The organism is Streptomyces chlorus (assembly GCF_042655885.1).
Lineage (GTDB): Bacteria > Actinomycetota > Actinomycetes > Streptomycetales > Streptomycetaceae > Streptomyces > Streptomyces chlorus.
Window position 1 is genome coordinate 188,454 of sequence record NZ_JBHSOA010000051.1, and the last position, 43,928, is coordinate 232,381.

The following is a 43,928-nucleotide window of genomic DNA, read 5'->3' on the forward strand; positions in this document are numbered from 1 at the left end:
GGGGCGGCCGCCTCTGCTTCTGCTTCCGTCTCGGGCGTCAGCAGCTCTTCTTCGCGGTGGGTTCGGGCTTGGGGTCGTTCAGCGCGGCCAGGGCCCGGTCGGCGTCCGCCTTGGCCGTCAGCCGGGTGAAGGCGTCGCCGATGATCAGGTCGATCTCGCCGCCCTTGCGGGAGGCCTCGGTGCGGCGTTCGGCGTCGGCGAGCTGGGTGCCGAGCACCGGCAGCGAGGTCTTGAGAGCGGACGCGGGGCCGAGGAGCACACCGGTGCCCTTGACCTTCTTGTCGTACTCCTTGGCCGCGTTGCCGACGTCGCCGATCTTGAAACCGCGCTTCCTCAGCTCGTCGGCGGTCTTCTTGGCCAGGCCGGACTTGGTCGTGGCATTGAGGACGTTGACCGTGATCCGGTCGGGTCCGGGGAGCGCGGCACTGGGGCTCGGGCTGGGCGAGGGGCTCGCCTTGGTGGCACAGCCCGCCTTGACGCCGACCGCGGAGGCGGGGTTGCCGCCACCGGTGAAGACGTCGAAGAGCTGCAGTGTGCCCCAGCCGGCCACGCCGAGCGCCGCGACGGAGGTGATGGCCAGGACGACGAGCCTGCCGCGGCGTCGGGGTCGGCGCATCCGCGGGTACTTGTCACCCCGGATCTGGTACTGGCCGCCCATGCCGGGAGGAGTCAGCATGCTCATGGGCGCAGCGTAATGCGCTCTGGCAGCTATGCCTACCAGATGATCATTCGATAGCACGCAGTCCAACCCGAAAGGGTCAAACCCAGTGCCGACAGGGGTGCATCCGGCGGACACGAGGGGCCTCGATGGCGCAGCGGTGCCCTCTGTGTACCGACTGACGCCACCACGGACCGACGACTGGCGTCACTCGCGCACCGGCCGGTGGGGCACCGGTCGGCGGACGGGGAGTGTCAGCCCAGTTCGAGGACGCGGGCGTGCAGCACCTGGCGCTGCTGGAGCGCCGCCCGTACCGCGCGGTGCAGGCCGTCCTCCAGATACAGATCGCCCTGCCACTTCACGACATGCGCGAAGAGGTCGCCGTAGAAGGTCGAGTCCTCGGCAAGGAGGGTCTCGAGGTCGAGCTGCTGCTTCGTCGTGACGAGCTGATCGAGGCGGACCGGGCGCGGCGCGACATCCGCCCACGACCGGGTGCTTTCCCGGCCGTGGTCGGGGTACGGCCGGCCGTTTCCGATGCGCTTGAAGATCACACGGAAAGCCTACCGGCCCAGACGTTCCGGGCGCAGCCATGGCGGAGGAGTGTGGCGCTGGAAAAACATCCCAGAACGGCATGAAACGGAAGCGGGCGAGGAAGATCCGTGCCTTCTGCTTGCCGGAACCGGGCAGGTCCTCAGCCGCTTCAGCAGCTCCTTGCCGGTGTGCCCGGACTTCGCCGCCCGCGCCCAGTCGCCGGCGCACCCCTCGTGCAGGGCGAACTCCAGGCCGAAGGCGTCGGCCGCCGGCCGGGGTCGACGAGGGTGTACGCCCGCTGGTGCGGCTTGTCCGCGCCGGCGGACCACAGCCGCACCCGGATCGTCGGGTGGACGCCGGTCGCGGCGAGCATGCCGCCGTCGGTGAAGCGCAGCCGCCGGTAGGCGGGGGTGGCGTCCTCGGCGCGCGTCACCGCGCACTCGAAGCCCTTGGCGCGCATCAGCTTGAGGACCGCGCCCTCCCAGCCCCGCCCCTGCCCCTCGCTCGTCCGCCTTTCGCGTACGATTCCGCCACGGCTTACTTAGGGGAGCCTAACCTGAAGTGAATGGGGGCACAGTGACCGGCGAGATCTTCCGGGACGCCTGGGGCATTCCGCATCTGCGCGCGGGTGACGCCGTCGAACTCGCCCGTGTCCAGGGCCGGGTCACCGCCCTCGACCGGGCCTGGCAGCTGGAGACCGAACGGCACAGGGCGCAGGGCACCTCGGCGTCCTTCCTCGGCCCCGAGGCCCTCCCCTGGGACCGCTTCGCCCGTCGTGTCCGCCTGGCCGACACGGCCCGCCGCTGCCTCGCCGAACTGGACCGGCGGGACCCGGAGACGGCCCGGTGGCTCCGGGCGTACGTGGAGGGGGTCAACGAAGGGTTGGCGGCCCCGGATACTTCCCACTCCCCGGCCCCCGGGTCCGCCGCAGCCGCCGAGCCTGCCGCAGCTCCTGAACCCACCGCAGCCCTCGAGCCCACCGCAGCCGCCGAGCCCGCCGCAGCTCCTGAACCCACCGCAGCCCTCGAGCCCACCGCAGCCCCCGAATTCACCCGTGCCGCCCTTGCGCCCGGCCGGTGGGAGCCCTGGACGCCGCTCGCGGTGTGGCTCTCCACGCACATCCTGTTCGCCGGGTTCCCCGCGAAGCTCTGGCGCGAGCAGGTCGTCGAGCGTCTCGGGCGGGACGCCGTGGGACTGTTCGCCGCCGACGGTCCCGGCACCTCCGGAAGCAACGGCTGGCTGGTCGCCGGGGAGCGGACGGTGACCGGGCAGGCGGTGATCGCGGGGGACCCGCACCGCTTCATCGAGGACCCCGGCGTCTACCAGCAGATCCGCCTGTCCTGCCCGGAGTTCGACGTCGTCGGTATCGCCGTGCCCGGCGTTCCGGGCATCGCCCACTTCGGCCACACCGGCTCGGTCGCCTGGGCGATCACCAACGCCATGGCCGACTACCAGGACCTGTACCGGGAGCAGTTGCGCCGCACGGGCATCGGTGTGGAGGCGCTCGGCCCGGACGGCGTCTGGCACCGGGCCGCCCGGCACACCGAGACCATCGAGGTCGCCGGCGAGGACCCGGTCGAGGTCGAGGTGATCGAGACCGACCGGGGGCCGGTGATCATCGGCGGCCCCGAGGGCCTCGAGGACGGTGTGTCCGAGCCCGGCGCTCCCCCGGTCGCCGTCGCCCTGCGCTACCCGCCCCGCGTCACCGGCGACCTGGGCTTCGGCGCCCTGCTGCCGCTGCTGCGGGCCCGCCGGGTCGCCGACGTGGACCGGGCCGTCGGCCTGTGGGCCGAGCCGGTCAACGTGGTCCAGGCCGCCGACACCGAGGGAGGCACGCTGCACCGGGTGGCCGGCCGGGTGCCGGTACGGGCCGAGGCCAACCGGATCCGTCCGGTGCCCGCGTGGGAGCCCGGCCACGACTGGCAGGGGTGGCACGAGTCGCCGCGCGCCGGTCTGACCGACGGCGTCGCCGTGATGGCGAACCAGCGCGGCCCGGCGGCCCCCCTCGGCGTCGAGTTCGCCGCGCCGCACCGCGCCGACCGTATCGCCGCGCTGCTCGCACGGCGGGAACGCTGGTCGGCTGCCGAGATGTCCGCCCTCCACACGGACACCCACCTCGCCTCCGCCGCCGCCCTGCTGGACCATGTCGCCGTCCTCGACGATCTGACCGGTCCGGCGGCCGGCCTGCGCGACCGACTGCTGGACTGGGACCGGCACATGGACGCGGACAGCACCGGCGCGGCGCTCCACGCGGCGGTGCGCGGCGCGCTCGTACGGCAGCTCGCGCGGCACCCCGCGTTCGCCGGGCTGACCACGCCCCCGGCCTACCCGGAGGTGTTCCAGCCCTGGCTCGCGCTGGTCCCGCGGATCGGCTATGCGCTCGAACACCTCCTGACCGCTAAGGAGTTGTACGGCATCGACCGTCCGGCGGCGGTGCGTGCGGCGCTGGAGGAGGTGGCCGCCCGGCCACCGTCCGGCACCTGGGGCGACACCCACCGGCTGGCACCCTGGCGGGCCCTGCCGCCCACGACGCCGTACGACGAACCCGCTCTCTCCGGCGACCACGACTGCGTGCTGTGCACCTCCTCCGTGCCCGGTCTCACCGACCTCGCGGCGCGCGGTCCGGCCGCCCGCTACGTCTGGGACCTGGCCCGACGCGAGGACAGCCGCTGGGTGGTGCCGCTCGGCGCCTCGGGCGTCCCGGACTCACCCCACCACCGCGACCAGGTGCCGCTGTGGCTCGCGGGGGACCTGGCCCCGGTCGTCACCGACTGGGACAGGCTCCGCAGGGAGGACGTGGTCCGGGGCCGGGGCACTCATGAGGAGACCGATGAGCTTCAGGAGGAGACCGATGTCTGACTCGTACGCGTCCCGCACGGCCGTTCATGAGCACGTGGCCGACGGCTTCGGGTCCGTACGCGTGCTGCCGCTCGACCCGTCGGCGGACGCGGCCGTCCTGCATCGCTGGGTGAGCGGCGAACGCGCCGTCTTCTGGGGCATGAACGGCCTCACCGAGCGGCAAGTGGCCGAGATCTACGCCCATATGGACACGCTCGACACCCACCACGCGTACCTCGTCGTCAAGGACGGCGAGCCGGCCGCGCTGCTCCAGACGTACGAGCCGGAGGCCGACCGGGTCGGCGACTGCTATCCCGTCGAGCCCGGCGACATCGGCATCCACCTGCTGCTCGCTCCGGCCGGCCCCAAGGGGACGTGTTCCGGGTGGACCGCCGTGCTGCTGACCATCATGATCAGGTTCGTCCTGCTGGGCCTGGACCGCGGGCGCGTGGTGGTCGACCCCGACGTGGCCAACGAGAAGGCGGTCGCCCGCTTCCTGCGGCAGGGTTTCACGGCGGGCCCCGAGGTCGTCCTGCCCGAGATCGATCTGCCGGACGTGTACCTGCCGGAGAAGAAGGCCCAACTCGCGTTCCTCACGCGGGAGGCGGCCTTCGGAGACAGGTGATGCGGACCGGCCGGCGGATCGTCGTCCCGCCGGTGCGGTGAGCATTCCGGGCCCCCCGTCCGTACCCAACCTGAAGCCGGATAGCCGGATGGCCGGAGGTGGGAACGACGTGCAGCGACGGCTCAGCGGGGCGGCGGGTGACGGTGGCGGACGAGATGCGGGCGGACGAGATGCGGGCGGACGGGGCGACGGAACGGGCCGCGGAACAACGGATCGTGGAACGCCCGGCCGCGGAACCCGGCGGCTTCAAGGGCTGGTGCTGCTGGGCACCGTGCTGGTCCTGCTCCTCCTCGGCAGCGCCGGGCCGGCGAGCGCCCACGCGGCGCTCCGCGGAGCCGACCCCGAGGACGGAAGCGTCGTCAAGTCCGCCCCCCGGCACGTCACCCTGACCTTCACGGAGTCCGTCGCCCTGCTCGACGACTCGTTCCGGATCTACAGTCCCGACAACCACCGGGTGCCGCTGGGCGAGCCGGAGCACGCCGACGGCAGGTCCGACACCGCGCGCGTCGGCCTGCCCGGCGGGCTCGACGACGGCACCTACACGGTCGCCTGGCGGGTGGTCTCCGCGGACAGTCACCCCGTCTCCGGCGCCTTCACCTTCTCCATCGGCACGCCCTCGCCCACCGCACCGGCGGCGCCCGTGGTCCCGGCGGAGCACCCGATCACCGCGAGCCTCTACGACACCGGCCGCTATCTCGCGTACATCGCCGCCGCGCTGCTCATCGGCACGGTGGCGTTCGCGGCCCTGTGCCGGCCGCCGGACACCGCCCCGCTGCGGATGCCGCTGGTCACGGGCTGGTGGACGCTGCTGACGTCCACCGTGGTCCTCCTCGTGCTGCGGGCTCCGTACGAGAACGGAACGTCCCCGGCGACCGCGTTCGACCTCTCGGCCTTCACCGGCGTCCTCACCGAGCGGCCGGGCATCGCGCTGCTGGCCCGGGTCGCCCTGCTGGTACTGACGGCGGCGGCCCTCCTGCGCCTGCCCCGTCTGCCCCGAGGCCACGGTGAGCCGGCCGACCGGACACCGCCCGCCCGGCTCGCCGTGGGCACCGTCCTGGCCGTCGCCCTCGCGTTGACGTGGGCGTCGGCCGAGCATGCCTCGGCCGGTATCCAGGTCCCGCTGGCGATGACGTCGTCCGTACTGCACCTGCTGGCGATGGCCTGCTGGCTCGGCGGGCTCACGGCCCTGCTCATCATCCTGTTCCGCGCCGACACCCCGCCGCCCGTCGCCACGGTCACCCGCTTCTCCCGCCTCGCCTTCCTCTCGGTGACGGTCCTCGTCGTCACCGGTGTCTACCAGTCCTGGCGGGGCCTCGGCTCCTGGTCGGCACTCGCGGACTCGTCGTACGGGAGGACCCTGACCGTCAAGCTCGTGGTGACGGCCGCACTGCTGCTGGCGGCGGGCCTGTCCCGCCGCTTGACGCTCGGCCTGGTGACGGCAGCCTCGGCGGCCTCAGCCGCGAAGACGGAGAAAGATGAGGAAAGGGCTATGGCGGCCGTGCAGGAACGGATCCCGGAACTGGTGGCCTCCGCCACTCCGCACAAGGCGCCGCCCACCGCCCCCGAGCTGCCCGCCTCCGACGACGGCGCCACGGACTTCCCGGTATCCGTCCCGGTACCCGTCCCGGACCCGTCCGTCCCGGTACCCGTCCCGGACCCGTCCGACCCGAACGAACCGTCCCTCGACCGCTTTCGCCGCGCCCTGCGCGTCTCCGTTCTGATGGAAGCGGTGGTGGCGGTCGTGGTGCTGCTGGTCACGACGGTGCTGACCAGCACCCTCCCGGCCCGAGCGGAGGCGGAGGCCGCGGCGACCGGGACAGCTCCGGTCGCCGGACTGCCCGCGGCGACGGTGATCACGATCCCGTACGCCCTCGACGTCCCCGGCGGGAAGGGCAGCGTACAGATCACTCTGGATCCCGGCCGGGTGGGTGAGAACGGCGTCCAGGCGGTGGCCTTCGACCCCGCCGGCGCCCTGGACTCGATCCCGGAGCTCCGTCTCTCCTTCACCCTCGCCGAGAAGGACATCGGCCCCATCGACGCCGGACTGACCGACCGCGGCGGCTACTGGGCCACCAGCGACCTCAACCTCCCCCTGCCGGGCGCCTGGACGATGAAGGCGACGATCAGGGTCTCGGAGGTGGACCAGGTGACCGAGTCCCGACCCCTGCGCATCGAACCCTGAGCCGCCGGGCCCCGCGAGGTCGTCGCGGGGGCCGGCGGCTCAGGGCCTGGAAGATCGGACGTCCCTCGATTCCGAACGAGAGGTCCTAGCGGGCGTTGCGCCAGGTCGTACCAGTGTCCAGGTCGGGGAGGGACGCTTGCTCGTCCTCGAACAGGAAGGTCTCGTCCTCCCCGAAGTCCGGGGCCTGGAAGGGGTCCGCCGCTGGAGGTGGCGATGCCGCGGTGGTCCGGCGCGGTGCCCCTTCCGGGGCGGAGAACAGCGAGGTCAGGTCGATGAGAGGTCTCCGATTCGGTGCGGGGCCATGAAAGGGTCTGGCATGTACATGTTGTGACCGGGCCCGGCGGTCCTGGAGCCGCTGCTCCGGCTGCGACGTAGGCCCCAGCGGCAACTTCGGCTCCAGCTGCAACTACAGCTTGCTCATCTTGGCGTACGGGCTCAGGATCCGTTCCTGCGCCGAACCGAAATCCACGAGTGCCGCGATTCCGTCCTCGATGCCGATTACCCGGCCGAGACCGTACATGTCATGCGTGACCTGGTCGCCCACCGCGAAGTGCTTGGGCGGCGGTGCGACCGGGGCTTTGAAGGGGCTGGTGGGCAGAATGCGCTTCGGTGCAACTGGCTTTGTCATTGTCACCAGTATGGGCCTGCGGGCACCGCTTGCCACAGCCGTCCACGGTTCACTACTCCCGGCTCCATGGGAAACTCGGGGTGTGATAATCGAACATGCGTACGTATTCGGTGTCTAGCCCGACGGGGACGGGGGGGAATGGCCGTGGTCCGTGCCCTGCGTGCGGGGGCTCGTGGCGGAGGGTCTGCACCTCACCGCGCCGGTGACCTGTCCGGTCGGTGAGAACGGCTCGGGCAAGTCGACCCTGGTCGAGGCTCTCGCCGAAGGCTTCGGGCTGGACTCCTGGGGCGGCTCGCACGACGGGCGCTGTGCCAGTCACCGCCGGGCTGGAGACCACCGTGCCGGCGCGCACCGCCGACATGGTCGCGGAGGCGGAGGCGGGCCGGCTCGACGGGACCGCGGAACGCGCCCGAGAGGCCCTGGCCGCGATGCGCGCCCTCCTCGACACGGTCCGGGAGGGTGAGGCGGAGGTCGCGCGGCGGCCGCAGCCCACTCTCCAGGCCCTCGACCTGCTCGCCCACCAGTGCCGGGCCACCGGCCGTGACGTGGAGATACGGCTGACCGACCGGGTGCCCGAACGGCTGCCCACCGCCGTTGACCTGACCGCTTACCGTGCGGCGGAGACCGTGCTCGCGGCGAGCGGTGAGGGACCGGCGGTCCTGGGATTCGACGCGCTGCGCGCCGGCGCCTCCGGTTCCCCAGCCCTTTGAGGAGTGCGATCTGCCAGGTCGGCGACCACTCTCCTCCAGCTCCTGAGTAACCACAAGAGAGCACGGGAGCCCCGCTCCGGCCCGGGGAACAGGGCTCAGCGGGCGGCGGTGGGCGGTACGAACTCGGGCTGGTCGAGCAGGCGTAGCCAGCTTCCGTCGGGCTGGCGCCGGACGACCTGCGCGCGGGCGCCCGCCCCGTCCCCCGGCGGCGTCGAGGTGAGGGCGATGTCGCCGCTGACCAGGGTCGGAAGCGGCTGCTCCGGCTCGAAGCGGGGACGGTTGGCCAGCACCTTCTCCCACAGTGCGCGGATCGCCTCCCGGCCCACGGTCCGGTCGCCGGGCGGGTACGCCATCACCGCGTCCTCCTCGTAGAGCGCGGCGACTCCGGCCGCGTCACCGGCGTTGGACCGTTCGACGAACAGGCGCGTGATGTCCTCGGGCCGCATGGCCTTCTCGTACGCGGACTCGCCCTCGTGCTGGTGCTCCGGTGTTTCCGTCATGAGTGCCTCCTGGCCTCGCTCAAGCTTCGGTGCCTCCAGCGTGGCCGCCCACCGAGCAGAAGTCCAACAGATGGATCTAATGGAAGCTAGAATCCGCAGTTATGGAACTGAGGCAGCTGGAGTACTTCGTCGCGGTCGCCGAGGAGCGGAACTTCACGCGGGCGGCCGAGCGGGTCCGCATCAGCCAGTCCGGAGTCAGCGCCCAGATCCGCCGGCTGGAACGGGAACTCGGCGCCGAACTGTTCGACCGGTCGTCGCGTGCCGTCACCCTCACCGTCGCGGGAAAGGCCGCGCTCGGACCCGCCCGCGCCGCGCTTGCCGCGGCCGGGGCGGTGGGCCAGGCGGTGGGCGAGGTCACCGGCCTGATCCGGGGCCGGCTCACGGTCGGGATGGTCATGGGCTGCACGGTCACGCCGCTGTTCGACGCCCTCGCCGCCTTCCACCGGGCGCATCCCGGTGTGGAGATCGCTCTGCTGGAGGACAACTCCGACCGGCTCGTCGAGGGTGTACGCGCGGGCACCGTCGACCTGGCCCTCGTCGGAACCGCGACTGCCGCCCCGGACGGGCTGGAGGCGCTGACGCTCCTCAGTGAGCGGCTCGTGGCAGCGGTTCCGGCCGGGCACCCCTTGGCGCACCAGCGGCGGGTCACGCTGCGCGACCTGGTCGCCCATCCGATCGTCTGCATGCCCTCCGGTACGGGGCTGCGCACGGCGTTCGACCTGGCCTGTGCCGCACGGGACCTCCGGCCCGCGATCGCGCTGCAGGCCGGCGCGGCGGACGCCATCGCGGACCTCGCCGCCCGCGGGCTCGGTGTCGCCGTCCTCAGCGAGTCGATGGCCGCGGGCCACGGCGACCGGCTCACCGCCCGCCTCATCGACGACGTCGACACACCGGCGATGCTCACCCTGGTCTGGAAGAGCGGCCAAAGTGCTGCTGCGGTAAGGGAGTTGTTGCACCACAGTCGACGGGCGTTCGCCGAGCCCGCCCCGGCGTGACCGTGCGGGCGGCCGGTCCCGCAGGTCTCCTCCGTAGGCCTGGACCCATGGCGCCCCGTCCGTCATGATGTCGTCGCCATGACAACTTAGTCCTCGGGACGGTGACCGTGCGCGGATCCTTCGTCAGGGCGACTCTGGCCGCCGTACTCCTGCTGGCGCCCGTGACGCCCGCTGCCGCCGCCACCGCGACGACACAGGAGTCCGCAGACGGACTCCCCTCCGTCTCCGACCCCGCGACGACGGCCGGCACGAGCGCTGTGTCCGCCACAGCCGGCGCGTCCGCCGCCTCCGTCCCCGACTGGTCCGCGCCGCTCAGCACGCGTGGCCGCTGGATCGTCGACGCGGACGGTGACCGCTTCAAGCTGCGCTCCGGCAACTGGCATGGCGCCAGCGGCACATGGAACGGTTCGGGCAGCGCGGACGACGACGCCAACCACCACGCGGGCGAGAACGCCGGCCGGGTCCCCCTCGGCCTGGACCGCGCCCCCATGGCCGAGATCATCTCCGGCTTCCACGAGATCGGGATCAACAGCATCCGGCTGCCTTTCTCCAACGAGATGATCCACGACACCCGCCCCGTGACGGACGGCGCCGTCGCCGCCAACCCCACCCTGCGGGGGAGGACCCCGCTCGAGGTCTACGACGTCGTGGTCCGCGAACTCACCGCCTCCAAAATCGCGGTGATCCTCAACAACCACACCAACACCACCCGTTGGTGCTGCGGTGTCGACGGCAACGAGCGCTGGAACGCGAGCCGGTCCACCGGAGCCTGGGAGAGCGACTGGCTGTTCATGGCCCGCCGCTACCAGGGCAACCAGCGCGTCGTGGGCGCCGACCTCTACAACGAGGTACGCCGGACCGTCTGGGACGACCCCAACTGGGGCCTGGGAGACAACCACGACTGGTTCACCGCGTCCCAGCGCGTGGGCGACCGCATCCTGACGGAAGCCAACCCCGACCTTCTCATCATCGTCGAGGGCATCAACTGGACCGGCATCCCCGTCGACGGGTTCGCGCACGGGCGCCCCACCCTGGAGCCCGTACGCCATCTCTCGCACACGCTCGTCGACTCCGGCAAACTCGTGTACTCCGCCCACTTCTACGGCTACACCGGCCCGAACCACAGCGGCGCCACCGGAATCGGCGAGACCACCGACCCCCGCTACCAGGACCTGAGCCCCACCGAGCTGACCGACGTCCTGAACCGGCAGGCCCTCTACGTCACCGCCGAGGGGGAGCGGCACTTCACCGCCCCCGTCTGGATCAGCGAGTTCGGCGTCGGCGGCCGCGAGGAGACGGGCGCGAAGCAGCGCGCCTGGTTCGAGAACTTCGTCGACCACCTGATCCGCACCGACGCCGACTTCGCGTACTGGCCGCTCGTCGGCTGGCACGACAACCGCAGGGGCAACGGCTGGGCGCTGCTGCACTGGGACGCCGCGGGCCACCGCATGGGCCTGTACGACGGCGACGACTGGCGGGCCGCCGCCTGGACCCGGCTCGTCGGGGCCCCGGGCCGCACCGGACACATCGCCCCGGTGGCCGACTGGTCGATGCTCAGCCCCGACCACGCCGACTTCATCGCCTCGCGGCGCATGCGCGCGCTCCCCGACTGGAACTCCGGTGCCCGTAAGGCCGTCTGCCCCGACGGACAGCGCCTCCTGGGCCTGAGCCACACCGGCAACCGCGGTCTGTGCTCCGACGCGACCGCCGGGCCCCTGGGGGACCCGGCCGGCGGGCACGAGGTGGTCGTCGACGAACGGCACGTCGGGTCCAGCGGCGACTGGGCCTCCGGATACACCAAACTCCAGTGCGCCGACGGCCACTTCCTCACCGGCTACAGCGTCCGCGGCGCCGCCGTCTCCGCCGCCCTGTGCGCGGTCGCCCGGCCCGGCGCGATCACCGGCACGAGCGGCCGTACGGTCTGGTTCGACCGCGGTGACAACAGGGGCCCGTCCCCCAAGGGCGGCGACTTCGCCCACGGTCACTACAAGGGCCAGTGCGCCGCCGACGAGTACGCGGCCGGCATCGCCTACACCGGCCGCCTCGGCTCCTCCCGTACCCCGGACGCGCTGCACTGCCGCAAGCTGACCTGACCCGCGCCGGTCGCTCGATTCCGCGGGGTCGGCCACGCGGTTGCGTCCGTACACGCCATGGCGGTATGCGCGAACACGGCCAGATGATCCGAAGCGTGGCGCAACGGCGTCGGACGGCGGTCGTGTGACGAGAGCGCGTTCCGCACCGCCGGGCACATCAGGGCCGTTGGTCCCTCTGCCCGGCGGACAGTGGGGACTGTTCGGCCCTGTCCGACCCCCCTACCCCGGCGGCGATCATGTGGCAGCGGCCGGGAAGCGTCGCGTCCACTCCCGTCCACTCGGCATCTCCCGGCTCGTCGAGGCCTGTCCGCACCCATACGGACAGGAGTGGAGCGTGAGCAGAAGGAGAGGGCACCGGTGGTGGCCGAGGGGCAGATACAAGAGGTGGGGACCGCGGGGGCGCACGCTGTGGCCCCCGGCGCGGGCGAGGCGCTCGAGCGCCCCGGGAACACCGCGCCGGAGACAGTGCGCGCGTCGTGGGTGGACTGGCTGACGACCACCGACCACAAGCGGATCGGGACGCTCTACCTGGTCTCCGCGTTCGTGTTCTTCGCCGTCGGCGGTGTGCTGGCGTTGTTGATGCGCGCGGAGCTGGCCCGGCCCGGTCTGCAGGTCATGTCGAACGAGCAGTTCAACCAGGCGTTCACGATGCACGGTTCGATCATGCTGCTGTTGTTCGCGATGCCGCTGTTCACCGGGTTCGCGAACTGGATCATGCCGCTCCAGATCGGCGCACCGGACGTGGCGTTCCCGCGGCTGAACATGCTGGCCTTCTGGCTGTTCCTGCTCGGCTCGCTGATCGCGGCCAGCGGCTTCCTCACTCCGGACGGAGCCGCCAGCTTCGGCTGGTTCCTGTACGCCCCGCTGTCCAGTGAGCTCTACTCACCGGGTATCGGCTCCGATCTGTGGATCATGGGCGTGGCCCTGTCCGGCTTCGGCTCGATCCTGGGCGCGGTCAACTTCATCACCACCATCGTCTGCATGCGCGCTCCCGGCATGACGATGTTCCGCATGCCGATCTTCACCTGGAACGTGCTGCTGACCGCTCTGCTGGTCCTGATGGTGTTCCCGGTCCTGGCAGCGGCACTGTTCGCCCTGGAGATGGACCGCAAGTTCGGCAGCCACATCTTCGACGCGGCGAACGGCGGCGCACTGCTGTGGCAGCACCTGTTCTGGTTCTTCGGGCATCCAGAGGTCTACGTCCTGGCCCTGCCGTTCTTCGGCATCGTCTCCGAGGTGCTCCCGGTCTTCTCCCGGAAGCCGATGTTCGGCTACATGGGCCTGATCGGTGCGACGATCGCGATCGCGGGCCTGTCGGTGACGGTGTGGGCGCACCACATGTACGTCACGGGCGGTGTGCTGTTGCCGTTCTTCTCGTTCATGACCTTCCTGATCGCGATCCCGACCGGGGTGAAGTTCTTCAACTGGATCGGCACGATGTGGAAGGGCAGTCTGTCCTTCGAGGCGCCCATGCTCTGGGCCACGGGCTTCCTCGTCACGTTCCTCTTCGGCGGTCTGACCGGCGTCATCCTGGCCTCGCCGCCCCTCGACTTCCACCTCTCCGACTCGTACTTCGTCGTCGCTCACTTCCACTACACGCTCTTCGGTACGGTCGTGTACGCGATGTTCGCCGGATTCCACTTCTGGTGGCCGAAGTTCACCGGCAAGATGCTGGACGAGCGCCTCGGGAAGATCACCTTCTGGACGCTCACGGTGGGTTTCCACCTCACCTTCCTGGTCCAGCACTGGGTGGGCGTCGAGGGCATGCCCCGCCGCTACGCCGACTACCTGGCCGCCGACGGCTTCACCGCCCTCAACACCCTGTCGTCCATCGGGTCGTTCCTGCTGGGCATATCGATCCTGCCGTTCCTCTACAACATCTGGAAGACGGCCAAGTACGGCAGAAAGGTCGAGGTCGACGACCCCTGGGGCTACGGCCGTTCGCTCGAGTGGGCCACGTCCTGCCCGCCCCCGCGCCACAACTTCACCTCCCTGCCCCGCATCCGGTCCGAATCCCCCGCCTTCGACGTCCACCACCCGGAGATCGCCGCCCTCGAGGCGGTGAACTGAACCGTGTCCCATCCCGTCCTGGCCCTCGGTGCGGCGGCGGTGACCGCGGCCGGCTCCGTCTGGTACCTGCCGGCCCTCGCCGATCTGAGGGCCGGGGCCGACCGGCCCGCTTCCCGCCGCACCGGGGCAGTGGCCTGCCTCAGCGGTTGGACCACGGCCGCCGCCGTCGCCGTACTCCTCCTCCTGACCGACAGCTGGTGGCCGCCCTGCGCGGCGGCCCTGGCGGGCGCGACCGCCACGACCGGTCTGTGGACCCGCGCGGCGATCCACCGCCGGCGCGGCGCACGCGAAGCGGCCCGCCTCTGGGCGCAACTGGGGTGGTTCGGTCCCCCCGACCGTTCCCGCACCGCCTTCGTCGCCGTCGTCCTGACCGGCGGCCTGGTCGCGGCCACGACCACCACCGCCGTCCTCTGGGCCCACGGCCAGGACACGGTCCCGCTCTGGCTGACCACCGCCCCGCCCCTCACCCTTGTCGCCCTGTCCCTCGCCCTCGCCCTCACGGCCACCCGCAGAACCCGCCACCGCGAGCACGGCGCTCCGGTCCGGCCCGCACGGCAGGGGAGCGAACGACACGACGTTCCGGGGTGATGACCTGTCTCCGGAGGAGGGGTGACCTCACCCGCATGCCCAGCGGAGAGCTGTGCGGGATACGGCTTCATGACTCCGTACGGACGGGACGGCATTGCGCGCGCGATCAGCCGTGCGATGCACGGCACCGGACCCCGCTCCCTGATCCGGCCTGATCCGGCCTGATCCAGACGGAAGGCCCTAGCCGTAGACCACCGACCACGGGCGCGGGGAATCGTCCGGTGGGCGAGGAACGCCGTCGCGCCACGGGGTCGCGGTGTGGTCGCGGGCCAGGACGTCGGCCGCGAGGTCCGCGAAGCGGCGGGCGGCCGGGTGAGCGCCGCGGCCGGAGGGCCAGGCGCCGCTGATGTGCAGGGTGAGGGGCCGGCCGGCCAGGGGCCGCCAGGCGACGCGGGGCTCTTTGCGGGCCACCGGCCCCTGGTCGAAGGCGACGCCGTGCCCCGCCGTCACCAGCGCGAGCAGGAACTCGGGGTTGGACGCGTGCCGTACCCGGCCGGGTACGAAGCCCTCCGCGCGGCACACGTCGAGGATCCGGTCGTACCAGCCGGGCGCGTGTGCCCGCGGGAAGAGCACCAGGTCGTGGCCGGAGAGCTCGCCGAGCGCCACTTCCGGCAGCCGGGCCAGCGGAGACGTACGCGGCAGGACGACACCCAGATCGAGCGAGATCTCGGGGCCGAGCCGCAGGTCGGTGGCGTCGACGGGATGGTGCACGAGTCCGACGTCCAGCCCGCCGGAGGAGAGCAGTCGTATCTGTTCCTCGGTGGTGACCTCCTGCAGGTCCACGGACAGTCCCGGAGCGTGCGCCGCGCAGACGGAGAGCAGGGCGGACAGCACGGCGGTCGTGGTGTCGGGCGGTACGCCCGCGCGAAGCGTGCCGAGGCCACCGTCGGCGGCGCGGCGGGCCAGCGTGCGCAACCTCTCCTCCCCGGCGAGGAGTTCGTGGGCCTCCTCCAGCAGCACCGCCCCGGCGGCGCTCAAGCGGACGCCGCGCTGTGAGCGGTCGAACAGCTCCGCACCGAGTTCCTTCTCCAGCCTGCGGATCGCCTGGCTGAGCGGTGGCTGTGCCATGCCCAGCCGCTCGGCGGCCCGACTGAAGTGCAGCTCGTCGGCTACGGTGACGAAAAGGCGCAGGTGGCGCAAGAGATCCACGGTCAATGACCTTACGTGAAGGCCGCGGTGAGGAGGACGCATCCGGTGGCCGGGTCCGACGGACCGGTGGCCGGGCCCGACGGACCGTCGGCCGCGACGCATCGATGGCCGGACGGAATCACGGACCGGGACGGAATCACCGACCGGGACGGGCCGGCGGCCGAGGAGAAACAGTGATCGAGGAGCGGATCCGACAGGTCTTCGCCGAGGCGGGGGCCGAAGGCCGGCTGCACGCGATCCCGGTCCACGAGCCTGCGAGGGCCGTCGAGGGGACGGGCGCCGAGACGGGCGCCGAGACGGGTGTGAAGTCCGGTGCAGGGGCCTGTGCAGGGGTCGGTGTGGAGCCGGGTGGGCGTGAGGTCGGCATCGGCGCCGACGACCCTGTCGTGATCGCCTCGATCTTCAAGGTGCTGCTGGTCCTGGAGTTCGCCCGGCAGGTCGCCGCCGGCCAGCTGGACCCGCGGGAGCGGGTGCGGGTGACCGCGGCCGACCGGCTCGGCGGCTGGGGGACCGCCGGCTGTCTGGACGACGTCGAGCTGTCGCTGCGCGACCTGGCCCACTTCGCGATGTCGGTCAGCGACAACGCGGCAGCCGACCTGTTGCTGGCCCGCGTCGGCCTGGACACCGTACGGCTGCTCGCGCAGGAACTCGGACTGGACCGGACCCGGATCGTGGGCGGACCGCGAGACCTGCTGGAGTCGATGCTCGCGGAGGTCGGGGCACGCGACGAGCGGGACTTCGCCGTCCGCTACCCCGCCCTGCCGGACGACCGCAAGAGACGGCTGGCCGTGCTGGATCCCCGCCGCACCACGGCGAGCACACCCCGCGAGATCACCCGGCTGCTCCGGCTCATCTGGACCGACGCTGCCGGCCCGCCCGAAGTCTGCTCATTCGTACGGAACTTGATGGCTCGTCAAGTCTTCCGGCACCGGCTGGTGTCGGGCTTCCCGGACGACGTCACGGTCGCGGCCAAGACCGGAACCCTGCCGGGACTGCACATGGAGGCGGGTGTCGCCCGCTACCCCGACGGCGAGTGCTACGCGATCGCCGTCTTCGCCCGCACGCATGACCTGGCTGCTTCCCGTCCCACGGTGGACGCCGCGACCGGCAGGGCCGCCGGACTCGCGGTCGGCTTCCTCCGCGGCGACGGCCGGTGACCGGTTCACATATGCGTTCGCATATGGTCAGGTCCGAATTCCGGTCTTGGACAAGGGAGTTGACGCCCTGATCTTCTGACGCCATGACCCACCAGGACACACGCGCCACAGACCGACCGGACGCGCCTTTCCGTCGCGGCCTCGACCGTCGTACGGTGCTGCGCGGCGCCGCGCTCGGCGCGGCCTCCCCGCTGATCCCGGCTACGACCGCCACTGCCACGGCCGCCACCGCCACGGCCGCCACCGCCACGGCCGCCACCACCGCCGCCCGTGGCAGTGGCCGAGCCTCCGGTTCGGCATCATGGCGCTGGCTCGGCACCGCCGGCTGGCGCATCGACGTCGGCGACCGGACCGTACTCTTCGATCCGTATCTCACCCGCTTCCCCACGGGCCTCTTCGACGGCGCCTTCGACCCGGGGACCCGCCTGCGAACCCGGCCGGAGGTCGTGGACGCGCACATCGGCCGCCCCGAACTCGTCCTGGTCAGCCACTCCCACTGGGACCACCTCGGCGACGTGCCGCACATCGCCAGGACCACCGGCGCCCACGTCGTCGGCACCGAGACCACGTACCACCTACTGGTCGCCCTGGGGGTCGACGCGGGCCAGATCTCCGTGGTGAAGGGCGGCGAGGTGCTGGACTTCGGCGGGATCACCGTGGAGGTCGTGCCGAGCCTGCACAGCCGCAACAAGAAGTGCGCCTACTTCGCCCCGGGCACGCTGAACGCCCCGCCCGCGACGGCCCCGAGCAGCATCTCGGACCTGCCGGAGGGCGACACCCTCGCCTTCCAGGTGACGGCCGGCGACAGCGGCCCGTCGGCGTTCCTCATGGGCGCCAGCGACTTCTCCGAACGGGCGGTGAGGGGCCTGCGCCCCGACCTCGCGATGATCGCCGTACCCGCGGGCACCGCCACCCACCAGTACGTACCCCGGCTGCTGCGCGCGCTGGACAGCCCTGGCGTCGTCGTCCCCGTCCACTGGGACAACTTCGAAGTGCCACTGAGCGGTTCCCCCGTACGAGACCCGTCGATGGACCTGGAAGCGTTCCTCACCCAGGTCGAGAAGGCGTCCCCGGCAACACGGACCGTCGTCCCGGACTACCGCACCGTGTACGACGGCGACATGCGCCCCGGAAACGACTAGCGAGACAGGGACCCGGGGGCCTGGGGGCCGGAGACCGGTACAGCCGTCGGGAGCCGTGCGGTCGTGATCGACGGCGCTGCTTGAGGAGTTTCGCTCCCGGCCCCCTCCCCGGGGCTCGGCCGAACGGGGAACGGCGCCGGATCGAGGGCCTTGGAGGCCTTCTGATGCCCGCTGTCCGTCGACGTCGATGTCAGTCGCGCATGCCAGGAGGCGCGGGCTTACGGCTCCTGCGCTGTCCGATCAAACGGCGCAGCAAGAGGGCGGAAAGGGCGCCACAGAGCACCAGCGATCCGAGGCGACTCCACCACGGGCTGGAGGAGCCGGCGGCATTCCACGCGCATACGACGAGCCAGAAGACCCACCAGCCGGAGCTGTCGAAGAAGGATCGCTCCCGGTCCTGCGGCATGCGCTGCCCCCTTTTCCCGGTCAGCGTGATCTTTCCACAGGGTGCGGTGTCCCGGCATGGGCGGAGCAGCAGTCGAGTCGTTCCCGGCGGAGCTTCTCACCGCGGGCGTACCGATGGCTCCCGTCGGCGGCGAGACCAGGCAACGGGGATCGGTCCGGTTCGAGCGGCTGGACGACACCCACACCCGGGTGGAGCTCACGATGGACGTCGAACCCTCCGGCGTGGCCGAGAAGAGCGCGGACAGGCTTGCGCCGAGACCGACCGCCCCAGCTACGGCGCACCTCTTCCCCGCCGGGGCGAGGCGCAGCCCTGTCCGCCACCCGCATCGAGTCGTGGAATTCCAGTCCTCAATTGTCACTGGCATGCCATACGCTGCGTCTTCGGCAGCGTCCATGCACCGTCATCGGTGTGAGGGGGGACGCGCGGCCCGTTCATTTCGCTTCCGCCCGGTGGACACCGGGCTTCTTGTGTGGGGGTGCACATCACTGTGCGCAGGCGCAGCATGTCGATCGCGACGGCACTCGCGGTCATCCTCAGTTCCGCGGCCCTGGCCGCGGGAGCGGCAAGCCCGGCGGCGGCCGACTCCGCGAAAGTCCTTCCGGTGAAGTCGGTCGGCGACATCGTCGTGGACGGCACCCACCAGCGGGTCTACGTCTCCGATCCGACCGGCGGCAAGATCGTCGTCGCCGACTACTCGGGCACCGTGAAGGCGACCCTGACCGGGCTCTCCGGCGTGAGTGGTCTCGCGCTGTCCGCCGACTCCGGACAGGTGTACGCGGCCGTGAAGAACGGCAACCGGATCGTCTCGGTGGAGACGAGGACGTACACCCAGACCGCGAGTTACCCGGTGGGCACGGCCCCCGGCGACCTGGAGGTGGTGGACGGCCGGATCTGGTTCGCCCACGGCACCGACTTCGGTTCGCTCGACGTCTCCGGCGCCGAACCCGTCGTCCGGCTCGCCCAGCGGGGCGACGTCGACTTCTACGGCGCCTTCGGGATGTTCCTGGCCGCCGATCCGGCCGTCCCGGGCGTCCTGGTGGCGGGCAACGGCGGTGATCTCGCCGTGTACGACGTCTCGGCCGACGGGGCCGCGCTGCGGGTCAAGGGCGACATGGACACCGCCGTGAGGCAGCTGGACCTGACGCCCGACGGCGGCCAGGTCCTCACCTCGTGGGCCGGCCCGGGCTACGGCTACGGCCTCGGCGCCTACTCGGCCACCGACCTCACCGAGCAGGCGGGTTACCCCACAGACGCCTACCCGAACGCCGTGCGGGTCGCGCCCGACGGCAGCGTCGCGGGCGGCAGTGACTCCTGGTACGACCCCGACGTCCACATCCACCGGCCCGGTGACCCGGTGCCGGTGCGTGAGTACGACTTCCCCAACACCGGCAACAGCAGCGGCGCCGACACCCTCGTGGACGGGGCGCTCGCCTGGGCACCGGACGCGAGCCGGGTCTTCGCCGTCTCCGTGAACACCTACGGCACGTACACCCTCCGCGCCCTGACCGACCCCACCAAGGAACTGCCCACCCTCAAGGTGTCGGCCCCCACCAAGTCGGAACGGGCCAAGAAGCTCACCGTCACCGGCAAGCTGACCTCGAAGAAGACCCCCGCGGCGGGCACCAGCCTGAAGGTGACCCGCACGGACCTCGAGACGCCGGGCGGCAAGGCACTGGCCGCGGTCAAGACGAAGGCGGACGGCAGCTTCTCCTTCACGGACACCCCGACCGTCGGCGGCAAGGTCACCTACAAGGTCTCCTACGCGGGCGACGCCACCCACGCATCCGCCTCCGGCTCCGACGCGGTGGAGGTCTCGCGCAAGGCGACCGCGCTGAGCCTGAACAACAACGGCAAGCTGTACGCGTACGGCAAGGACGTCACCTTCACCGCGCACCTCGGGACGACGTACAAGAACCGCACCGTCGCGATCTACACGGACCCCTTCGGCTCCGACAAGCCGAAGAAGCTGCTGAAGAAGGCCAAGGTCAACTCCAAGGGCAACCTGTCGGCGACCGTCGACATGACCCGCGACACCACCGTCACCGCGGTCTTCGCCGGCGACGCCCGCTACGCCTCCAAGACCGTCAAGTCCACGGCGTACGCCAAGGCGAAGGTCTCCACCACCGTCTCCAAGCACTACAAGACGGGCAAGATCGGCTCCACGACGTACTACTACTTCCGCAAGAAGACCGACCCGGTGTTCACCACCACGATGAACTACTACACCGGCCGCAAGCAGCGCTTCCAGCTCCAGGTGTACTACCAGGGCTCCTGGTACGACTCGGGCTCCGAGTACTTCGCCCTGGGCACCAACGGCAAGTCGGCCGTGAAACTGGGGGCACCGGGCGAGTCCGGCATCCGCGCCCGCATGCGCTCGTCGTACATCAACGGCTCCTCCGGAGACACCGTCAACTCCACGACGCACGGCGCCTGGAAGTACTTCACCTTCACCAACTGACCTCCTCCGCGGAAGTCACCGCCGGTACGGCCCCCCACTCGACCGGGCCGTACCGGCGGCGTCCTGCCCCACAAGCGAGATCCGGATCCTCCTCGCTTTCGATCCGGTGCGCCGGGCAGTGCTGCTGGTGGCCGGCGACAGGCGCCGCGGCCGCCGCGTTCGGTGCGTACGCCCGTGAACTCGCCCTGGTCCCCGAGGACGCCGTCCTCACCTTGCACCAGGGCGAGGACCTGGGCCGTCCCGGCGAGCTCACGGTGACGCTGCACGCGGGTGACCCGCGTGTCCGCGTCAGCGGCGCAGGAGCCCGCATCGGCCGAAGTGCCGCCCCGGCCGGCTACGCCGTTGTCTTGCTGCACGCCTACAGGGAGCACGACCCCGGTGGCCCGAACGGGGCGAGCTGTCCGGGCAGCCGGCCGAGCGTGGCGATTGTGCCAGCGCGTTGGCGGGGTGCTGCCACCCGTCCGGCCCTCTCACACCTGGCACCGTGAAGCCTGGATGATCAATGGGGTCACACCACCACCGTTGTCATGGGGCGGTGGACGATGGATGAGCCGTGCCCGTATCTGTTCGGTCACGGTAGGGGGCCGGGTTCTCCGCCAGGGCCTGTTCGGGGTCGTGATCCCGGTTCCGCTGCCCGCGCCCGGCGAGCGCGGGCGAGCTGGTAGAACACCCTTGTGGTGCGACGTGAACTGAGCGATGAGGACTGGGAGTTGATCAGACCCCATCTGCCGATCGGGCAGTACGGGCCCTACCCGGAGAATCTGCGCGACCGGTTGGAGGGGGCCGTCCGGCGGTTTCGCACCGGCAGCCCGGGGCGGGAGGTACCGGAGGCGTTCGGCTCCTGGTCCACGGTCTACGACCGGTTCGCCCAGTGGCATGACGCCGGGGTGTTCGCCGCCGGGCCGTTCAGGCATGGATCACGAGCTGCGGGTCCGTTCAGTTGAAGGGAACGGCGTCCGTGGGGGAGGTGTGCCAGTTGGTGACGATCGGGTCCTCGACGGTAATGGTGCCGACCGACAGGGACACCGGGTTGGGGTCGTCGTCACCGACGCCGACGATGATGCTGTCCAGTTCCTTGCCACCGTTTCCGTTGGTGCTTTTCGGGTTCACCCCGGCGTAGGCGGTGGTACTCCCACTCAGCGTGATCTGCTCGCCGACGGCCTGCTCCGCGGGACCCGCCTGGGTGCCGTCGGAACCGAACGCCACGGTCGGAAGCGCGGCCGGCAGGACACAGGTGATCCCCGACTTCGCCTTCGCGATGATCAGGATGTATCCGCCGGCCTGGCTCTCGGACCTGGTGCTCCAGGAGATGTCGTTGGCGCCGCAGCTCTGCCCGACCGGCTCCCGCTCGCCGTTGCCGGTGTCGGCGCCGGAGCCGGCCCCGTCCTCGGTTCCCTGGCCCGTCTCGTCGGAGCCCTTGTCGGTGCCCTGACCACTGCCCGCGGTCGACGAGCCGGACGGGGTGGCCGCATCGCCGGCCGGAGTGGCGGACGAAGAACCCTGCGCGGCGTCGGTGTCCGTGGGCGTGTCCGATTCCTGGCATGCCGTCATCAGCATGGTGCCGGCCACGAGGGCTGCGGAGACGAGGAAGGCCTTGCGACGGTTGCCGGACATGAGATCCCCTTGGTGATCGGTGGTCGAGGCCGAAGCGGTTTCGGCTTCTCGGCGCTTGCTCGATCTCTATGAGGGGGCTGCGGGCCGAAGGGATCCCGGCGTCTTCGTTCCAGGACACCGCTGTCGCAGACCGGTGACATGATCTCGAAATGGAGAACCCGGGCCTGCCGCCGACCACAGTGGTCAGCGGCAGGCCCGGGTTTTCCACGGTGTTGGAGCCCCTGTCGGGTTCGAACCGACGACCTACCGCTTCCCACCCGATCGCTCTGGCCAACAGAGCCAGGACCGAGGCCGTGGGCTGGGCTGGACGGGACCGTCGCCCACGGACGGGACGCGCCTGACCGTACGACTCGGCCGGCTGGACGCCACGACGGTAACGATCTACGGCTGGAGCAGTGCCGCCCGGCGGAACCCCACGTCCGCCGGGCCGCACAGCGGCTCAGCTCCCGAGCCGCACCGGCAGCGTCGAGGAACTGTTCGAGAACAGGGACGGCACCGCCACGAGGTCGTCCGGATCGACGGCCAACGACAGATCCGGGTACCGCTCGAACACCGCGGGAAGGGCCAGTGCCGCCTCCAGACGCGCCAGTGGTGCGCCGAGGCAGAAGTGCGGACCGTTACTGAAGGCCAGGTGCCTGCGCTGCTCCCGGGCGATGTCGAAGCGGTCGGCGTCCTCGCCGTGCTGGGCCGTATCACGTCCGACCGCGCTGAACGGAGCCATGATCGCCTCGCCCTTCGGGATGCGCACTCCGGCGATCTCGACATCCTCCAGTGGATAGCGGAACGGGAAGTTGCCGATCGGAGCATCCCAGCGCAGCGTCTCCTCCACCACGTTCGCCCAGGTTTCCGCGTCCCCCCGTACGGCGATCTCCCGCTGGTCGGGATGGGTCAGCAGCGCGCGTACCGCATTGGTGATCAGGCTCAGCGTGGTTTCCTGTCCCGCCGAGAGCATGAGCAACAGCGTGCCGACCAGCTCCTCCTCGCTCAGCGCGTCCGGGTCGGCGGCACGGGCCGCGATCAGCGCGCTGGTGAGGTCGTCACCCGGCTCACGCCTACGGCCCTCGACCACCCGCGCCAGCAGCTCGTACTGCTCGATCTGGCTCGCCCGGACCTCCTCGGGCCGCAGATCGGAGCGGAAGATGTTGTCCATCAGCTCCTGCAGACGAGGACGCTCGTCGGCCGGCACCCCGAACAGTTCGCAGATGACCTGCATGGGCACGGGGTGCGCGAAGTGCCGGCGGAGGTCGACGCTGCCGTCGGCCGCGGCGTGCGACGGCAGGTCGTCCAGCAACTGCCCCACGATCTGCTGGATACGGGGACGCAGGTCCTGTACCCGGCGCGGAGTGAACGTCTGGGTGACGAGTTTGCGCAGGCGGCGGTGCTCCTGGCCGTCCGAAGTCACCATGTTGGTGACCTTCACCATGCCGATGAGCGGCCAGCCGTCCGTTATCTCATCCCGGATGATGGCGTTCCAGTTGCGCCAGTCCTTGCTGAAACGAGCGTCGGTGACCATGTCGTTCAGCAGGGCGTGGTCGGTCACCGACCAGGCCATCACCTCCCCGGGCAGCCGGACCCGAACCACGGGGCCCAGCTCGCGGAGTCTGGCGGCCTCGCCGTGATGGTCCTTTCCCTGCGGATCCAGAGTGACGACAGGTATGTGCCCCTCGGCGGAGAAGTTCGTGGATGACGTCATGCTGGGCTGCTCCTTGTCTTAAGGACCCGCCGCCGTGCGGGGGTCTTTTCGAATGTGAGGGTTCGAGGATTCACGGCCCCGTGCCGGTGGGTACGCGGGCCGGTACGCGGGCCGCGGAGAACACCGTGGGCAGTGCCACCGGCACCCTGGTCCAGGGAGAGGGGCGCCAGGCCAGCTCGTCCGCGGGAACGGCGAGTCTCATGTCCGGCAGCAGATGCAGAGCGGTCTGCACCGCGGTACGGGTGATCAGCCGTGCGGGCACCTGCGCGGGACACACATGCGGACCCGCGGAGAAGGCCAGATGCGAGCGGTTGCCCCACCCGTCGTCCGGACCGTCCTGTCGAACCTCCGGATCGTCGTTCGCGGCGGCGAGCCCGAGGATGAGGCAGTCGCCGCGGCGGATGAGCCGGCCTCCCAGCTCGGTGTCGTGGAGCGCGTACCGGGCGGGCATGTTGTTCATGGGCGGATCGCGCCACAGTGCCTCGTCGAGGGCGTCGTCCACGCCGAGCCGTCCGCCGTGCAGCCGGGCGGCGAACCGCAGGTCCGTGAGCATGAGGCGGAGTGTGTGGGATATCCACGCCGTGACCGTCTCATTGCCCGCGGAGATCATCACGACGATCGACTGCAGCCGCTCCGCCTCATTGTGCAGATCCGGGTGGTTGATGAAGACCGTGGTCATGTCGTCGGCCGGATTCCGCCGGCGCTCGCGCACCGTGTCGAGAAGGATCTGCTCGAAGTCGCGGTTACCCGCCTGGGAGCCGTCCGCGCTGCCGAACAGGGCGATGAGCGCGTCGAGCAGTTCGCGGCCCTCCTCACCGTTCAGGCCGAACAGCGAGGCGAGGGAGAGCATCGGGACGATCGTGGCGTACTCGTTGACCAGATCGGCGCTGCCGTGCTCGGAGAACGCCGCGATCAGATCCGTGCACAGCGCCTCCACCTCACGACGTACCCTGCGCTGGTCCATCCGCGCGATGCCGTCGTCAAGAGGCTTACGCAGGCGCCGGTGCTCGGGGCCGTCGGCCCCGATGACGTTGGCACGCCAGCCCATCATCGGCAGGAGTCCCGAATGCGGCGCAACGATCCCCTCGTTGAGATCGCGCCAGTTGCGGGCGTCGCGGGAGTACAGCTGCTCCTGCCGGGTGATGGTCAGCATCTCCCGGTACCCCGTCACCAGCCAGGCGGACACACCCGGCTCCAGCTCGACCTTCGCGACGCTGCCCCACTTCTCGCGGAGGCCGCGGTACACCGCACGCGGGTCGGAGGAGCCGACCACGGCGGCAAGCGGAACCGGACCGCTGCCGTGGTGGGCGTGCGCCGGGCACTCCGGCGGCGGCAGCATGCTCATGAGGCGGCCCCCGCGGCCCCCGCGGCCCGCGCCGCGCTCATGCCCGACACGTGTTGCACCAGGGTGATCAGGGCATCGACCGATGAGGTCTGGTGGCGGGCGTCGCAGGTCACGATGGGTGTTTCCGGGAGCAGATCGAGTGCGCCGCGCAGCTCCTCCTCGGAGTACAGCTCGCTGTCCGGGAACTGATTGATCGCCACCGCGAACGGGAGTCCCCGGACCTCCAGTTGCTCCAGGACGTCGAAGCTGTCCTCCAGTCTGCGGGTGTCGATCAGCACGAGCACCCCCAGCGCGCCCTCGGCCAACCCCTCCCACAGATCCCAGAACCGCCGCTGCCCCGGGGTGCCGAACAGATACATGACCAGCCGGGAGCTGAGCGTGATACGGCCGAAGTCCATGGCGACGGTGGTGGTCGTCTTGCCGTCCAGACCGGCCAGTTCGTCGACGCCCACACTCGCTTCCGTCATGACCTCCTCCGTGCGCAGCGGTTCGATCTCGCTGACGGACCCGACGAACGTCGTCTTGCCCACGCCGAACGCGCCCACGACGAGGAGCTTGACGGCCTGCTGCACCGTGTCGGGCAAATAGCGGTCAGCGGAGCCGACGGAGACCATCCAGTACCTCCTGTAGCAGTTGCATGTCGGGCTGTGCGGCCCGTGGAACACCGGAGCGCGCGGACAGATGCCCACTGTCGACGAGGTCGGACGCCAGCACCTTCACCAGACTGACGGGCAGCTGGAGATGGGCAGCGGCCTCCACCAGCGACAGGAGCTGCGCGCACATCCGTACGAGGGCGGTCTCCTCCCTGGTGGCGGAGAGGGGGAGGGGGCGGGGAGGGTCGACCGCGACCAGGAGCGTTTCGACGCCGATGGTGTTGCGGGAGGGCCGGGAGCGCCCCTTGGTTATCACGTACGGGCGTAACGCACCGTCCGTGAAACCCTCTCCCGGCCCGCTCACGCGGAGCCCTGGCGCGGCGGGCTGCTGAGGTTGCGCGCGCCGATCTTCATCACCTGCGCCTGCATCTGCCGCGCGACGAGCTTGGGGTCGACCACCGGTCCCGTCACCACGGCGAGATGCGCGCCGTTGGCACTGCGCATGAACAGGAAACCCCCGTTGAACTCCACCATCTGCTGGTGCACGGCGCCGCCGTCCTCACCGAACTCCCGCCCGAGACCACGGCCGAGCGACTGAAGTCCCGAACAGGTCGCCGACAGCCGGTCGGCGGAGTCACGGTCCATGCCCTCCGAGTTGGCCAGCAGCAGACCGTCGGAACTGAAGACGATCGCCAGCCGTACGCCGGGCACTGCGGCGACCTCGGAGATCATCCAGCCGCGCTGGTCCGGGTTCTCCACGTAATTCATGCTCACATCTGTCCTTCCGAGGAACCGGGGTTGGGGGAGGGGTGGTGTGGGGGGCGTACGAGGTGCGATCCGGAGGCACGGATCAGGACGGCGGGGGAGCGGATCCGGTCGAGGGGGGCGTGGTCCGGCCGCCCTCGAAGAACTGCTCCATCCAGTCGCCCGCGTCCTCCGGCGAACCCGGCGGAGTGACAGCGGTCGGCGCCTCCTCCACCGCGGGAACGTATCCGTCACGCCGCGACCGGCGCTGGGGCAGCCGGCGGTGACGGGCGCCCGGGACACGCGCGGCGGGCGGGGACGGCTCGGCCGGCGGGGCGGGCTCGGCGGCGGGCTCCGGGGCCGGTAGGGGAACGGCGTGATCAGGAACGACGTGATCGGGGGCGGCGGCCGGCGGGGACGCGGGGGAGGGCGCGGCGGCCGGCGGCGTCGGCGCCGGTGGAGCAGGCGGCTGTGCGGGGAGCACGCGCCCGCCGGGCGCCCCGGCGGGCGCGAGAGTCTTCAGGAGTTCGAGAGGCACCAGGATCACCGCACGGACGCCACCGTACGGTGACGGGCCGAGGTCGACGCCGAAGCCATGACGGTGCGCGAAGCGGCCGACCACCGCGAAACCGGTCTGCGGGATCTCGCCGATATCTCCGACGCCCAGAAGGCGGCGGCCCGAGACGATCTCGCGCGCCTCGGCCATCCGGTACTCGTCCAGGCCCAGGCCGCCGTCATCCACCTCGATGACCGCGCCGCGCTGCACCGTGCGCACGGTGACCGGCACGCCGGTCCTCGGCGGTGAGTACTCGGTCGCGTTGGCGAGCAGCTCCGAGACGAGGTGGATCAGAGGTTCGACCACCGACGCGGTGATGCCGACATCGGGATCGCCGGTCACCTCGACACGTTTGAACGAGACGATCCGGCCCGAAGCGGCGCGCACCACGTCGACCAGCGCCAGTGGCTTCTGCCACTGCTGGCCCGGCCACTCCCCGCACAGCACCTTGAGACTCTGGGCGTGCCTGGCCTGCTGCGTCGCCGCGTGGTCCACCTGCATCGTGGCCTCGAGCAGGTCCGAGTCGCCGGGGTGACGCTCCGCCACACCCGTGATCGTGGCCTGGATCCGGTGCGCCGAGGTCTGAACCCGGCTCGCCAGCTCCACCAGCGCGATGCGCTGCGACTCCTCACGGTCGTTGATCGCCTCGGACACCTCCGAGAGCAGCCGGTCGAACCACTTGGAGAGCTCCACCACCAGCGGCTCCCCGCTCTCCGGGGACGAGGGAACCTCGTTCCTGCCAAGAGCGGCGGGAAGCCGCTTCGCCACGAGGAATTCCGCTTCCTGGAGGGCCGCACCGGATTGCTTGCGCACGTATGTGTGCCAGTCGGCATCGCGGCGCGCGGCCTCCGCCTTCCGCTCACGCATCTCGGTGTGCAGGCGTGCTGCCTCCGCCGCGCCTGCCCGGTGCTGTCCGCGCAGGCGGACGAGGCAGCCGAGGGCCAGAAGGGAAACGGCCGCATGGACCACGGCCGCAGCCACGCCGATGCCGGCGACGGGCACCACGGCCGCTGAGAACGCGAGGAACGTGAGCACGAGAGCCACTGCCCAGAGGGCGCTGCCCCCTCGGGGTGTGACAGTGGACGCGGGGGAACGAGCCATGGAAAACCTTTGAGTCGGCGGTAAGTCGATGCCCGGTGGACGTGAGGCGTAGGACATCAAGAGATGTGCGGTGGGGAGAGGACCGGGCGAGCGGCAGCACGGGGGCGCGAAGCCCCGGACGCACCGTCGGCATGGCCGGGGTCAGGCATCGTCTTCATGGAGAAGCACTTCTGCACCAGAGGCTGTTCGAAGATCGTATCTTCGATTCACTTCAACGGGGGCGTTGCGTTCTGTGAACCGGCTTTTCCTGATTTCCAGTTGGGTGCGCCGACCCACAGGTCACCGGCGCGGGAGCCCTGTTGAGCGGGCCGGGCAAGGGAAGGGGTGCGGTGAAGGGCACCGGTCGACAGGCCGTCAGACGGTGCGGTGTCTCCCTGCATTGATTCCTGACGGGGGCTCCCTCAACACGCGGAACTTGACAGGGGACGACTTCCAAGCGAACCGAACGCTCACTCAAGGGATGCGGAGTCCGGCTCCGGGTATCGAGGTCAGGGTCTGCGAAAGCGGGTGGGTTTCTCCCAGCAGTTCGCTGTTTTCCTCCGCGCGGTTTCGGATATCCGATATCGGCTCCATACCGTCCTTCAGGCTCTCCGGCACGTGAGGGAGAGGTGAAGGTTCAGCGCGGATGCTGGGTCGGGTGAGAAGTTTGAGGTGAGCATGATGGCTGTCGCCCGGCGGTGGAAAGGTCGCCGGCGTCTCGGCCGAATTCCTCCCACGGACGCCGGTCGGTCACTCCCCCACTCCATCAGACCCGGGGCGGACCACGGGGACGCCTACCGGCTGCTGCCCGTCCCCGCGGCCTGACAGGCCGACTTCCCCGGACCCCGCGGTGGGCCCCGCGGTGGGCCCCGCGGCCGGTCCTGTGCCGTCCGATGCCCGCCCGCCTCGGAAGCGGTCACCATCGGGTGAGCAACAGATGGTTGAGGAGCAGGGCGAGCAGTGCCTGGGCGGTGAGCCAAGCGCGGACGGGGGTCCCCCCTGCTCGTGGGGGTCCCCCCTGTTCGAGCAAAGTCGAGAACTTGGGGGAGGAGCCGAGACCTTGAGGGAGGGTGAGGAACGCGCAGGCCGGGAGCAACCACAGCGTGAAGGGCAACCAGATGCGTTCCGTCTCCGCCTTGCTCATGCCGGACAGGTCGGCGACCAGCAGGGCGAGGAGGGCGGCGGACACGAGGAGTGCGAGGCGGGCCTCGGCTGCCCGCTCGGGGGCGCCGCGGCGGTGGCGGACGAGCACCGCACCGGTCCGCCGCAGGCCCGCCGCCGTCGCCAGGCCCGTGACGAGCACCGTGCAGGCGAGGTTGGCCCACACCCAGTAGCCGTAGGGACGGATGCCGCCCACGCCCTGGTAGTAGCGCGTGACCAGCAGGTGGTAGGCCTCCCACCAGTTGAACCCGGCGAGCGTGAACGCCGTCGGGACCACCGCCAGTCCGGCGAGCAGGGGCACCAGCAGGGCGGGGCGCCCCCGGATCCCGTGTCGGCCGAGCACCATGACCGCCGCCGCGATCAGTGCGACGAGCGTGAGGCCGTACGACAGGTAGCAGGACAGGCCGAACAGCAGCCCGGACGCCCCCGCCCACCACAGAGACCGTCCGGTGACCGCCAGTGCGAGCAGCGTCACCGCCCACGCCGCCACCGCCGCGAAGTACGCGTCGGCCGAGGTGCCCATCCACACGGCGGCCGGGGCCAGGACGAGGAAGGGTGCCGCCCTTCGCGCGAGTGCCTCGTCGGCCAGGGCGCGGATCGTGACCAGCACGGCCGCGCAGGCCGTCGCCCCGACGGTGATGCACCACACCCCGGCCCAGCCCCCGCCCCGCAGCCCGATCCGGTCGAGCAGGACGAAGGTGAGCGCGGCCGCGGGCGGGTGGCCGGCGATGTGGGCGGGCCAGTGGTCGGGGGAGCCGAGCAGGATGTGCTGGGTGAAGTCCCGCAGCGCCGCCGGGATGTCCTGGAAACGGTCGATGACCTGGAGGTACTCGTGGGGGGTGGTGAGCCGGACGGCGATGCCCCGGTGCCAGCCGTCGACCAGGGCGAGGGAGTAGGTCCACGCCATGGCCGTGCCCCACGTCAGGGGGACCAGGGCCCGCCAGGGGAGACGGGCCGCGAAGGCGGGACCGTACGCCACGGTGGCGATCGCCACCAGGACGGCCGCCGGAGTGCCGGGGCCGAGGTGGGGGCCCCAGGACGCCAGCAGCGGGGGCCAGTCGGCGAACAGCGTACGGCTGGTCCCCTGGATGTGGCGGCCGACCAGCACGGCCGCCGTCACGAGCAGCACGGCGGCCCCGGCGGCGTACAGGTCACGGCTCGGGCCGCGGGGCACGCCGGAGTGCGTGGCACCGGGCTCGGCGGAGGGCGGAGGACGGATCACACCGGAACGCTAGGCCGCGCGGCCGGTCACGGACCGCTGTCCGGGCCTGATGTCGGCGTTTCGTCATGGGTTGCGCACCTTTCACCGGGTGGTTCCGGCCTACCGTCGGGACATGCGCGACCCCGACGCTCCACGGCTTCCCTCCTCGCCCGGCTTCTGGCGCAGCCCCCTGCGCGGCCCCTGGTTCACCTCGGTGCTGGGCCTCGCCCTGCTCGTCGGCATCACCGTGCTGTTCGTGACGGGCCTGGTCTCGTACGCCGCTTACAACCCCGGCCTGTCGCCGGTGAACGACAAGACACCGGACAAGGGGATCCTCGGCTTCTACCTCTTCGCCTGGCCGACGAACCCGCACTGGCTGTACCGGCTCAACCAGGGCGTCCACGTCACCCTCGGCATCACCCTGATCCCCGTCCTGCTCGCCAAGCTGTGGTCCGTGGTGCCGAGGCTGTTCGCGCTGCCGCCGGCCCGCTCGCTCGCGCACGCCCTGGAGCGGATCTCGCTGCTGCTCCTGGTGGGCGGCGCACTGTTCCAGTTCGTGACCGGCGTGCTCAACATCCAGCTCGACTACGTCTTCCCCGGCTCCTTCTACCCGCTGCACTTCTACGGAGCGTGGGTGTTCTTCGCCGCGTTCGTCGTCCACGTGCTGCTGAGGATGCCCAAGGCGCTGCGCAATCTGAGGCACCTGCGGGAGGAGCGGAACGACCTGGTGACTCCGCGCCCCGCCGAGCCGACCGTCTCCCGGCGGGGAGCCCTGTGGTTCGTCGGGGGCGGCTCGCTGCTGCTGTTCGCCACCACGGTGGGGCAGAACTTCGACGGTCCGCTGCGGCGCACCGCCCTCCTCGCACCGCGCGGCGGCGGCGATCCCGGCAGTGGCCCGAACGGCTTCCAGATCAACAAGACCGCCGCGTACGCCGGGATCGACGCGGCGGAGACGGGCCAGGACGCGTGGCGGCTCGTCGTCACGGGACGCACGGGCACCGTCCGCCTCCGCCGGGACGAGCTGCTCCGGCTGCCCCTGCACAGCGCGGCGTTGCCCATCGCCTGCGTGGAGGGCTGGTCGACGTCGGACCAGTGGTGGCGCGGGGTGCGGCTGCGCGACCTCGCGGCGCTCGTCGGGTACGACGACGACCCGCCGGACGTGTTCGTCGAGTCCCTCCAGCGGAGCGGCGCCTTCCGGGAAGCCGCCCTGCGCGCCAACCAGGTGGCCGACCCGCGTTCCCTGCTCGCCCTGTACGTCAACGGCGAGGAGCTGTCCCCCGACCACGGCCACCCGGCGCGGATCATCGTGCCCGCCGCGCCCGGTGTGCTCAACACCAAGTGGGTGGCCCGGATGACGTTCGGAGACCTGTGATGCTTCCACGGCTTCCACGGCTTCCACGGCTTCCACGGCTTCCGCGGCTTCCACGCGTTCCGATCGGCAGTCCCCTGCAACTCCTTCTTCTGGCCTGCTCGTTCGCGCTCGCCGCCTACGCGGGTGTGCGGCTGCTCGCGGACGACTGGTTCGGCGTGGCGCTGTGGTTCGTGGGGGTGGCGCTGCTGCACGACCTCGTGCTGCTGCCCTTGTACGCGGTAGCGGACCGGGCGTCCGTACGAGGGCTCGGCGCGATCCGGCGCCGGGAGTGGGTGCCGTACGTACGCGTGCCGGCGGCCCTCTCCGGGCTGCTCCTTCTGGTGTGGTTCCCGCTGATCAGCGGCAGGGTGGAGCGGCGCTACCGGCTCGGCACCGGGCTGCCGGCGGACGTGTTCCTCGCCCGCTGGCTGCTGATCACCGCCGTCCTCTTCGGCGGCTCGGCGCTGCTGCTGGTGCTGCGGCTGCGGCGGCTGCGGCTGCGCAGGGCGGCGAAGCACCGTCCGCCGGCCGTCCACTGACCGGCCGGTTCCCAGCCCTGTGCGTGCCGGAGCAGCACCCGTGTGCCGGAGCAGCACCCGTGTGCCGAGCCGCGCCCGTGTGCCGAGCCGCGCCCAGGGGAAGAAGGCGTCGGTTCCGCCGCTGTCGGTGAGGGGCGGGGTGCGGCCGGGGGCGGAGTCGGCTCCGCGACGGGTCAGGGGCCTGGCGGGGAGCCCGGCCGGCCTGCCGGTGGAAAGTCCGGCCCGGGGTTCGGCCAGGGGTTCGGCCCGGGGTCCGGCCCGGGGTCCGGCCCGGGGTCCGGCTCCGTGGCCGGCGGCGAGTCGCCCCCGGTGACCGGCCGCGCATCCGGCCCCGCGACCGCCGTGCACCGGGCCAGCTGTGCGGCGAAGCGGCCGTGCGGGGCCAGGGCGGCGACGGCGTGGGCGTCGGCAGCGGTGTCGACGTCGCGCAGGGGCGGCAGGTCGCGCACCCGCAGGCCGGCGGTGAGGAGCCGGTTCCGTTGGGCCGCTCCCGTCCCCGAGGTCGACATGGGCACGCCCCGCAGCAGGGCGGGATCGGGGTGCGCCAGACCGAGGGCCCAGAAACCGCCGTCCTCGGCCGGGCCGAAGTGGGCGTCGCAGTCGGTGAAGTCCACGGTGAGCAGCTCCGGCGTCACCTGCGGGGTGTCCATGCCGATGAGCAGGGCCGGGCCGTCGCAGTGCGCGAAGGCGGCCGCCAGCCGCTCGTCCAGCCCGCCCGCGCACTGCGGTACGACGTCGAAGCCGGGCGGCAGCCAGGGGCCGGGGGCGCCGTCCAGGACGAGGACGCGCCGGGAGGCGGGCGTGGCCGCCACGGCGTGCAGGGTGTCCGCGAGGGCCGCCTCGGCCAGCTCCGCCGCCTGACCGGGCGTGAACGGCGGGGTGAGCCGGGTCTTGACCCGGCCAGGCCGCGGCTCCTTGGCGATGACGAGGAGCGTGGTCAACGGACGGTTCCTCCCTCGTGCGCGGGGGGTTCGCGCAGCACGCGCCTCATGTCCCGTACGGTCTGCCAGGTGCCGCGCCAGGTGCCCGTCACCTTCGACGCTCCGGTGCGCGGCAGGTACGGCACGTCGTGCTCGGCGATCCGCCAGCCGGCGTCGGCCGCGCGGACGACCATCTGGAGCGGATAGCCGCTGCGCCGGTCGGTGAGGCCGAGGGCGAGCAGGGGTGCGCGGCGGGCGGCGCGCAAGGGACCGAGGTCGTGCAGGCGCAGCCCGGTGCGGCGGCGCAGCATCCGTGCGAGGGCGAGGTTGCCGGCGCGGGCGTGCGCGGGCCACGCGCCCCGGCCCCGCGGACGCCGTCGGCCGAGCACCAGGTCGGCCTCGTCGTCCCGGACTTCGCGGACGAAGGGGACGAGGAGCGACGGGTCGAGGGAGGCGTCGCCGTCGCAGAAGCACACCACGTCGGCGGTGGCGGCGGTCAGTCCGGCGTGGCAGGCGGCGCCGAAGCCCCGGCGTGGCTCGTGCACGACGGTCGCGCCGTACGCGCGGGCGACCTCGGCCGAGCCGTCGGTGGAACCGTTGTCGACGACGAGGGCGCGCCAGCCCGGCGGGATCCGTTCGAGCACCCAGGGAAGGGCCTCGGCCTCGTTCAGGCAGGGCAGCACCACGTCGACGTCCGGAGGGGTCGTCGTCACGGGGTCACCCTACAAATGCGAATCGGGCATACCGGGCTTTCGCTCCTCATGAAACGCGGACATCCAAAGCCGGGGCGTTACTCGGGCGCGCACCGGCGACGGCGCGCACCGGCGACGGCGCGGTCCCATGCCCCGGCGCGGTCCTATGCCCCTCGCATTCCGGCCCGCGCGAACTCCGCCATGCCTTCCTCGAAACCGACCTCCGGCTTCCACCTCAGCCCGGCCCGCAGCCGCGACGAGTCCGCGGTGATGTGCCGTACGTCCCCGAGCCGGTACTCGCCGGTGACGACCGGCTCGGGCCCGCCGTACGCGGTGGCCAGCGCCCGCGCCATCTTGCCGACGGTGTGCGGTTCACCGCTGCCGGTGTTGTACGCCGTGAGCACACCTCCGGCGGCCTCCGCCTCCAGCGCCACCGCGTTGGCCGCCGCCACGTCCCGGACATGCACGAAGTCCCTCAGCTGCCGCCCGTCCTCGAACACGCGCGGTGCTTCGCCCCGGGCGAGCGCCGAGCGGAAGAAGGAGGCGACACCGGCGTACGGGGTGTCGCGGGGCATTCCGGGCCCGTACACGTTGTGATAACGCAGCGACACCGCCGACCCGCCGGTGCAGCGGGCCCAGGCGGCGGCCAGGTGCTCCTGGGCGAGTTTGGTCGCCGCGTACACGTTCCGGGGATCGGCCGGGACGTCCTCGCCGACCGGGCGGGGGGAGAGGCCGTCCCCGCACACCGGGCAGGTGGGCTCGAACCGGCCCGCTTCGAGGTCGGCGACGGCACGCGGCCCGGGCCGTACGACTCCGTGCCGCCGGCACTCGTACCGCCCCTCCCCGTAGACGACCATCGACCCGGCCAGGACGAGACGCCCGACGCCGGCCTCCGCCATGGCGGCGAGCAGCACGGCGGTGCCCAGGTCGTTGCGCGAGACGTACTCCGCCGCGTCGGCGACCCCGTTGCCGAGCCCGACCATCGCGGCCTGGTGGCACACGGCGTCCGCACCGGACAGGGCACGGCCGACGGCTGCCGGGTCCCGCACGTCGGCGCCGGGATCCTCCCGCACGTCGAACACGAGCGGCTCGTGTCCGCGCTCCCGGAGCGCGGCGACGACATGGGACCCGATGAACCCGGCACCGCCGGTGACCAGTACGCGCATACGGCCACGCTAGGTCCGCGCCGGCGCCGCACCACGGGACCGCGCCCGTAGGCCATGACTTCGTCAGGCATGCGGAGGAGGTGTGCGCGGGTGCGTCGAACCAGGGCAAACCGGAAATCGTGCGAGAGGCTGCCGCCCATGACAGCCTCACCCTTCACCGAGACCCCGTACCGCTACGACGACCTGACCGCCCTCTACTTCAACTGCACCCTCAAACCGTCCCCGCAGCTCAGCCACACCCAGGGCCTGATCGACAAGAGCCGGGCCGTCATGGACGCCGCCGGCGTGACCACGGACCTGATCCGCGCCGTGGACCAGGACATCGCACCCGGCGTCCACCCGGACATGACCGAGCACGGCTTCGCCACCGACGCCTGGCCCGAGCTGTACGAGAAGGTGATGGCCGCCGACATCCTCGTGCTCGCCGGCCCGATCTGGCTGGGCGACAACAGCTCCGTCACCAAGCGGGTCGTCGAGCGTCTCTACGCCTGCTCCTCGCTGCTCAACTCCCAGGGGCAGTACGCCTACTACGGCCGCGTCGGCGGCTGTCTGATCACCGGCAACGAGGACGGCGTGAAGCACTGCGCCATGAACGTCCTCTACAGCCTCCAGCACCTCGGCTACACGATCCCGCCCCAGGCGGACGCCGGCTGGATCGGCGCGGCCGGCCCCGGGCCGTCGTACCTCGACCCCGGCTCAGGGGGCCCGGAGAACGACTTCACCAACCGCAACACCACCTTCATGACCTGGAACCTGATGCACCTCGCCGCCCTGCTGAAGGGCGCCGGAGGCATCCCCGCCCACGGCAACCAGCGCTCGCAGTGGGACGCCGGCTGCCGCCCGGGCGCGGACAACCCCGAGCACCGCTGACCGGTCCCCGGCGGACGCGAAGGTTTCGTCATCCGCCGGGCAGCCCGGGACGACCGCTCCGTCCGTCGAACGGGAGTCGGACGAGCGACTCACAGAAGGCGGACAGCGCAGGAGGCGGACGGTACAGGGGGCGGGCGGTACAGGCGGGGACGACCGAAGCGGCCGACGTCGGACGAGTCGTGGGAACTGATCACTCCAGTGCTTCCCGTAGGCGCTGCCGCAGCCCAGCCGGACGACTCCGAGCAGGTGGCGCTGACCCATGCCAGTGGAGGCTGTTGGCTTCCGTGGCGGAGATGAGCCGGTTCGATGTCCTCGCCGAGGAACACGGCGGCCAAGGGAGGGGGTGGCCGGACAGGGGTCCCCGGACTACTGGGTCCGGGAGGTCGAATGGCTCCGCGCTCCCCCTCGGCCACCCCAGGCCGGTGGCCAAGGCTTCCACGGAACAGCCGAACGCCCGGCCCTCTGGGTTCATTTGCCGGGTTCTGGCCCATACCACTGGAGCGCCTGGCCTGTGACGGCGGCGATGCATTCGAAGTCCCGGTCGCGATGGAGGAGAGTCAGTCCCTGTAACTCGGCCGTGGCCGCCACCACGAGGTCGACGGCTCCGGCACTGCGGTGCTGTCCGCGCTGGGTGAGGGTCTCCTGGACCTGCCAGGCGCGGTCGTAGGCGCGGTCGTCGACCGGCACCCAGCCGAAGAGCAGGCGCAGATTCTCGATGCCTTGTGCACGGTCGGCGGCGGAACACGCGCTGTAGAAGAACTCCAGCTCGGTGATGGGGCACGTGGCGATGAGTCCGGCTGCCACCGCCTGGTCCCATCCGTATTGCTCGGCGTCGCCGCGCAACAGCCGGGCGAGTGCGCTGGTGTCGATCAGAAACTGAGCGGCGTTCACCGACGGTAGTTCCCCTTGTCCTCAAGGAGATCGAGATCGAAGGAGCCCTCGGCCGCCGCCGCCCGCAGGCGGGTGAGGGCCAGGGCCCGCCGCCGGTTCTCCAACACCTCGCGCAGGGCGGTGTTCACCGTCTCCTTCTTGGTGCTGGTGCCGAGGGCCTTGGCCACGTCGGCGACCAGCTGATCGTCGAGGTCTATTACGGTGCGAGTCATTGATGCACCTCCATGGATATATTGAGTGCCGTCAAGTATATACGAGGACGTTGCTCCTGCCGGGTGGTGACCGCGGCCGGACGCCGGTGCTCCCGTGCCCGGCTCCCGTGATCGGTTGCCTTGGGCGTCACGAAATTGGGCACGACCTTGCCCCGGTGGCATCCGTCGGCGTCCGCAGGTCGGCGGAGACCGTGTGGGGGGCGGGTGCCGTGAGGAACTGTTCGGCAGACGTTGCGTATGCGATTCTCCGAGGCGGCCCGTGGCCGGTCCGGGACCGCTCAGTGCCTGCTGGCCGATGGTTGACAGTGACCAGGCGCTGACGTCCAGAGCTATCAGCTTGGGAAGCTGCGATCGCTTGCGACCGGATCAGGCGCTGACCCGGGAGAATCGCTGAGCTGCGGCCTCGTCGGCGGCGCTTGCTTCCACCGTGATTCCCGGCTGTTCCCCGCTCGATCCGGTGCGGCTGTGGTGCGGGGTGAGCATCGCGCCAGTGGCCGGGGCCATGGAGGTCGAGTGCACTGTCAGTGCTCATGGCCCCGGTCTTGGACGCGCGGTCGGCTTCAGAGGTGTTCAGCTACGAAGAGCAGATGTGTCCCCGCCTCCGGGGTTCACGTGCCGGGGGCGCGAAAGGCGACCTGTCGGCGGGCGGCCTCGTCGATCTCGTCGAGGGTGAGGAGAGGGGTGGCCCGGGTGTGGAGGGCTCCGCCGGCCTTGACCGTGAGGCTGACGGCGGCCATGGAGACCGGGTCGGGGAAGTCGACGATGAGCACGATGTCGTCTTCCCCAAAGGCGAAGTACATGGCCTCGACCTGCCCGCCGAGGCCGGTGACGACCTGGTCGACAGCGGCGCGACGGCCGCTCGCGCCTTCCTTGAGCAGCCCCTTGGTGCCCTCGGGCGTGTAGGTGGCCTGGATGAGGAACTTCGGCATAGGGATGCTTCCTGCCCATCGCTTGTCGGGTGTGCAAGGGACTTCCCGCTGTCACACCGGCCGCTACTCGCGGACGGCTAAATTCACTCGTTGGAACCCGAGCCTCTTTCCACTGACCGCTGCCGAGGAGCTGCGAGGTGCCGAGCTTTCGCTGCTCAGCTCACTGAACACGCCATGACGCGTCACACGGCCGCAACGCCAAGGCCGCGCGGAAGTGACGCGAGAAGCTTCGGGCCGTCATTCATCAACAGACCAGGCCCACCCAGAGCCCCCTACCAGCGGAGAATCGCAGGTAGCGGCTCACCACATAGAACACGGTGTAAAGCCGTGGAGCCGACCGCCCCAGCCGCGACGTACCTCTTCTCTGGGATCAGGCGGCTGGTTGCTGTGCGCGCGGCACGGGCGCGGCCGGGCTGGAGCGGGCGGAGACAGGAGCGCAGGGCCGGCCGGGGGCGGGGCGCTCGGTGAGCGGGGCGAGCTGCCTTGAACCAGTGGAGAAAGTTGTAACTCAGTTCGTGGTGTGGGATCGGACGCTTCCCGCTTTGGTGGTCAGGTGCCCCGGCGAGCCATGAGCGCCGGGATCGTGTTGATCTTCTCCGCCGTGAGGGCCGACCAGTCGACTCCTGATGGGCGATGGGGGTTCGGGCAGGTGATGGTCTTGTCGGGGGTCACGATCAGGTCGACGCCGACATCGTGCTCGGTGGTGGGGATCGGGGTCTCGACCACCTGGAGTGCGTGGACGGTGGTGACGACGATGGTCTCCGGCGTCACCAGACCGGCCTCGGTGAGTAGGGCGAACTCGATGTCGGAGTAGCCGGCGCCCTTGCCGATGCGGGCGCCGTCGCGGTTGACGGCGACGCTGCCGAGGACGATCAGGTCCAGGGGGCGAAGGGCGTCCACCTCAACGGTGGGGGCGATCGTGGCAGCGGTACGGCTGGCTGCGGCCTCGGTGGGTGGGACGGTGAGGGTGGCCGGGTCGAGGAGGTAGAAGGGCTTGGGGGTGGCCAACTTCGGGACCGCCATGTAGACGGTTTTTCCCTCCTCCAGGGCCCTCGCCCGGACCGGGAGTTGGGCCTTGTCCGGTACGGCTTTGACGACGCTCGCGCGCTGCCAGGCCGGGAGCCCCGCGAGTCGGGCCGCGGCTTCCTCGGCGCCCTTGAAGTGGGGGATGCGGCCGTGGACGGAGAGGTCGTGGACGGCGTCCGCGGCGGTCAGGGCATCCCAGACCTGCGTGCGTACCGCTTGCTTGGCGCGGTCCAGGGAGTTGGCTGCCATCGGTGTCTCCTTCTCTCTCCTACGCTGCCGTCATCAAGCTGAGCAGTCTGTCGTGGACCTCTGCGACGAGGGGTTCCTGTCGCCAGGGGTGCAGTTCGCGGGCGGCTCCGAAGACGATGTTCATGCCTCCGCCTCCGCGTGTGGTCTCCAGTTCGGCGATGGCTTCGGTGAGGCTGGCCACTCCCGCCTCGACATCGCGTTGACGGATACGGGCGAGCGTAAGGTTCCCCAGCACGATCGCGCGTGACTTTCGCCTGTCTCGTAGCTTCTCCGCCGTGCTGGTCAGCAGGGTTTCGGCCCGTCGGTGGTCTCCGAGGGAGAGGTAGCAGGAGCCTGCGAGGCGCCCGAACTGGGTTGGTGACACCAGGTCGGCGGCGGCGTCGCTGCCGTCCGCGTGGGCGAGTTGGCGTTCTGCGCTGGAGAGCGCGCGTTCGCAGTCCGAGGTCGACCGCAGTATGGCGTGTGCCTCGGCGACATGCAGGAGTGCCAGCCCGGTCAGGGCGGGACTCGTGCGCTCGGCGGTTTCGGCTGCCTGCTCCGCGAGCGCGAGCCCGGCCTGCGCGTCGCGGGCGCCGTACAGCGCGACGTAGCAGGTGCGCAGTAAGGCGTGGGCTTCGAGCGTGGTGTCCCGTAGGTGGCGGGCGAGGTCGGCGCTCTGCTCGTAGTAGGTCTTCGCGGTGGTGTGGTCGCGGCGCTGGGAGGCGTCCCAGACCAACTGCCCCCGACAGCACGACTTCTTCGCCCCGGATTATCGGCTGGAAGTGCTCCCTGTGGCATCCGGGCCAGGGACCCCCAGGCTACGGGGTCACCACGCAGCCGGCGCATCACACCGTGCCCCCTCCCGGCTCAGTGTCAGGCCGGCGCCATAGTCAGCGCCAAGCCCATCGAAGAGTTCCTGCGCTTCGCGGGTCTGGAGGACGTCGACGATGACTGGGTGCGGCAGTCCGGGCTGATCGAGTGGCGTGAGGGCGGCCCGGATGTGTGGGAGCACTGAACGCGTTGTTCCGCGACGCAGTCATACGCGGGAGGTTGCGCCCCGCCCTCGTTCGAGCTCATTCGGCTGCGCACCTTGTGCATGTTTCGAATGTTACGCCCAGGATTAGCCTCGTAATGTGTTGCCTCATGAAGGTGAAGGGCTATGCCGACGTATGTCACGTTGCTGAACTGGACCGATCAAGGGGTCCGAAACTACAAGGACACCGCGAAGCGCGCCGAGACCTTCGCCTCAGCAGTACAGAAGCTCGGGGCGAAGCTCCTGAACATCTACTGGACCGTCGGCCCGTACGACCTCGTGGCTGTTGTTGAGGCGCCCGACGACGAAACCGCCACCGCGGCGCTCCTGCAGCTCGGCGGAGTGGGCAACGTCCGTACCACGACTCTGCGGGCCTTTGGCCAGGAGGAGATGGATCGCATCATCGCCAAGGCCGCTGACTGAGGGCATGTCAGACCCGCAGACGGAAGGCCTCGGACCATGATCGGTCCGGGGTCTTTTGGCTGGTGCCCCCGGCTCCGGGGGGCGGCACGCGCAGATCGCCATGACGGAGGAGGTCCACGCCGAGCTCGGCAAGCTGTCCGAAGCGATGGGCGGCAGCGGCACCGAGCAGTCGGAGCCCGCTGCTGCACGCCCCCGAAACGCGAGAGGCCCCGGATCTCGCCGGGGCCTCTCCTCTGTGTGCACTCGGCAGGATTCGAACCTGCGTCTCATCTCGGAGCCGGCGGGTATGGTGCAGCCGCGATCAAGTATTGGGCTCGGGGAGGGGCTTTGGGAGCGAAGACGGGTCTGCCCCTGTACTCCGACGACGACGTGCCGGACCAATTGCGACGGGTGGGGTCGGTGGACCTGGTGCGGACGACAGGTGAGAGCAGCACTCGTCGTCGCTGCGTGGCGGCTGTTTCGGCCCGCGCGCGGCTCGTCGCGATGGCGGCCGTGTCCTTGGTGGCTGGAGGTTGCGGCGTGCTGGACGATCCGGTCAAGGACCGATGGGAGTCCAGAACTGAGTTTTCAAGCTGTGGCGAGGTGAGCTTGGCTCAGGGTGAGGAGATGCAGGAGCAGGCGGTTCGGGAAATCGCTTGCCTCCGGCGAGCCCTCAAGAGCGGTGAGGGCGCAGAACTGAAGGTGGCTTTTCCCACTGTGGAGGGTGACCCGATTCGCGAGTACTACCGCCTGACGCCGCAAGCCACGCTTGAGGTGTACACCGACAGCGCGGATGACCGCTACTCGGACCAGAAGTGGTCGTTCGCTGAGTGCTACACCCCGGAATGGTTGGCTGAGATTTCCTGCGATCAATGACCAGGCCAACGCGATGAGGTCGTCCATGGCCTCCTGCCAACCGACTGGAATGCGCATCAGACGCTTTTGTCGACCGTGGTTTTCCGTCTCTACGGGCACGCGGAGGGCACGGAACCTCGAGAGGGGAGAGGCCGGCGTTGCTGACGGTGCAACCGCGCATGGGCTGCCTCGTACGGAGACCAGCTGTTGATGTGACGTTGCAGCTGCATACGAGTGGCCCAGCTGGGGTATCGCGGAGGCACTGTCAGAGAAGTATGTCCAAGTCTCACGACGCTCGAAGTGTCCGCGCAAAGTCACGACGACCGCGTAGTTCGGCGAGGAGCCGTACGGGGCGCTGCTCGTCGCCGAGGTCACGTGTGACAGCTCGGTCACCGAGGTTGACCGCGCTGGAAAGCTCGCGACGGACGGCGACTCTGTGTGTCCCGCTCGATTGCGCCGTGCGGCCGATGAGCTTTCCCGGCCGCCGGTCGGACGGGTGGATCAGCGCAGTCCGGCGAAGAGATCGTTCTCGGGTACGGCGGCGCCGGTGGCGTCCTTGACACGTACGAAGGTCTCCTTGCCCATCAACTCACCGAACTTCTCCTTGCCCATCTTGAGGAAGAAGATGTTCTCGCCCTGACTGGCGTGCGCGGCCAGCGCATCGAACTTCTGACTGCTGAACGCGGTGGTGTCCACCCACGTGGTGATCTCATCGTCAGGGAGGCCGATCTCAGCCATCGCGGCGGCCTCGGCAGGATCCGGCTCCGGCATGTCCTCATGAAACTCGCGCATGATTTCGCCGAACCGCTGCATCCCCGAGCGGGGCATCGTGGTCCAGTACACCTTCGGTGTCAGCGTGGTCATCTCCAGCGCCGCCATCGTGATGCGGTGGGCCTGGATGTGGTCGGGGTGACCGTAGAAGCCGTTCTCGTCGTAGGTGACGACCACATCGGGTCGGTAGTGCCGCATGAGTTCCGCAAGCCGGGCGGCGCCTTCCTCGACGGGGGTCTGCCAGAAGGATCCGGGGGCGTCGTTGCTCGGCCAGCCCATCATCCCGGAGTCGGCGTAGTCCAGCATCTCCAGCTCGCTGACCTTCAGGACGTCACAGCTCGCCTCGAGTTCTTGACGGCGCATCAAGGCGACGGCCGCCGGATCATGCCCGGGATCGCCCGGCTTGACACCCCCCGGCCCGTCACCGCAACCGCCGTCGGTACACGTCACGAGAACCGTGCGGATGCCTTCCGCCGCGTACCGCGCGAGGACCCCTCCGGTTCCGGTGGCCTCGTCGTCGGGGTGGGCGTGTACTGCCATGAGCGTCAAGGGCCGGTCAGTCATGAAACAGTCCTTCTGCAGAGATACGTCTTGGTCCAAGTAGCGCGGCGGGCGTACCGCGATTCTGGGGCCCGGATCCTGGTGGGGCGGACGACCTTGTGGTCTCGGTGTCCCCCGCCCGCGCGGCGCCGGCGCCTCGGTCGATGCAACAGCGCCGCCCGGACCGGCTGTTCCCGGCACGGCCGCTTGGCCCACACGTCGGCGTTTCAACGCGAACGAGATACAGACGCGACCCGCACATCTCAGCGCCACGTCGGATCCGACTTCCATCCGGCACCGGCGTATGTGCTGCATCACCGCATCCTGCGGGGCCGATCGTCTCGGCTCGGGGCAGGCGAGACAGCACGCCGGCAGAGGGTGTGGTCGGGCATGGTGGTGGCATCGGCGGGCAGGTCGGCCAGGCGGCGCAGCCGCCACACCAGCACGTCACTGATCGAGTCGGCGGTGCCCAGCTCCCGCCGTTCGGCAGCCTCCGCCGGATCGTGGCCGGCGCTCTCCGTGTCGGTGAGGGTGGCTGCGAGGGCCTACCAGCCTGGCTCGGTCAGGCGCCGGATCTGGCGGGCGACCGCTTCCGCCACGTAGCCGGAAGCGTTGCCCGTGAGCTTGCGGAGCTCCGTCACCTGGTTGCTGGGCAGGGTGACGGTGATGCGAGTCGTTGAGGACATACGGCAAGCATGCTGGAGTATGCGCAGTGAAGTTTCCCCGTGATCATGGACACATTTTCGTTATGCCGCGAGGGCCTGTTCTTGCTGGTAGCGGATGCGG

Annotated in this window: 40 protein-coding genes, 2 tRNA genes and 5 pseudogenes; 20 read left to right on the forward strand and 27 right to left on the reverse strand. The window is 70.7% G+C overall.

Annotated features, from left to right (window positions below; translation table 11 throughout):
* Positions 1-37: 37 nt before the first annotated feature.
* From ACFPZI_RS23550 to ACFPZI_RS23560, 3 genes and pseudogenes are all read right to left on the reverse strand, one after another.
* On the reverse strand, positions 38-658 hold the full coding sequence (locus ACFPZI_RS23550) for a LytR C-terminal domain-containing protein (RefSeq protein WP_381366413.1): 621 nt from the start codon (positions 656-658) through the stop codon (positions 38-40).
* A 254-nt stretch (positions 659-912) separates the two neighbouring features.
* A complete protein-coding gene (locus ACFPZI_RS23555) occupies positions 913-1,209 on the reverse strand; it encodes a type II toxin-antitoxin system VapB family antitoxin (RefSeq protein WP_381208455.1) in 297 nt (98 codons plus the stop codon).
* Positions 1,210-1,374: 165 nt separating this feature from the next.
* Positions 1,375-1,649: pseudogene (locus ACFPZI_RS23560) on the reverse strand (siderophore-interacting protein); the annotation flags it as partial.
* Positions 1,650-1,765: 116 nt separating this feature from the next.
* Here ACFPZI_RS23560 and ACFPZI_RS23565 point away from each other — a divergent pair.
* From ACFPZI_RS23565 to ACFPZI_RS23575, 3 genes are all read left to right on the forward strand, one after another.
* Positions 1,766-4,048, forward strand: a complete 2,283-nt coding sequence (locus ACFPZI_RS23565) for a penicillin acylase family protein (protein WP_381366278.1) — start codon at positions 1,766-1,768, stop codon at positions 4,046-4,048.
* The gene (locus ACFPZI_RS23570) at positions 4,041-4,652 is read left to right on the forward strand and encodes a GNAT family N-acetyltransferase (RefSeq protein WP_381366281.1); all 612 of its coding nucleotides are present in this window, start codon (positions 4,041-4,043) and stop codon (positions 4,650-4,652) included. The genes ACFPZI_RS23565 and ACFPZI_RS23570 overlap by 8 nt, the downstream gene beginning before the upstream one ends.
* Before the next feature lie 256 nt (positions 4,653-4,908).
* Positions 4,909-6,834, forward strand: coding sequence for a copper resistance CopC/CopD family protein (locus tag ACFPZI_RS23575; protein ID WP_381366284.1), 1,926 nt, complete (start codon positions 4,909-4,911; stop codon positions 6,832-6,834).
* Between the two features lie 406 nt (positions 6,835-7,240).
* Here the strand turns inward: ACFPZI_RS23575 and ACFPZI_RS23580 are convergent, their stop codons facing one another.
* A complete protein-coding gene (locus ACFPZI_RS23580; RefSeq protein WP_055608812.1) occupies positions 7,241-7,462 on the reverse strand; it encodes a hypothetical protein in 222 nt (73 codons plus the stop codon).
* 151 nt (positions 7,463-7,613) lie between these two features.
* On the opposite strand from ACFPZI_RS23580, the pseudogene ACFPZI_RS23585 reads away from it, so the two are divergent.
* Together ACFPZI_RS23585 and ACFPZI_RS23590 are read left to right on the forward strand one after the other, a co-directional pair.
* Positions 7,614-7,784: pseudogene (locus ACFPZI_RS23585) on the forward strand (AAA family ATPase); the annotation flags it as partial.
* Complete coding sequence (locus ACFPZI_RS23590; protein WP_381366428.1) at positions 7,771-8,172, forward strand: hypothetical protein; 402 nt, start codon at positions 7,771-7,773, stop codon at positions 8,170-8,172. The pseudogene ACFPZI_RS23585 and the gene ACFPZI_RS23590, both read left to right, overlap by 14 nt.
* 95 nt (positions 8,173-8,267) lie before the next feature.
* Here the strand turns inward: ACFPZI_RS23590 and ACFPZI_RS23595 are convergent, their stop codons facing one another.
* Entirely contained in the window at positions 8,268-8,672 is a 405-nt protein-coding gene (locus ACFPZI_RS23595; protein ID WP_381366288.1) for a YybH family protein, read from the reverse strand.
* A gap of 101 nt (positions 8,673-8,773) precedes the next feature.
* Here ACFPZI_RS23595 and ACFPZI_RS23600 point away from each other — a divergent pair, with 101 nt between their 5' ends.
* The 4 genes from ACFPZI_RS23600 to ACFPZI_RS23615 all read left to right on the forward strand — a co-directional run bounded on the left by ACFPZI_RS23600 (position 8,774) and on the right by ACFPZI_RS23615 (position 14,418).
* A complete protein-coding gene (locus ACFPZI_RS23600) occupies positions 8,774-9,667 on the forward strand; it encodes a LysR family transcriptional regulator (protein WP_381366291.1) in 894 nt (297 codons plus the stop codon).
* A 107-nt stretch (positions 9,668-9,774) separates the two neighbouring features.
* Positions 9,775-11,760: a glycoside hydrolase family 5 protein gene (locus tag ACFPZI_RS23605; RefSeq protein ID WP_381366416.1), complete on the forward strand. Its 1,986-nt coding sequence runs from the start codon at positions 9,775-9,777 to the stop codon at positions 11,758-11,760.
* A gap of 360 nt (positions 11,761-12,120) precedes the next feature.
* A complete protein-coding gene (gene ctaD / locus ACFPZI_RS23610) occupies positions 12,121-13,830 on the forward strand; it encodes an aa3-type cytochrome oxidase subunit I (protein ID WP_381366419.1) in 1,710 nt (569 codons plus the stop codon).
* A gap of 3 nt (positions 13,831-13,833) precedes the next feature.
* Entirely contained in the window at positions 13,834-14,418 is a 585-nt protein-coding gene (locus tag ACFPZI_RS23615; RefSeq protein ID WP_381366294.1) for a hypothetical protein, read from the forward strand.
* A 180-nt stretch (positions 14,419-14,598) separates the two neighbouring features.
* On the opposite strand, the gene ACFPZI_RS23620 is transcribed toward ACFPZI_RS23615, so the two are convergent.
* Complete coding sequence (locus ACFPZI_RS23620; protein WP_381366422.1) at positions 14,599-15,558, reverse strand: LysR family transcriptional regulator; 960 nt, start codon at positions 15,556-15,558, stop codon at positions 14,599-14,601.
* Between the two features lie 182 nt (positions 15,559-15,740).
* On the opposite strand from ACFPZI_RS23620, the gene ACFPZI_RS23625 reads away from it, so the two are divergent.
* The 6 genes and pseudogenes from ACFPZI_RS23625 (at position 15,741) to ACFPZI_RS23650 (ending at position 21,674) form a co-directional block, all read left to right on the forward strand.
* A complete protein-coding gene (locus ACFPZI_RS23625; protein WP_381366297.1) occupies positions 15,741-16,724 on the forward strand; it encodes a serine hydrolase in 984 nt (327 codons plus the stop codon).
* Between the two features lie 83 nt (positions 16,725-16,807).
* Positions 16,808-17,866, forward strand: a complete 1,059-nt coding sequence (locus tag ACFPZI_RS23630; protein ID WP_381366300.1) for an MBL fold metallo-hydrolase — start codon at positions 16,808-16,810, stop codon at positions 17,864-17,866.
* A 528-nt stretch (positions 17,867-18,394) separates the two neighbouring features.
* Positions 18,395-18,520: pseudogene (locus ACFPZI_RS23635) on the forward strand (SRPBCC family protein); the annotation flags it as partial.
* 254 nt (positions 18,521-18,774) lie between these two features.
* On the forward strand, positions 18,775-20,730 hold the full coding sequence (locus ACFPZI_RS23640) for a YncE family protein (protein ID WP_381366303.1): 1,956 nt from the start codon (positions 18,775-18,777) through the stop codon (positions 20,728-20,730).
* Between the two features lie 131 nt (positions 20,731-20,861).
* Positions 20,862-21,044, forward strand: a pseudogene (locus tag ACFPZI_RS23645) (PhzF family phenazine biosynthesis protein); the annotation flags it as partial.
* Between the two features lie 363 nt (positions 21,045-21,407).
* Complete coding sequence (locus tag ACFPZI_RS23650; protein ID WP_381366306.1) at positions 21,408-21,674, forward strand: transposase; 267 nt, start codon at positions 21,408-21,410, stop codon at positions 21,672-21,674.
* Here the strand turns inward: ACFPZI_RS23650 and ACFPZI_RS23655 are convergent.
* The 9 genes from ACFPZI_RS23655 to ACFPZI_RS23695 form a co-directional block, all read right to left on the reverse strand.
* Positions 21,667-22,344, reverse strand: a complete 678-nt coding sequence (locus ACFPZI_RS23655) for a DUF4232 domain-containing protein (protein ID WP_381366309.1) — start codon at positions 22,342-22,344, stop codon at positions 21,667-21,669. The genes ACFPZI_RS23650 and ACFPZI_RS23655 overlap by 8 nt on opposite strands.
* A gap of 213 nt (positions 22,345-22,557) precedes the next feature.
* Positions 22,558-22,630, reverse strand: a tRNA-Pro gene (locus tag ACFPZI_RS23660).
* Between the two features lie 153 nt (positions 22,631-22,783).
* Complete coding sequence (locus ACFPZI_RS23665; RefSeq protein ID WP_381366312.1) at positions 22,784-24,037, reverse strand: cytochrome P450 family protein; 1,254 nt, start codon at positions 24,035-24,037, stop codon at positions 22,784-22,786.
* Positions 24,038-24,107: 70 nt separating this feature from the next.
* Positions 24,108-25,382, reverse strand: a complete 1,275-nt coding sequence (locus ACFPZI_RS23670; RefSeq protein ID WP_381366315.1) for a cytochrome P450 — start codon at positions 25,380-25,382, stop codon at positions 24,108-24,110.
* A complete protein-coding gene (locus ACFPZI_RS23675; RefSeq protein ID WP_381366318.1) occupies positions 25,379-25,996 on the reverse strand; it encodes a GTP-binding protein in 618 nt (205 codons plus the stop codon). Before ACFPZI_RS23675 ends, ACFPZI_RS23670 begins: the two co-directional genes overlap by 4 nt.
* Positions 25,974-26,339 carry a DUF742 domain-containing protein gene (locus ACFPZI_RS23680; protein ID WP_381366321.1) on the reverse strand — a complete coding sequence of 122 codons (366 nt, stop codon included), beginning with the start codon at positions 26,337-26,339 and terminating at the stop codon, positions 25,974-25,976. The genes ACFPZI_RS23675 and ACFPZI_RS23680 overlap by 23 nt, the downstream gene beginning before the upstream one ends.
* On the reverse strand, positions 26,336-26,743 hold the full coding sequence (locus ACFPZI_RS23685) for a roadblock/LC7 domain-containing protein (protein WP_381366324.1): 408 nt from the start codon (positions 26,741-26,743) through the stop codon (positions 26,336-26,338). Before ACFPZI_RS23685 ends, ACFPZI_RS23680 begins: the two co-directional genes overlap by 4 nt.
* An 82-nt stretch (positions 26,744-26,825) precedes the next feature.
* Entirely contained in the window at positions 26,826-28,319 is a 1,494-nt protein-coding gene (locus ACFPZI_RS23690) for an ATP-binding protein (RefSeq protein ID WP_381366326.1), read from the reverse strand.
* Positions 28,320-29,271: 952 nt separating this feature from the next.
* Entirely contained in the window at positions 29,272-30,738 is a 1,467-nt protein-coding gene (locus ACFPZI_RS23695; protein ID WP_381366329.1) for a hypothetical protein, read from the reverse strand.
* A gap of 112 nt (positions 30,739-30,850) precedes the next feature.
* On the opposite strand from ACFPZI_RS23695, the gene ACFPZI_RS23700 reads away from it, so the two are divergent.
* Entirely contained in the window at positions 30,851-32,089 is a 1,239-nt protein-coding gene (locus tag ACFPZI_RS23700; protein WP_381366332.1) for a molybdopterin-dependent oxidoreductase, read from the forward strand.
* Positions 32,089-32,607, forward strand: a complete 519-nt coding sequence (locus ACFPZI_RS23705) for a hypothetical protein (protein WP_381366335.1) — start codon at positions 32,089-32,091, stop codon at positions 32,605-32,607. The genes ACFPZI_RS23700 and ACFPZI_RS23705 overlap by 1 nt, the downstream gene beginning before the upstream one ends.
* 335 nt (positions 32,608-32,942) lie before the next feature.
* Here ACFPZI_RS23705 and ACFPZI_RS23710 read toward each other — a convergent pair.
* The 3 genes and pseudogenes from ACFPZI_RS23710 to ACFPZI_RS23720 form a co-directional block, all read right to left on the reverse strand.
* Positions 32,943-33,548, reverse strand: a pseudogene (locus tag ACFPZI_RS23710) (TIGR04282 family arsenosugar biosynthesis glycosyltransferase); the annotation flags it as partial.
* Positions 33,545-34,240 (reverse strand): glycosyltransferase family 2 protein, encoded by a 696-nt coding sequence (locus tag ACFPZI_RS23715; protein WP_381366338.1) that lies wholly within the window; start codon positions 34,238-34,240, stop codon positions 33,545-33,547. The pseudogene ACFPZI_RS23710 and the gene ACFPZI_RS23715, both read right to left, overlap by 4 nt.
* Positions 34,241-34,383: 143 nt before the next feature.
* Positions 34,384-35,385: an NAD-dependent epimerase/dehydratase family protein gene (locus ACFPZI_RS23720; RefSeq protein ID WP_381366341.1), complete on the reverse strand. Its 1,002-nt coding sequence runs from the start codon at positions 35,383-35,385 to the stop codon at positions 34,384-34,386.
* A 138-nt stretch (positions 35,386-35,523) separates the two neighbouring features.
* Between ACFPZI_RS23720 and ACFPZI_RS23725 the strand changes: the two genes are divergently transcribed.
* Positions 35,524-36,255 carry a flavodoxin family protein gene (locus ACFPZI_RS23725; RefSeq protein WP_381366343.1) on the forward strand — a complete coding sequence of 244 codons (732 nt, stop codon included), beginning with the start codon at positions 35,524-35,526 and terminating at the stop codon, positions 36,253-36,255.
* 468 nt (positions 36,256-36,723) lie between these two features.
* Here the strand turns inward: ACFPZI_RS23725 and ACFPZI_RS23730 are convergent, their stop codons facing one another.
* From ACFPZI_RS23730 to ACFPZI_RS23755, 6 genes are all read right to left on the reverse strand, one after another.
* Positions 36,724-37,146, reverse strand: a complete 423-nt coding sequence (locus ACFPZI_RS23730) for a PIN domain nuclease (protein WP_381366346.1) — start codon at positions 37,144-37,146, stop codon at positions 36,724-36,726.
* Entirely contained in the window at positions 37,143-37,358 is a 216-nt protein-coding gene (locus ACFPZI_RS23735; RefSeq protein ID WP_381204653.1) for a type II toxin-antitoxin system VapB family antitoxin, read from the reverse strand. Before ACFPZI_RS23735 ends, ACFPZI_RS23730 begins: the two co-directional genes overlap by 4 nt.
* Before the next feature lie 366 nt (positions 37,359-37,724).
* Positions 37,725-37,862, reverse strand: a complete 138-nt coding sequence (locus ACFPZI_RS23740) for a hypothetical protein (RefSeq protein ID WP_381366349.1) — start codon at positions 37,860-37,862, stop codon at positions 37,725-37,727.
* Between the two features lie 104 nt (positions 37,863-37,966).
* Complete coding sequence (locus ACFPZI_RS23745) at positions 37,967-38,287, reverse strand: GYD domain-containing protein (protein WP_381366352.1); 321 nt, start codon at positions 38,285-38,287, stop codon at positions 37,967-37,969.
* A 549-nt stretch (positions 38,288-38,836) separates the two neighbouring features.
* The gene (locus ACFPZI_RS23750) at positions 38,837-39,562 is read right to left on the reverse strand and encodes a 5-formyltetrahydrofolate cyclo-ligase (protein WP_381366354.1); all 726 of its coding nucleotides are present in this window, start codon (positions 39,560-39,562) and stop codon (positions 38,837-38,839) included.
* A gap of 19 nt (positions 39,563-39,581) precedes the next feature.
* The gene (locus ACFPZI_RS23755) at positions 39,582-40,277 is read right to left on the reverse strand and encodes a transcriptional regulator (protein ID WP_381366357.1); all 696 of its coding nucleotides are present in this window, start codon (positions 40,275-40,277) and stop codon (positions 39,582-39,584) included.
* 423 nt (positions 40,278-40,700) lie between these two features.
* On the opposite strand from ACFPZI_RS23755, the gene ACFPZI_RS23760 reads away from it, so the two are divergent.
* Positions 40,701-40,997 (forward strand): GYD domain-containing protein, encoded by a 297-nt coding sequence (locus ACFPZI_RS23760; protein ID WP_381366360.1) that lies wholly within the window; start codon positions 40,701-40,703, stop codon positions 40,995-40,997.
* Positions 40,998-41,235: 238 nt separating this feature from the next.
* On the opposite strand, the gene ACFPZI_RS23765 is transcribed toward ACFPZI_RS23760, so the two are convergent.
* Positions 41,236-41,370, reverse strand: a tRNA-OTHER gene (locus ACFPZI_RS23765).
* On the opposite strand from ACFPZI_RS23765, the gene ACFPZI_RS23770 reads away from it, so the two are divergent.
* Complete coding sequence (locus ACFPZI_RS23770) at positions 41,325-41,852, forward strand: hypothetical protein (protein WP_381366362.1); 528 nt, start codon at positions 41,325-41,327, stop codon at positions 41,850-41,852. The two genes, ACFPZI_RS23765 and ACFPZI_RS23770, sit on opposite strands and share 46 nt — an antisense overlap.
* Positions 41,853-42,332: 480 nt before the next feature.
* Here the strand turns inward: ACFPZI_RS23770 and ACFPZI_RS23775 are convergent, their stop codons facing one another.
* Positions 42,333-43,166, reverse strand: coding sequence for a PIG-L family deacetylase (locus tag ACFPZI_RS23775; protein WP_381366365.1), 834 nt, complete (start codon positions 43,164-43,166; stop codon positions 42,333-42,335).
* 521 nt (positions 43,167-43,687) lie between these two features.
* Complete coding sequence (locus ACFPZI_RS23780) at positions 43,688-43,828, reverse strand: hypothetical protein (protein ID WP_381366431.1); 141 nt, start codon at positions 43,826-43,828, stop codon at positions 43,688-43,690.
* Positions 43,829-43,928: the final 100 nt, after the last annotated feature.

Bases quoted from the DNA above. Each gene is read 5' to 3' on its own strand.
- ACFPZI_RS23760 (WP_381366360.1), top strand. From the start codon at position 40,701: ATGCCGACGTATGTCACGTTGCTGAACTGGACCGATCAAGGGGTCCGA.
- ACFPZI_RS23670 (WP_381366315.1), bottom strand. From the start codon at position 25,382: ATGAGCATGCTGCCGCCGCCGGAGTGCCCGGCGCACGCCCACCACGGC.
- ACFPZI_RS23685 (WP_381366324.1), bottom strand. From the start codon at position 26,743: ATGAATTACGTGGAGAACCCGGACCAGCGCGGCTGGATGATCTCCGAG.
- ACFPZI_RS23630 (WP_381366300.1), top strand. From the start codon at position 16,808: ATGACCCACCAGGACACACGCGCCACAGACCGACCGGACGCGCCTTTC.
- ACFPZI_RS23725 (WP_381366343.1), top strand. From the start codon at position 35,524: ATGACAGCCTCACCCTTCACCGAGACCCCGTACCGCTACGACGACCTG.
- ACFPZI_RS23640 (WP_381366303.1), top strand. From the start codon at position 18,775: ATGTCGATCGCGACGGCACTCGCGGTCATCCTCAGTTCCGCGGCCCTG.
- ACFPZI_RS23595 (WP_381366288.1), bottom strand. From the start codon at position 8,672: ATGACGGAAACACCGGAGCACCAGCACGAGGGCGAGTCCGCGTACGAG.
- ACFPZI_RS23740 (WP_381366349.1), bottom strand. From the start codon at position 37,862: ATGGCCCCGGCCACTGGCGCGATGCTCACCCCGCACCACAGCCGCACC.
- ACFPZI_RS23775 (WP_381366365.1), bottom strand. From the start codon at position 43,166: ATGACTGACCGGCCCTTGACGCTCATGGCAGTACACGCCCACCCCGAC.
- ACFPZI_RS23750 (WP_381366354.1), bottom strand. From the start codon at position 39,562: ATGGCAGCCAACTCCCTGGACCGCGCCAAGCAAGCGGTACGCACGCAG.
- ACFPZI_RS23745 (WP_381366352.1), bottom strand. From the start codon at position 38,287: ATGCCGAAGTTCCTCATCCAGGCCACCTACACGCCCGAGGGCACCAAG.
- ACFPZI_RS23665 (WP_381366312.1), bottom strand. From the start codon at position 24,037: ATGACGTCATCCACGAACTTCTCCGCCGAGGGGCACATACCTGTCGTC.
- ACFPZI_RS23780 (WP_381366431.1), bottom strand. From the start codon at position 43,828: ATGTCCTCAACGACTCGCATCACCGTCACCCTGCCCAGCAACCAGGTG.
- ACFPZI_RS23720 (WP_381366341.1), bottom strand. From the start codon at position 35,385: ATGCGCGTACTGGTCACCGGCGGTGCCGGGTTCATCGGGTCCCATGTC.
- ACFPZI_RS23570 (WP_381366281.1), top strand. From the start codon at position 4,041: ATGTCTGACTCGTACGCGTCCCGCACGGCCGTTCATGAGCACGTGGCC.
- ACFPZI_RS23700 (WP_381366332.1), top strand. From the start codon at position 30,851: ATGCGCGACCCCGACGCTCCACGGCTTCCCTCCTCGCCCGGCTTCTGG.
- ACFPZI_RS23580 (WP_055608812.1), bottom strand. From the start codon at position 7,462: ATGACAAAGCCAGTTGCACCGAAGCGCATTCTGCCCACCAGCCCCTTC.
- ACFPZI_RS23655 (WP_381366309.1), bottom strand. From the start codon at position 22,344: ATGTCCGGCAACCGTCGCAAGGCCTTCCTCGTCTCCGCAGCCCTCGTG.
- ACFPZI_RS23600 (WP_381366291.1), top strand. From the start codon at position 8,774: ATGGAACTGAGGCAGCTGGAGTACTTCGTCGCGGTCGCCGAGGAGCGG.
- ACFPZI_RS23735 (WP_381204653.1), bottom strand. From the start codon at position 37,358: ATGACTCGCACCGTAATAGACCTCGACGATCAGCTGGTCGCCGACGTG.
- ACFPZI_RS23675 (WP_381366318.1), bottom strand. From the start codon at position 25,996: ATGGTCTCCGTCGGCTCCGCTGACCGCTATTTGCCCGACACGGTGCAG.
- ACFPZI_RS23550 (WP_381366413.1), bottom strand. From the start codon at position 658: ATGGGCGGCCAGTACCAGATCCGGGGTGACAAGTACCCGCGGATGCGC.
- ACFPZI_RS23705 (WP_381366335.1), top strand. From the start codon at position 32,089: ATGCTTCCACGGCTTCCACGGCTTCCACGGCTTCCACGGCTTCCGCGG.